Source organism: Thiohalobacter thiocyanaticus, assembly GCF_003932505.1.
Taxonomy (GTDB): Bacteria; Pseudomonadota; Gammaproteobacteria; order Thiohalobacterales; family Thiohalobacteraceae; genus Thiohalobacter; species Thiohalobacter thiocyanaticus.
In genome coordinates this window covers 2,996,030-3,053,700 of record NZ_QZMU01000001.1, presented here as the reverse complement: position 1 = coordinate 3,053,700, position 57,671 = coordinate 2,996,030, and the positions used below count along the sequence as shown (strand labels likewise).

Here is a 57,671-nt window from a genome sequence, read left to right as displayed (position 1 = left end):
ATAGCATGAGAACCAAAGACCATTGCTTACAGGACCTGAAGATAATAACTAATGTGCCAGCGTTTTTTACGGCCAAGCTCACTTGCAATCATCCAACTCCAGAGCAATAACCATAGCCCAAAAACAGATGAATCCTGCCAGAGTATCCGATATAGGTTACCCCGACCCCACAGATCCACGCGACGCCGAAAGGTCCGAGAACGTCCATCGCCGCCTCGGCTCAGGACATCGAACAGTCTTGCCACCGCATAATTAATAATTCTAATAGCTGGAACCCGGATAGATAAGAATGCATGGATTTTCCTTGCGAAAGGATAAACACAAACCCTGCAAATCAGTACGAAAAGAAAACATGGAATATTACAGACTTCTAAGTCTGGCTCAAATAAACACCCGGAACCCCAAATGCCAGTATGATTAAAGAAATAAGCTTGCTTTTCCATGAACCCGAAAAGAAAAGAAGTGAAACCCCGAAGACGATACAGACAAAGCGCACGCCATGTGCCAGCAGTCGCGCCAACACACCACCCACCACCAATAAGACGGCCACTACAATCATTCTCGTGAATCGCCAAGTGCCTAAAAGCAAGATTATGAGTAGTACGCGCCTGGAACAAACGTTATTTTTTTAAGGGCCATACCAGAGTTGTTTCTCGAGACAAAGAAAGAAAGACCAAGTAGAAATCGTAATAACTCGGAAGCCTTTAAGGTGTATATGAAGTTGACTGAAAATAACGCTAGCGATCCGCAATAAAGCCGCGTATAACTAAAGAAAAGCCGCTTCCACCAAATATTCGAAAACCGCAGAGAGAATGACAGCAACGACAGGCCACCCAGTAGCAGCATAGCTGATAAGTATATAAAAAGTATTCTTAGAAATTGTACATACCCACTAACCTCATTAGTATTTATTCACTGGGAACTGCGGCACCCATGAACGCAAATTATATACCAAGAATGAAAGCAGGGCTCCGCTAAGATATAACTCTACTTAAGTACGCACAATTTCATTGCAGCCATATGCGTTTCTCCGAAGTCTAATTAAAACATATTAGTTGCGCGCGTTGATTGGCATCTGCCCGATCGATCAGATTTTTGAGTAACGTTTGATATGTTCCAACCCTTTGCGCAGACGAATGTTACGGTGCCTTTTCCTCTTACGGCCACTTGGAAGAACCATATCGTATGATTCCCGTATCTCTGACACCGTCCTACCAGAAACACCGTTGGGGCAAATTCGACGCATAGTATATCTGGACGAATTTCTAATCTCTCATACTTCGCAATACTTGTCATATATCAGCTCCTCGATATCCGTTTCAGATATGAATCGATCCATTTCAATTAGCTCCATCATTTTTTCAAATATTTAGCATTCACATCAAATACTCCAATGTACCCTCAGATTTACGGCAGAAGTGGGATACATGTAACGGGTCCCATTGGGAGCAAAAAAAAAACCACCCTAGTGTGTGTCTGACCAGAGCCCGAAAGGATAGAAAGCACAATGAGTTTCAAATTCTTGGAATAGCAGTTTTCCATAAATTTAAGTTGGATCTTGGAGTAGGATCGAATAAGTGACCCCTGCTCCGGTATTCTATACAATCACATATCGAATGTAAGGATTTTCTCCGACAAACCCGGCTAGACAGCACACAGACCTGATTCCAGCCAATTTTTAGGACATCCAAGACCCGCCATACAATATCACCGATTTCGTTGTGTTTTCGATCTTTTCCTTAATCGATAGATCATTCGCTATAATGTTTTATAAATAAAAATTGACCTTCGATGGCCAACATTTACAAGATATTCACTTAACACTAAGGCCGTTCCTCGCCATATCAGGATAAATATATTTTTCACTTTATCTGGCATCCAATAGTGTTGATATATGCTGAGAATTTTTCCGCACCTGCGGTATGTGTATAGGCTTCTGCTGTGATTTTGGCTTCTTGGCCGAGCGTAGTAATAAGTGATGGATCCGAATCAATTTTCGTCATCGTCTCCTCTTCGAGATTAGTGGTTTGATGCATAAACCGCTAAGCAATCGGGCCATTTCTTCGTATGCCGTAGCATATACGATACGCATCACTGTCTGCTTGGGCTAAGTACCGCCATCCCAGAGGCCTTTCTGTCTTCCACCAGGACATCCCCCACAGGCCATCCATGGCGGTGAAGGGAAAAGAAGACATTAGAATTCCATAGTAATCATGAACGTTCCTAGAGCTGGACAAAAGCTAACCATGAGCGGACCCTGGCTCGGGCAGATCCACTAAGGGCTTTTGAATCTTCCAAAGCGCACCTAACCTATCAGCGGTAACTGTGAAATCAATGCCTTGCAAGCTGAGCGACTCAAGAGCATCTGCGACCAACAGCACCCTTTCTCATGTAATGAACTGAAAACAAAAAATCGCTATTTCCAATCTGTTGATCAAGACTCAGCTGCCTGAAAAAACCGGTCTAATCTGCATAGTAATTTAAAATTTAGATAGATTTTCTTCACGCCTTATATATTGACGAAACTCCCTGTTCAGCACGGGCACCTATTGCCAAGTTTCTTGCCCACCCAAGCGATCGGGGCGGCGCCATAGAGCAACTGTGCTCACAGGTGCCTCAATATCATTTTTAACAATCGTAACAATCTGTCCATCGGCGTACCTACATGGGGGGCTCTGCCCAGAAAACCAAAGGTGATATTTTTTAATGCCACAATAATACATAAATCATTTTTGCTTCCAGGAGATGCATACTGGCGTCATCACAGTATTGGTCGGGGTCATAAGCGTGTTGAATTCATTTAGCAACCCTGGCTTATACAATGTTTTTTTAAATCTTGCTCAGGGAGAAAGACTGCATCAGTTCGATTGACGGCCGTCTCCAGGGCGCCGCCATCGGCCATAGTTGCGTAAATAAAATACGCGGATCGCATCGCCCATTCGTGCCAGCTCGTTATAATACTACGTCCACGCGCTGCGCACGAGGAAACTGAGTATTTGCAGTCTCATTTTACTCCCTTATATCATTAAATATTATCCAGTGTAGAGTTTCTCAAGCCGCTTGTTAGTATTTACCCGGATAGTTGGAGTGTTTGACTCTCGATGTGTTGTAAAGCGTGTTACACTCGATAGACTTCGACTGCTCTTGATAACCGCTCACAACAAATCCGGATTATCCGTGAGTGTTATTCAATGCATGGTTGATTTCTTTCGCTGGAATCCGATCAATCATAGCCCGGACTTATTATTATCATCAGCCACAAATCAGGCCTTCGCGACATGCAATAGACGGGTATGCATATCGCAGCCTGGACCTAAACAGCACTTCCAGTAAAATTGCCGATACCCCAACCATATCGTATCGGATACGGCTCTGCCAACGCGGGTCTTAATTCATTTTCAGTTAAATCCGGTCGATAACAATACAAGCGGCTTGCTCAATCAACTGAGTCGAGACTGCATGTGTGGCAAACATTGTGCTTTCACTTCACTGATATGCGCTGCAATCCAACCAGAATAATCTTTTTGATGATTCAACCACCCACACTTTGTAAGTCATCGGACACCCTTTCTCAATAGAGAGCGATCCTTATACAGAATACATAAACCGTGATGCAGGCAAACCCAATGCAATCTTGCCTCTATTTTTGTTTTATTCGTTCCGTTAAGGCAATGTTCCGGAGTAACTCAACTCCTGTAGACGCAGGCACGTATCCCTGAAGGTCATTTGACTAACGACTTCATCAATAGTGAAAAATTGTGTTAGATATTTTGTATCAATTACGCTTCATAAATAAAGAAGTTGCGGATAAAACGAACCGATGCTGGGGTGGCCGAACACCCACATCCTGAAAATGAAAGGTTTTGCCCAATTCAATCCCTGCCCACGGGTTAACACAAAATGGGGAACCGAATATGGTCGGAGTAATAAGGCAAGAATCAGGAGCATACGGAATAAAGACCGTTTGTTTTTTTGGTACGAGATATTTTCCTGCCCATTTCTTAAAAAGACGCCAATATATAATCTCACGTGCGAACAAACCAGTCAGTTTTGTATTTAATAATCTTGGTTTTTCGAATCTTTCGGACGAAGAAAATATGATTTTACCGCCACACCGCACCTTCCAATATGTCTCATTGAGAGGATCATACCTCGAAGCTTCTGAGTAATAGAGTTTACATCCAGACCTTGAAACCGCAGACATTCGATCAACCATATCAAATATGGTCCTCGATGCCCTTCAAGGTGTGGCTCCATAATAGTAATGTGATTAACCATATATACGATTATTAAATTTTTACCCCAAAACCCGGTCATGGAGTAGTAAATACCAATCAAATCCATCAAAAGCAGGAATCCTGGCCGAAAATAAAGTATTCCGTTTCTATGTGGTTTACAGATATTAATCCAGTTTCAGCTCCTATCAAAACATCGGATTGGACCGCCCTTAGCCAGTTCCATACCACTTCTCCGCAAGGGATGAAACCATCCGCAATACCTAAAACCATAGCGGAACGAGTAAGTCTGACACAAGCTCACCTGGCGGATCTCGGAAGGATGCAAAGGGTGGATGTTGATTGAAAGCATTTGCGAAGGCGATAAATGCCACAGACTTGGCAAACGCCAAAGCCATGCCATGCTCCGCGCGAGAAAGACTGCGCCAGCCAAGATAATATTTTTTTTCGTTGGAATATAAACTCCGTCCCCAGCTCCAGAAAGAATCGCTCACAACGTAGGAAAGACACTCCGTTCTTCGCCTAAAGGCCTGCCATAACACAACGGCCGAAATCAGGGTTACCTCCACCCATTACATGTCGGCTATAGTATTCCATAGGAACCTCTCCCATTTTCCATCTTAGTAACATATGCAGGCGCATCGCACTGATTATTGGCCGCCCATGCAAATGGCGAGCAACAACAAGAAAAAGAACAACCTTTTTATGGTTGATACGTCCCTGTAAAGAAGCCAGGAAAACCCGCGCCCCCATGCAATGAGCAAGCGACAAACGATGGCCATGTAACCAAAGGTCAGTATGTGGCTGCTCTCCGATAAAGCCTGTAAGCTGCGTTGTCCTGACCTCTGCTATTCGCAACATACGGGACAACGCCTGGTTTTGCAGTAACGATACTGCACGGGGCTTTGACCACAACCCTGATTGCCATCTCGCAAATAGCCAGCAGAAGATGGACCGGCCAAAACGCGCCATAAGTGCCTTTGTAATCTGGTCCGAAGAAGAAGCATTAAATACAGTAGCAGCTCGACTATTCAATCATACCCAAGCATTTCTTCAAGTACGCGTTTCCGAAAACGACGCGGTGGTATTTTAGGCATCGCATGGGAAGCGCTCGGCAATACTAACCATCTTCCTGCCAAAACCCAAAAATTAGCCCCTGACCGAATTTGGGACCATCGCAAGGCCACAAAGGCCATATTCTGGAACTAGCAAAAAATGTCAGGCCCAAGGCAGCGAACTTGACCCGAAATACTACTGCAGCGGTAGATCCATCCGCTGAACGCCATCAAGTCCGCTTTGAAACACCGCAGCTATGACCGTTAGCCCATAAGAAATCCAACGCATAAGACCACAATTTCCTGCGCATATCTTAAATGAGTTGACACTCAACAGATACGGTGATGAAGCGCCGCAAGCCGTAGATAAAATAACGGCAGTCGTACAGCGCCACATTGCAACCATAAGCGTCAATTGCGCGTATCAATCACCCGGCCCCCTGCTCGATCTAAATCACCTCGGCACGATTCGCGGCACGAAGCGTGTTTGTAACTCCCAGATGAGACCCAGATCAGAAAGACGCGATGGCGGATACTTTAGCCAGTACTACAGACCATCTTACACCGCTGCTCCACTCCAAAGAGTTAATTGTCTTAATATCGGTTAAGCACAAAAGTAGAAGCGCGCACTACCCAAATGCTGCTGATGCTTCCACACCGCAGCAGCATTTCTGCGAGTGGTTTTTGTCTTCACTAATTGCTGGCACTTTCATCAATGAAGAACAGATCGTGCTGAGTTCTGTCCCTCCAAAACCTATTCGGTAACCGGCCTCCTTAAGCCAGAGTATGTTAATTTTCCTTGTAATTCTTCCTTCCTTGCATTATATTCGATACAACCGCACACAAAAATCTGTAATATCAAGGTTACACAATCTGCCTCTACAATCCCTGCTTCCAGGCGCCTAACATCACTGAAATAAAAAATCATAAACCGAGGGGCGTTAATTATCAAACAGAAATAAATTTAGTCGTCCACCCATCCCGTGATCGAAGTTCGCCCAGCTGCTTCCTTTTTTCATGGGTTTATCTAGAGCTCGAAGAAACCCCTCCATACAAAGCCTGACTGCAGAATTGATAGTGTCCTTTCTTATCACCCACAGCGGGTGGCAGAAAAAACTGATTTTGCCTTTCTTGCTAAATCATCGGTGTATTGCGGGTTTGCCTCTTATAAGAATTCCCCCCCAGTTTGACAAAATCTTCCAGGTGATAGTGTTTGACTATAATGTAAATCCATCGTTTGCCCCCGATCTCAACAAAAACTCCTGTTTGAAGGCGATTCCAAAGTAGCGCAAATATATCTTGATTTAATGCCGTCTAATACCGTGATCCAGGCAAAAAAACACATCTCCTCAGCTTCGAAGAGTGAAGTCCTAACTATACCCTCTGGAAGTAGACCATGACTGAGCAGTTAAGCAACTGATGGCTGCTTCAAGCACTCGTTCCGAGCACGCTTCTCTTTCTTGATTCTAATAAAATAACGAACCATCAGATCACAAAACAACGCATTCAACATCAACCCCCGTTCCATCTTCACCATACGCCTGGTCAAGATTTCCCGCATAACGAAACGCATCGTAAAGACAGATTTTCCAAGGCTGAGGAAATCGCCTTGTTCTTCACTAAAGCGGATCAAGAACTGGCCTCAAGAAGAACGCCTTTTGAAAGAGTGAGAAAAATGTTTTCCTCCACGCCCAAAACCCGATCTTCAAACACCCTGCACATCAGTTTTAGAAGATAGACGTATTTCCCTTGGCCTGCTATCAAGTTCGTTTTGAGAGCCATTATTCAAGCGTTAGATATCCTGGACCCGCTTCAATTGGTTTTTCCTTGGTCTGGGTGATTGAATAAAGTCCATGGCAGATTTCCAGTCGTCTCGAGCCGAAAGGAGGAATGAAAGCCCGTGTGTTGCTCATTAGCGTGCATTCCATCTCACTTCCCGCTCTCCCATGCAAGCTGAAAGCTACGCACACGGCCATTCGCTTTGAGCCATGCACTAAGTGATATATGGTTCGCCCAGGGCTCAATAAGAAGTTAAAAACTTGGCTTTTGGAAATCAAGTATGCCAGGCGCGCAAAATGACCCGGGGGGGGGTTGGCGCCAACATCAATACGGTTTGAATATTGACTCCTGCAGACCAGAAAGGTACCCCACCCCCCGTTTTGGAGATCTTTTTGAGTCGGATAATATCGAAACACAGACGTGGACTGCCCTCGAAGTAGTCTTAATCAAGCCCAGACCATGCATGGCGATTATCCATTGAATGAAATCGACTTTCTCACTACAGATTCGACAGGGCGCCCACCGTGTTTAACCTCGCAGCCATTAATCTATTGTAAGGTTTCAGCTATCGTACTCAAATTTTCCGGATAGTAAACGCAGTCATTGGCCTAGTTTCCTCTAACCCTTGTGGGTCAGCAAATAGGCATATTTACGGTTTTCGCGGAATTGCGTTTGAAATTACCGCCTTGATCAGCCCCATTGCGAGCAGTCGCATGATCAGGCAGAAGTTGCCTTCCGAAATGACAAACCCGCAGTTGCGTGCAAGCGGGCGCTGGTGATGTCACGGCTGCTCATTAGCACCTGAGGATTGCGAAATAGTAGTTTGCTTCGGTCAGAGGCATTATAAGAAAAAATTTGTCTCGATTAGGGACAGCTATCCCAACGCCATGCCAAACAATGTTCGGCCCAAGGCAGGCTGTTCAACGATTGACGAACGTATCATACTGTACCTATAGTGATAAACAAACGCCCGATGAACGATTCAGGTGCGGTGCGACATGGCCGCCGTCACTAGGTTTATACTGTGGTTTTCTCCCACAGACCTGATAACAGACTAATTCGCCTTCTCCACTATCAGATCACAAGCGGGCACAGCGCCAGCAAAAAGCCGGAAGGATCCAAGCTAGTCGCCCGTGGCGAAGATCTGCGACTCGTTGACATGAGCACGGGCCTTAATCTGCTTACTCATGAGATTTCTACAAATCCGGAAGGGCAGACTCGAGGACGGTTCCAGCATCGCATGAGATCTAGTCACGCCACGAGTGAGATCCGTATGGGAGCATCGCCGTCTTCCGCAGGTTTCAGGCAATGAGAGATAACGCGGGAAGAGCGCGTTTGATGTCTCCTGTCCATCGGTCCACGCAGCTGCACGTGTGGTGTCGAAAAATGGGCAAGGCAAGTCCCCAAGCCCTGCACTGAAGTTGGGCGGCAGCTCTACTCCGTTGCGGGATGGGCGAATAACCATAACCAATGCTCACAGTGCCGTCCCCCCCGTACGGGCTCCATAACTGGTTTCATGTATATCACGCATGCTGTCGACTTTTAGTAGAGGAAGTCGGCAAAATGCGTCAATACCCCAGAGAATAAACCAACACAACCGCCATTTGATAAACCACCTCTTTTGGATCGATTTAGCAGGAGGCGAGTGGCGGATGCGCAGAACTGTCGATTCCTGATGACAGACACGGCGCCATGAATCCCAATTGATAGAGACTTTATAATAAGGTCAATCTTTCCCTGCAGGCGATCAATGTCTGAATGCAATAGCATGACTGATCTCAAGGCGAGTCTTCCTCTGTGTTCCAAGCCTTCCTGTCCTGTGCCTGGCAGATGCCAAGCAATACCCAATCTCACAGCAATTCGCGCGAGATTTTTCCGCTCTATCTGGATAACTAATTTAATCGTCAGTTTTCAACAATTTTCCGAGCTGTATACGATCAACATTTCACATACTCGTTTAAAACGACTTGCAGCGTACTCAGGGTCTCGATGAGACAAGCTGCTATTGGCGAGCGGAGGTTACGATCTAGGTCTCTAATTCGAAGGTGAGGGGGATGCTGAATCTTAGAACTACTTTTCAACCGGCAGAATGGGATGCGGCACATAGATTAGGAATACAGATTGCGTAATGGATCAGAACCATATTTTCCAGGAGTGATTTGTTAACGTTAGATCCCACTGCCCGTCACCTTCCGCCAGTCACAATCCATGTTCCGTCCTCCGGCTCTCAAGGATAAGAGGCCGTTGATTCTCGCGAGTTCAGTGGTGCCAGACGGGCACTATGCGTGATAAGCTGTATCGTAGGCAGATGGACAGAATGCAAAAGCAGCGCACAGCGCCAATATCCAGAAGGAGCAGCTTTCGCGAACCAGCAGCTCCCAAATCAATTAACTCACCTCATCGTCAGCGTGCCGAGATAGGGCAGAATATAGCCTGCGGATCGGCTCCTGTCGGAATTCGATTCTGACTGTCTGTTGTCCATGGCTTGTATTACTCCAAGATTTATCTACCGTGTGGCAGAACCCCCCCTGCCCGGCCCTTTTTCGAAGTATGGAGGAGGCACACGACTCTGAATCCTAGCAACCGGTAGTAGAATCCTCGAACCTCAACATGGTCAATCCTCACCCAGATAGCTGCCGGGTGCCACCGCGTGATCTCCGGCGGATGGTGACGGGGTTCTCCAGCCGTGGGTGGTGCCGACGGGATGTAGGTGGACTGGTTCTCCTCGAGGTAGAGGATGAATACCATCCTCGCCTCCGGTGGTCCCCGCGGGCGGTGCCGCGCACCACGATCCAGTGCTCCGCGCGGTGTGGTGCATCTATCTGCCAGCGACCAGTGACGACCCGGGTTGGACCACGATGCGTTTGACCTGGTAGCGCTCGCCCTTGTGATACCCGCATTCCGCCCCAGGGGGCGGTACAACACCCGGGCTGTGAAGCGGAACGCGTTCACGGTTCAACCTATGAGTTTCGCGGCTACGATCTGCTTCACGTCTGCGAACGTGCCCGGGGCGCGACCAGCAGTCGGTCGTGGGTGTCTCGAGTGAACATTTCCTCCAGGCCGAAAATGGCGCAACGAAGCGGTCGTTGGACAGATCAGGGAATTCTTTCACGTCCTGCGCCAGCACGTCCCTGCATGGCATTGCCCGGAGGTCGCGTCGCATTCGGCGATATCGCCAGTGGCGACCGGCGCACAGACTCGACCAATCCGCTCTCGCGCGGCACCACGGCACGCGTTCGTTGAGTTCCTCACGCTAGTCGATGAGTTCTCGGGGCAGTTTGATGAAAATCTTTCTTCCCCACCCGCAGAAGGCAAGGTCCTTTGCGGCCGCTGTGATGGCGGCGTCGCATCCTGGTTGATCTCCCGTCTCGAAACTCCTCGATCTCCTCCAGCCAACTTGAAGGCCTGCATCATCAAGATGGGCCGCTTTTCCAGTATAACGCCGGGCTCCAGAGCCCGTGGGCCTGGACGAGGTCAGCCTTCGTCTCCACGAAGCGCTTGACCTTGAAGCGGCCGTCGTCGCCGATGGTATCACCGCGCTGGATGTAGCCGTAGCCGGTCTCCGGCCGGGTCGGCTGAATGCCGAAGTGTGACCAGATGCCCCTTTCGCCAGGGCCCGCCCTCGCCAGCGCACGGCGGAAAGGCCTCCAGGTCGGGGATGACTGATCGCGGGCATCACCACCATCACTGCCCGGTGTCCTGCTCCGCCAGAAACAGGGCGGCGACGGTTGAAAAAAAAAAAACGCCGGGAGGTGGGCGCCTTCCACGCCAGGATGATGCCGGCAGCTGATGTCAGCGCCTGCACCCTTCGCGGCGAACCAGGAAGCGGTGCTCCTCGTTGCAGAAGAAAGACCGGCGGCTTCGCTGCCGGTAAATTGCAGCCGTCGGGCGGTGGCGGGAGCAGCGACTCGGCACCGACATGGCATCAGCGGCTGGGAAATACTCGCGCGACATCGGCCACAGCCCGGAACCGGCCCCAACCGGTTCAGGAAATCACTGGATATACGGCCCATTTTCCCCCCCGGAGCATCGAATAATTTCCGCTGAATTATACGCGAGTGTAGGGTGGGAACCCGGTGCAGTAGAAAGGGGCGTTACGGTAGATCAGGAATCACAGTTTCCGGGAAAAACCGGGAGGATGCTGCTGCGGGAAGAGATGGCAAAGCAGGTTGAAACCCCATCCCGTAGATGCAAGTTCGGCAAAACCGTCATTGCGAAAGCGAAGCGTGGCAATCCCTGAACGCAGAATCAATCGTTGAGGATTGCCACGTCACTTCGTTCCTCGCAGGACGGGTATTTATGGCGTCAGGGATGAGGCCGCATCCGCCACGAGGTTGGGAGAACGACGATTCCCTCACCCTTTCCTTCGCAGAACTTCGGCGCCGAGGCCCCGCACCTGGTTCAGCTCGCCCACGGCCCACGAGGGACCATTGCTGGTCACGGTAGCGATGATGGCCCGGGCCTTGGCCGGGCCGACGCCCTTGAGCTGGGCCAGTTCCTCGGCGCTGGCGGTATTGACGTCGATCGGCTCGGCCAGCAGCGGCTGGGCACCGAACAGGAACAGGGACATGATCAGATAGGGAATGGATTTCCACATGGGGATTACCTCCGTGTAATGGTTTTTGATTGTTGCTTTCCGTCCATCCTGGACGGAATCCGAGATTAGCCCGGGTTGGGGATGGCGTCAAGCCAGCTCCCGGTTGATGGCCTCCAGTACCGCCACCGGATCCTCCGCCTGGGTGATGGGCCGGCCGATCACCAGGTAGTGCGAGCCGGCGGCCAGGGCGTCGGCCGGGGTCATGATGCGCTGCTGGTCATCGCTCGCACTGCCGGCCGGACGCACGCCAGGGGTGACCAGGACAAAACCGCTGCCCAGCTGATCGGACAGCAGCCGGCTTTCCTGCGGTGAGCAGACCACACCGTCCAGGCCGGCCGCCTGTGCCAGGCCGGCAAGCCGGGCGACATTGTCGGCCGGGCTGCCGGCCAGGCCGACCTCGGCCAGAATCGCCGCCCCATGCTGGTCAGGATGGTCACCCCGATCAGCAGCGGCCGCGCGGCCGGGGCGCCGTTCCAGCGCCTCGCGGGCGACGGACATCATCCTGCGCCCGCCGAGGGTGTGCACATTGAGCATCCACACGCCCAGATCAGCGGCCGCCTCGCAGGCGCGGGCCACGGTATTGGGGATGTCGTGGAATTTCAGATCCAGAAAGATATCGAAGCCCCTTCCCTGCAGTTCGTCGACCAGCGCCGGGCCGGCGCGGGTGAACAGCTCCTTGCCGATCTTGAGCCGCAGCTACCCGGTGTGAGCCGCTCGACCGACTGCCGGGCCTGCCCCGCTTCAGGAAAATCCAGCGCCACGATCACGCGGGCCTCGTTCTGTGCCTGTGACATCACTCCCCCTCCAGGCCGTATATCGGTTTGATGCGGTTCCATTCCTTGCAGCCCGGGCATTGCCAGTGCAGCGCCTTGGCCTCGAAGCCGCAATTGTGACAGCGATACCGGGGGCGGCCCTCCAGCAGCCGCGTGGTGAGATCCTGCAGCAGCAGCAGATCGTCGCGCGCCCTGCCCTCACTGGACTCCAGGTCCAGGTGGATCATGCGTTCCAGACCGCGGACGGAAGGCCGCTGACGCAGGTAGCCGGTCAGAAAATCCACCGCCGGCCGGATCCCTTCCCGGGCCTCGATCAACTGGGAGAGCATCAACGCCGGGGTCACGCCGCGGTAGCGATCGATGATATCCGTCAGATAACGGATCAGCTCCGGCTCCGCGCCCAGGGCCGCGTAGCTGGTCTTCAGCTCGGGCAGCGCCTCGGGCAGGAAATCGATATCCTGTTTCTCGATGCGTTTCAGTACCTGGATGGCGGCCCGGTTATCGCCCGCCTCGCGCGCCAGCCGCGCCTGCAGCAGGCTGGCGCGCACGCAGTTCGGGTCATGATTGAGCGCCCGCTTGAGCAGGCGCGTGGCGCCGGCGGCATCCCCGTGACGCATCGCCTGCTCGGCCTGCTCGCAGTGAAACTGGGCCACCACCGGGTGCATGTGCCGCCCGTTCAGCCCCTCCAGGCGCCGCGCCACCTGGATCGCCTTGTCCCATTCCTTCTCCTGCTGATAGATGTCCAGCAGATGCCCCAGCGCGGCGCCGGCATGGGCGCTGGTGTCCAGCAGCTCCTGCAGCAGGTTCTCGGCCCGGTCGAACAGGCCGGCGCGCATGTAGTCGCGGCTCAACTCCAGCAGTGCGGTGTTGCGCTGGCCGCGTTCCAGGGTCGGCCGGGCGATCAGGTTCTGGTGGATGCGGATGGCGCGATCGACCTCGCCGCGGCGGCGGAACAGGTTGCCCAGGGCCATGTGGGTCTCGACCGTGTCGCTGTCGACTTCGCGATGTCGACGAACACCTCGATCGCCTTGTCGGGCTGTTCGTTGAGCAGGAAGTTCAGGCCCTTGAAATAATGCTCGTTCAGCTCCGGCGGCGGACAGTGCTGGCGGCGGCCCTGGCTGCGCAGGGCCAGCCACCAGCCGGAGGCGGCTGCCACGGGCAGGAGTAGCCAGAGCAGCGCCGACATGTTCAGCGGCTGTCTTTGATGGGCAGTGTTCGCGGATTGGCGGCTTCCTGCTCGGCCCGCCGGGACTGCCGGCGCAGCTTACGGTTTTCGCGTTTCAGTCGCAGGATCATGAAACCGGCGACCAACAGCCCCAGCACGGCTCCGAGTGCCAGCATCAGCACCACCAGCACCGCCAGCGGCAGTTCCAGGCTGCCCAGCAGATAGTTCAGCGTTACCCGCTGTGGATTGAGCACGGTAAAGGTGATACCGACCCCGATCAGGAGCACCAGGGCGATCGCCGACAGGATACGGGACATGGGTTTCTCCTCGTGACGGGCCTTGGATTTATCGGATAACGGAACGGCGACCCGCAGACAGGCCCTAGACTTTATTGGGGTGGACGGCCGATGGCAACCGCCTGGGGAACCGGAGACAGATTCAGTTGCCGTTGTCGGCGGACTTGATCGGGGTGGTTGCCCGGGACTCGTTGACCCGTTCGCGCATTTCCTTGCCGGGCTTGAAGTGGGGGACGTACTTGGAGGACAGGGCCACGGCCTCGCCGGTCTTGGGATTGCGGCCGACGCGGGGCGGACGATAGTGCAGGGAAAAGCTGCCGAAACCGCGGATCTCGATCCGCTGCCCGGTGGCCAGGGACTGACTCATCTGCTCCAGCAGGCTCTTGACCGCCAGTTCCACATCCTTGTAGTTCAGATGGCTGTTCTTGCTGGCAAGAATCTCGATCGGCCACTCACCGCTCTGACGTTGTCATTCGTCTTCTTCTTGCTGATATCCGGGCCTGATGGCAAGTGGCGACGGCCGCACTCGGGCGGCCGCCGGAGTCATTCCACTAGGAGTATGCCAAAAAGCACGCAAAAATCAATGCTTAGCTGTTGCCCTTCTCTTCCATCTGCTCCTTCAGGATATCCCCGAGGGTGGTGGTGGCGGAGCCGGACTTGGCATAGTCCTGCACGGCCTCGGCTTCCTCGCCGAGTTCCTTGGCCTTGATCGACAGGCTCAGGGTGCGGTTCTTGCGATCCACGCCCATGAACTTGGCCTCGACCTCCTCGCCTTCCTTGAGCACGGTGCGGGCGTCCTCGACCCGGTCGCGGGCCAGTTCGGAGGCGCGCAGGATGCCTTCGATACCCTCGCCCAGATCGATCACTGCAGCCTTTGCATCGACCTCCCGGACGGTTCCTTTAACGATGCTGCCCTTGGGATGGGCGGCCACGAAGTTGGAGAAGGGGTCCTTTTCCAGCTGCTTGAGGCCCAGCGAGATGCGCTCGCGCTCGGGATCCACGGCCAGTACCACGGCCTCGACCTCGTCGCCCTTCTTGAAGTTGTGGACCACTTCCTCGCCGGTATCGCTCCAGGAGATGTCGGACAGGTGGACCAGGCCGTCGATGCCGCCGTCCAGGCCGACGAAGATGCCGAAGTCGGTGATGGACTTGATCTGACCGGAGACCTTGTCACCCTTGTTGTGGGTGGCGGCAAACTCTTCCCACGGATTGGCGTAGCACTGCTTCATGCCGAGCGAGATGCGGCGGCGCTCCTCGTCGATGTCCAGCACCATGACCTCGACCTCGTCGCCCACATGCACGACCTTGGCCGGGTTGACGTTCTTGTTGGTCCAGTCCATCTCGGAGACGTGCACCAGGCCTTCCACGCCTTCCTCGATCTCGACGAAGCAGCCGTAGTCGGCGATGTTGGTGACCTTGCCGAACAGACGGGTGCTCTCGGGATAACGGCGGCCCAGATCCTCCCACGGATCGGTGCCCAGCTGCTTCATGCCCAGGGAGACGCGGTTGCGCTCGCGGTCGAACTTGAGCACCTTGACCTCGATCTCGTCGCCCACGGCGACCATCTCGCTGGGATGCTTGATGCGCTTCCAGGCCATGTCGGTGATGTGCAGCAGGCCGTCGATGCCGCCCAGATCCACGAACACGCCGTAGTCGGTGAGGTTCTTGACGATGCCCTTGATGACCATGCCTTCCTGCAGGTTCTTGAGCAGTTCCTCGCGCTCGGCGCTGTACTCGGATTCGACCACGGCGCGGCGGGAGACCACCACGTTGTTGCGGCGCTGGTCGAGCTTGATGACCTTGAATTCGAGTTCCTTGTTTTCCAGGTAGGTGGTGTCGCGCACCGGGCGCACGTCCACCAGCGAGCCGGGCAGGAAGGCGCGGATGTCCTTGATGTCGACGGTGAAGCCGCCCTTGACCTTGCCGCTGATCATGCCCGTGACGGTCTCGTTCTCCTCGTAGGCCTGCTCCAGTTCCTTCCAGACCCGCGCGCGCTTGGCCTTCTCGCGCGACAGGCGGGTCTCGCCGAAGCCGTCCTCGACGGTGTCCAGGGCGACTTCCACGTCCTCGCCCACGTTGACCTCGAGTTCGCCCTGCTCGTTGTAGAACTGTTCGACCGGAATCACGCCTTCCGATTTCAATCCTGCATTAACGATGACCACGTCCGACCGGATATCGACCACGGTGCCGGTCACGATGGAACCGGGACGCAATTCCTGTTTGGCTAAACTCTCTTCGAACAGTTCTGCAAAGCTTTCGCTCATGGTTGACTCATTCCTTGAACCGCGGATGCGATTCACTTGTTGGGCCGCGAGGTTGATACAGGCAAACCGTCACGGGTTGGTTGCAAAGACAAAGCCCGGATAATGGCTATCCGGGCGCCGATTGATACAAACGGGTATTATAGGCAGAAATTCGAAAAATATCACTAGTCTGGGGACAGGGAGCTGGATTCACCCCGGGTTGCCGGGAACGCTGCGCTTATCCCGGCCCCTGCTCCTTCCCCGACACAAACCCCGTCATCCCGGCGCAGGCCGGGATGACGGATTCAGGTCGGGACACGCTGCAGCTGCCCCAACTACGTGATCGCCAGGCGCTGCCGCACAATCCCCAGCGCCGCCTCGATGCTGCCTTCGATATCCAGCCCGGAGGTATCCAGCACCACGGCGTCCTCCGCCGGCTTGAGCGGCGCCACCGGGCGCTCCATGTCGCGCCTGTCACGCGCCTCGATGGCCGCCACCAGCTCCGCCATGTCAGCCTCGATCCCCTTTTCCTTCAACTGGTTATGGCGCCGCCGGGCGCGCTCCCCGGCGCTGGCGGTGAGGTAGATCTTCACCTCGGCTTCGGGGAAGACCACACTGCCCATGTCGCGGCCGTCGGCCACCAGCCCGGGCGCGGTCTGGAAATCCCGCTGCAGCCGCAGCAGCGCCTCCCGCACGCCCGGCAGGGCCGCCACCCGGGAGGCGGCGTCCCCCGCGGCCTCGCTGCGGATGGCCAGGCTGACCTCCTTGTCCCCGAGCCAGATGCGGTCGGAATCGGTGTCGAAGCGCACCTCCAGGTGCCGGGCGAGATCCGCCAGGCCGGCCTCGTTGTCCAGTGCCACCCCCCGGTCCAGGGCGGCGTGCGCCACCAGCCGGTACAGGGCACCGCTGTCGAGGAAATGCCAGCCCAGGCGGGTGGCCAGGGCGCGGCTGACCGTGCCCTTGCCCGAGCCGCTGGGCCCGTCGACGGCGACCACCGGGGCCCGATCGCTCATTCGGTCACCGCCAGCCCGGCCTGCTGGGCCAGGGGCACGAAATCCGGGAAGGAGGTGGTCACGTTGGCGCAGTCGTCGATGACGATTTCGCCCTCCGCCCGCAGACCGGCCATGGCGAAGCTCATGGCGATGCGGTGGTCGCCATGGCTGTCGACCCGGCCGCCGCCGAGCTGCGGCCGGCCGTCGATGACGATGCCGTCCGGGGTGGGCTCGGCGGACACGCCCAGCATCTGCAGCCCGTCGGCCATCACCTGGATACGGTCGCTTTCCTTGACCCGCAGTTCCTCGGCGCCGCGCAGCACGGTGCGCCCCTCGGCGCAGGCCGCGGCCACGAACAGGGCCGGGAATTCGTCGATGGCCAGCGGCACCAGGTCGGGCGGAATGTCGATGCCCTGCAGATCGGCCGCGGTGATGCGCAGGTCCGCCACCGGCTCGCCGCCCAGGACCTGCTCGTTGGTAATCTCGATATTCGCGCCCATGCGCTGGAGGATGTCGATCACCCCGGTGCGGGTCGGGTTCATGCCCACCTGCTCCAGCACCAGGTCCGAGCCCGGGGCGATGCTGGCGCCGACCAGGAAGAAGGCCGCCGAGGAGATGTCGGCCGGCACCGTGATCGCGCCGCCGGTGAGCACGCCTCCGCCGTCCAGACAGGCGCGCGGCCCCTCGACCTCGACCGCATAGCCCAGTCCCCGCAGCATGCGCTCGGTGTGGTCGCGGGTGGGGGCCGGCTCGGTGGTGCAGGTGCGCCCCCCGGCATAGAGCCCCGCCAGCAGCACGCAGGATTTCACCTGGGCGCTGGCCATGGGCAGGGTGTAGTCGATGCCTTTCAGGGCCTGACCGCCGGTGATCTTCAGCGGCGCGGTCCCGCCCGCTTCGCTTTCGATGCGCGCGCCCATCGCAGTCAGCGGATCGATGACCCGGCCCATGGGCCGCCGCGACAGGGAGTCATCGCCGGTCAGGACACTGTCGAAGGCCTGCCCGGCCAGCAGCCCGGCCAGCAGCCGCATGGAGGTGCCGGAATTGCCCAGGTACAGCGGCTCGGGCGGCGGCTGCAGGCCGTGCAGCCCGACGCCATGAATGCGCACGCTGCCATCGTAGGGGCCCTCGATCTTCACCCCCATGGCACGGAAGGCCGCCAGGGTGGCCAGGCTGTCCTCGCCTTCCAGGAAGCCGGTCACATCACTCACGCCCTCGGCCAGCGAGCCCAGCATGATGGCGCGGTGCGATACCGACTTGTCCCCCGGCACCCTGAACCGGCCCTCGAGCCGGCCACCGGGCTGGACGTGGAATTGTCTGTTGGTGTGGGTCAATTCGGTTTCCTGTGCATTCAGCGTCGGGTTACGCCCTTTGGGCTAACCCGACCTACGTTACTGCCCTTCCCGTCATTCCCGCGAAGGCGGGAATCCATGGGGTTCAGCTGGTAGGCCGGAATAAGGGCCGAACGGCCCGTTTCCGGCATTCGATCCGGAGTGCCGGGAACGCTGCGTTTATCCCGGCCTACGACTGAGCGAATCTAACGCGGCGCATGCTCATCCCGCGCCCGCTTGGCGCGGCTGAAGATCTCCACCAGCCGCTCGCCGTCGCGCGCCTGAATGGCCTCGGTCAGCGCCGTCAGGTCCACCTGAAAATGGGCGATCATCTCCAGGATGGCCTCGCGGTTGGCCAGACAGATGTCGCGCCACATCACCGGGTCACTGCCGGCGATGCGGGTGAAATCGCGGAAGCCGCCAGCGGCATATTGGAATATCTCGTCGTGTTCGTGCAAGCGCGCCAGGCTGTCGACCGTGGCATAGGCCAGGATGTGCGGCAGATGGCTGGTGGCGGCCAGCACCCGGTCATGGTGCTCCACCCCCATCTCCACCACCTCGGCCCCGGCCGTCTCCCACATGCCGCGCACCCGGTCCACCGCCTCGGCATCCGTGTGCGCCAGCGGGGTGAGAATCACCCGGCGCTGCTGGAACAGCTCGGCGAAGGAAGCCGCCACGCCACTGCGCTCGGTGCCGGCGATGGGATGGCCCGGCACCAGGTTGGCCGGCACACCGCCGAAGGCCTTCTGGGCGGCATCGACCACCGCGCCCTTGGCGCTGCCGACATCGGTAATCACCGCAGCGGCGGCCAACCGGGGTTTGATCTGCCTGAACACGGTCTCCATCGCGCCCATGGGCACGGCCACCAGCACCATATCGGCACCGGCTACCGCGGCCGCCGGGTCGGTGTCGAAGCGGTCGATCACGCCCAGTTCCACGGCCTGCTGCAGATGCTCGGCGCTGCGGCTGCAGCCGACGATCTCGCCGACCGCATCATTCGCCCGCAGGGCGCGGGCCAGCGAGCCGCCGATCAGGCCCACGCCGATGATGCACAGGCGATTGATCATCCCAGCACCTTTTCCAGCGCGGCCATGGCGCGTTTGTTCTCATCCTGGGTGCCGAGGGTGATGCGCAGATGGTTGGGCAGACCGTAGGCACCGATGGGCCGCACGATCACGCCCTCGCGCAGCAGGGCCTCATACACCGCCCCGGCCGGGCGGCCGACATCGACGCTGATGAAGTTGCCCACTGAGGGGATGTAGTTCAGGCCCAGCCGTTTGCAGGCCGTCTGCCAGGCCTGCATGCCGGTATCATTCAAATGCACGGCGCGGGCGATATGCTCGGCATCGCCCAGGGCGACCTCGGCAGCGGCCAGAGCCAGGCTGTTCGCATTGAACGGCTGGCGGACGCGATTCAGCAGGTCCGCCACCACCGGGCTGGACAGGGCATAGCCCACCCGCAGCCCGGCCAGGCCGTAGGCCTTGGAGAAGGTGCGGGTGATGACCAGATTCGGGTAGCGGTCCAGCCAGGGGATACTGTCGGGGTAGTCCGGCTCGCGCACGTACTCCACATAGGCTTCGTCCAGCACCACGATGACATCACGCGGCACCTCGGCCAGGAAGGCCTCCAGCTCGCGCCCCGGCAGCCAGGTGCCGGTGGGATTGTTGGGATTGGCAATGAACACCACCCGGGTGCTGTCATCGATGGCCGCGCGCATGGCCGCCGGATCATGGCCGTAGTTGCGCGCCGGGGCGACCTGGGCCGTGGCCCCGATGGCCCGGGTGACGATGGGGTAGACCGCGAAGGCGTGCTCGGAGAATACGGCCCCACGTCCGGGTGCCAGGAAGGCCCGGGCGATCAGTTCCAGCACATCGTTGGAACCGTTGCCGAGGGTGATCTGCTTCAGGTCCACGTCGTGGCGGTCGGCCAGGGCCCGTTTCAGGCCGAAGCCGTTGCCGTCGGGATAGCGCGCCAGCTCGGCGACATGGGCCTGGATGGCATCCTTCACCCGCGGACTGGGACCGAGCGGATTCTCGTTGGAGGCCAGCTTGACCGCGTCGCGCACGCCGTACTCGCGCTCCAGTTCGGAGATCGGCTTGCCCGGCTGATAGGGCTGCAGCCCCTGCACACCGGCAGTGGCGCAGTCGAACAGGTAATGGCGTTCGTGGTCGTTCATCTATGACTCTATTCGCGGTTGGTCTCTCGGTCTTGTAGGTCGGATCAGCCCGAGGGGCGTAATCCGACATCAGGCCGGCCCTTGTCGGGTTACGCTGCGCTAACCCGAACAGCCTATTGCAAACTACATACTCGTCATTCCGGCGTATGCCGGAATCCAGGAGCCACTGCGGTCACTGGATCCCGGCCTTCGCCGGGATGACGGGAAAACATTAATGCAGGTCAGCGACGTAGGTCGGGTTACGCTGCGCTAACCCAACCTGCATATTGCCTGCATCCGATCACACCTGCGCGCGGGGATAGGACCCCAGCACCTTGAGAAAACTCGCCCGCTGCTCCAGCTCGGCCAGCGCCGCGGCCACCTGCGCATCCCCGGCATGGCCCTCGATATCGACGAAGAACACATAGTCCCACACGCCGCGCCGCGAGGGCCGGGACTCAATCCGGGTCATGCTGATGCCGTGCTCGTTGAAGGGCGCGAGCAGGGTGTAGAGCGCGCCGGGTTCATTGCGTACCGACACCAGCAGCGAGGTCTTGTCCTGACCGGAGGGGGCGACCGTCTGTCTGCCGATCACCAGGAAGCGGGTGGTGTTGCCCGGCTCGTCCTCGATGTTGCGCGCCAGCCGGTTCAGACCGTACAGCTCGGCGGCGGTCTCACTGGCCACCGCCGCGCTGTCGGGCTCGGCCGCCGCCCGCCGGGCCGCCTCGCCGTTGCTGCTCACGGCAATGCGCTCGGCCTGCAGCAGGTTGGTGTCCAGCCATTCCCGGCACTGGGCCAGGGACTGCTGGTGCGAATAGACCCGCCTGATACCGGAAGTATCGCTCCCCTTCCCGAGCAGGTGCAGCTCGATGCGCTGCTGGACCTCGCCGCAGATGTGCAGCGGCGAGCGCATGAACATGTCCAGGGTGTGATTGACCACCCCTTCGGTGGAGTTCTCCACCGGCACCACGCCGTAGTGAGCGCTGCCGGATTCCACCTCGCGAAAGACCAGGTCGATGGAGCCCAGCGCAGTACTCTGGATGGAGTGGCCGAAGTGCCTGAGCGCGGCGGCCTGGGTGAAGGTACCCTCGGGTCCGAGAAAGGCGATGGTCAGGGGTTTTTCCAGCGCCAGGCAGGCCGACATCACTTCGCGGATCAGGCGCGCGGCCTCATCGTCCGACAGCGGCCCCGGATTGAGCTCGCGGACGCGCGCCAGGATCTGCGCCTCACGGTCGGGGCGGTAGAAGTCGTTCATCTCGCCGGCGACCTGCTTGATACGCGCCACGTCCTGCGCACAGCGCGCCCGCTCGCTGATCAGCTCCAGCAGCTGATCATCGATCCGGTCGATTCTCTCCCGGATGGTCTTGAGTTGGTCCGACTCGTTCATGGATGCCGTGTGGTTGTTCTATCTCGTCTGGGTGATGGTAACGCAAAGGACGCAGAGGCGCAGAGGCGCAAAGAGAAATTGAACATATATGTAATCCCCTTTATTGCGTCATTCCGGCGCAGGCCGGAATCTATTGACCGCAGCGGCATCTGGATTCCGGCCTGCGCCGGAATGACGGGAATAGTCGGGGATTCAGCTCAAGCTTCACATTATGAATGTATTCCTTCGCGCCCCTGCGTCTCCGCGACCTCTGCGTTGATGCCACCGAATTATCTACAGAGTGCGCACCGACAACACGCCCTCGATGCCCTTGATCTGGTCCAGGCAGTCCTGGTCCACCTCGCCTTCCACGTCCACCAGGGTGTAGGCCAGCTCGCCGCGCGACTTGTTCAGCATGTCGACGATGTTGTGGCCGGTGTCGGCCAGCACGGTGGAGATCTGGCCCAGCATCTTGGGCACGTTGGCGTTGACCACGGCCAGGCGCTGGCCCTCGCTGCGCGGCATGAACACCTCGGGGAAATTGACCGAGTTGCGCACGTTCCCGTTTTCCAGGAACTCGCGCACCTGTTCGGCCACCATAACGGCGCAGTTCTCCTCGGCCTCGAGCGTGGAGGCGCCCAGGTGCGGCAGGGTGATCACCTTCGGATGATCCTTCAGCAGGTTGCTGGGGAAGTCGCAGACATAGCCGCCGACCTTGCCTTCATCGATGGCCCTGACCACCGCTTCATCATCAACGATGCCGTTGCGGGCGAAGTTGAGGATCACCACCCCGTCCTTCATGTTCTTCAGCCGGTCGGCGTTGATCATGTGTCGGGTGGCGTCGACCAGCGGCACATGGAAACTGACGTAGTCGACCCTGCCGAGCAGGTCGTCGACGCTGCTCGCCTTCTGCACATCCGCAGACAGCTGCCAGGCGCTCTGCACCGTGATATCCGGGTCATAACCCACGACATTCATGCCCAGCGCCTTGGCGGCATTGCATACCAGCACGCCGATCGCACCCAGGCCGATCACGCCCAGGGTGCGCCCGGGCAGTTCGGTACCGACGAAGTTCTTCTTGCCGGCCTCAACCTGCTTGCTTATCCCGGCGTCATCGCCTTCCAGGCCGCGGGCGAAATCCCAGGCCGGGCAGATGTTGCGCGCGGCCAGCAGCATGCCGGTCAGCACCAGTTCCTTGACCGCGTTGGCGTTCGCGCCGGGGGCGTTGAAGACCGGCACACCCAGCTGGCTCAGCTTGTCCACGGGGATATTGTTCACCCCGGCGCCGGCACGGCCCACGGCCTTGAGCGAGGCCGGGATCTCCATGTCGTGCATCTTGTAGGAACGCAGCAGGATGGCGTCCGGGTGGGTGATCTCGGAGGCGATCTCGTAGTTGTCGCGCGGCAGCCGGTCCAGGCCGGCGACGGAGATGTTGTTCAGCGTGAGTATCTTGTACATGAATTTCATCCTACCAAAGAGCTTTCAGAGCGCCACGGAATACTCGGAAAACATGGAAAAATAATTGATGGTTTTTCATTGCCGGGCGCGTAGCGCCTCGGCAATGCCTGCAATCATTTCCGTGTCTTCCGTGTATTCCGTGGCGCTTTTGACTTAGCCGTTACGCTTCTCGAAATCGGCCATGAAATCGATCAGCGCGTCCACCCCTTCCTCGGGCATGGCGTTGTAGATGCTGGCACGCATACCGCCGACCGAACGGTGACCCTTGAGCGAGGTCATGCCCTGTGCCGCGGCCTCCTTGAGGAAGGTGGCGTCCAGCTCCGGATCGGCCAGGGTGAAGGGCACGTTCATCCAGGACCGGCACTGCGGGTCGACCGGATTGGCGTAGAAGTCCGACTGATCGATGGCCGCGTAGAGCTTGTCGGCCTTGCGCTTGTTGATCCCGGCCATGGCATCGAGTCCGCCGTTGTCCTTGATCCACTTGAACACCAGCCCGGCCAGGTACCAGCCGTAGGTCGGCGGGGTGTTGTACATGGAATCGGCATCGGCATGGGTCTTGTAATCAAACATGGTCGGCGTGCGCTCCACCGTCTGGCCGATGAGATCCTCGCGCACGATGACCACCGTCAGTCCCGCCGGACCGATGTTCTTCTGGGCGCCGGCGTAGATCACGCCGTAGCGGGAGACGTCGATGGGGCGCGACAGGATGGTGGAGGACATGTCCGCCACCAGGGGCGTGTCGCCGACCTCGGGAATCCAGTGGAACTCCACCCCGCCGATGGTCTCGTTCGGGGTGTAGTGCACATAGGCGGCGTCATCGGCCAGGTTCCAGCTGTCGAAGGCCGGGATGGTCATGAAGTTCTCGGCCTCGGAGGTGGCGGCGACATTGACGTTGCAGTAGCGCTTGGCCTCGGCAATGGCCTTCTTGGACCAGGAGCCGGTATTGATGTAGTCGGCCTTGGTGCTGCCGCGCAGCAGGTTCAGCGGCACCATGGCGAACTGGCTGCTGGCCCCGCCCTGCAGGAACAGCACCTTGTAGTTGTCCGGGATGCCCATGACCTGGCGCAGGTCGGCCTCTGCCGCCTCGGCAATGGACATGAACTCCTTGCCGCGGTGGCTCATCTCCATGACCGACATGCCGCTGCCCTGCCAGTCGACCAGTTCCTCCTGGGCCTGTTTCAGAACGGCTTCCGGCAGCATGGCCGGGCCGGCGCTGAAGTTGTAGATACGACTCATGGTGACTCCGTTTGCTGTAAATGAATTCTGGTCCGAATGGCGCTGATTTAAGCGTCATTGTGAACGAAGCGTGGTAATCTCGTGCTGCAAGAATCAACCGGTTGGAGATTGCCGCGTCACTTCGTTCCTCGCAATGACAGGTATCTTTCGGCTTAAGTCAGTGCCATTCAATTCTGTCCGGGGGAATTCAACCCTCGCCGTCGGATGCCTCTTCCTCGTCCTCCTCGGCCTCGGCGATGGCGTCGATGCCGACCAGCTTCTCGTCCTCGCCCACCCGGATCAGGCGCACGCCCTGGGTGTTGCGGCCCATCTGCGAGATCTCGCTCACCCGGGTGCGCACCAGGGTGCCCATGTTGGTGATGAGCATCACCTCGTCGGTCTCGGCCACCAGCTTGGCGCCGACCACGGCGCCGTTACGCTCGTTGGTCTGGACCGAGATCACGCCCTGACCGCCGCGGCCATGGACTGGATACTCGTCGATGGGCGTGCGCTTGCCGTAGCCGTGTTCGGTGGCGCTGAGCACGTCGCCCTCGGCGGCGATCAGCATGCCGATGACCTGCTGGCCCGGCTGCAGCCGGATGCCGCGTACGCCGGCAGCGGTACGACCCATGGCGCGCACGCTCTCCTCCCTGAAGCGGATGGCCTTGCCGGCGTCGGTGAACAGCATCACGTCCTGGTTGCCGTCGGTGATGGCCACGCCGATCAGCCAGTCCTGGTCACGCAGTTCCAGGGCGATGATGCCGCTGCTGCGCGGCCGGGCGAAGGCGCGCAGCGGGGTCTTCTTGACCGTGCCGTTGGCGGTGGCCATGAAGATGAAGTCCTCGGTGTCGAAATCGCGGATCGGCAGCACGGCGTTGATGCGCTCGCCCTCCTCCAGCGGCAGCAGATTGACGATGGGCTTGCCGCGCGCCTGACGGCCGGCCACCGGCAGCTGGTAGACCTTGAGCCAATACACCTTGCCGCGGCTGGAGAAGCACAGAATGGTATCGTGGGTGCTGGCGATGAACAGCTTGTCGATGAAGTCTTCCTGTCTGACGCTGGTCGCGCTCTTGCCGCGCCCACCGCGGCGCTGGGCCGAGTATTCGGACAGCGGCTGGGCCTTGGCGTAGCCGGCGTGCGACAGGGTGACCACCACGTCCCCTCGGTGATCAGATTCCTCCAGAGCCAGGTCCCGCCTCGGCCTGCGGATCTGCGGTACGGGGCGTTTTCGTCGCCGTACTGAGTCTCGGCACCTGAGTCAAGCTCGTCACGGATGACCTGCATAACGCTCGGGCTGTTGAGGATGGCGAGCATTCGTTCAATCTTCGCCGGCAGCTCGCGGTATTCGTCGATGATCGTGTCCGCTCTACCGGGATCTGGTGCATGCGCAGTTCCAGGATGGCCTGGCTGGGCCTCGGACAGAACGATAACAGCATCGCGGTCAGACCCGCCCCGGGGCCAGCCGTCGGCGAGATGCCTCGCGCCCGCGCCCGCCAGCATGTCCCATGAGGACCGACCCGGCTCCCAGGGCCCGCGCCATCAGCGCCCTGGCGCGCCCCTCGGCCCGGGCCGGGGGCGAAGGTCCTGATCAGTCGTATCACCTCGTCCGAATGTTGCCAGGGCAAGCGCCGACATTACAGGATGGGCCCCGCTCCCGCGCCGCGCCTTGCGCATCTCGTAACGGTGCGACGGGTCACCAACGTCCGACGCGTGGCGGATGAGGCCTGCAGTCGATGGCCTTGAGTGGAGCATCCGCGGCTACCGTGCTGAACCAGCGCGACCATGTGGATGCCGAACACGTTCCTTCATCTGGTTCTGGCTGGTAGAGGTTGTTTCAGCACGACTTCCGAGACCTCAGCATCGCTTCAATTCGATACGCATGCCGATGCCGTCCTTGTCGTGACTCGGTCGCGCGGTTGCTGATGACCGTCGAGCTGTCTTTTCCTGACCAGCGCGGCGATCTTCCTCCAGCAGGCGGCCTTGTTTGACCTGTGGGCAGTTCGGTTGACGACGATGGGCTGGCGGCCACGTCTTGTCACTCCTCGATCTCGGTGCGTTCACGGCACCTGCACCGGCCGCGGCCGGTGGAGAGGCCTCCTGGAATCCCGCGCACCGCCGTTTGATGAATGCCGGCGGTGGGGGAAATCCGGGCCAGAATTGCTCCATCAGCTCGCGGATGCGAGGTCGGGATGGTTCGATCACGCGATGCAGGTCATTGTGACCTCAAGCCCAGGTTGTGCGGCGGGATGTTTTGTCGCCATGCCACTGCGAATGCCGGCCGAGCCGTGGACCAGCAGTTGGGAAGCGGGTCGGAAGACCGGGGTTCACTCTCGATCTCCGGTCTTAGTGGGAATGAATTCGCGGTTTCCGTGTCGAAGCGGCCACATCATCGTGAGCCGATGCGGCCAGGCCACCTCGGTGTAACGCATGGCGGCGGGGCGAATCGCCGTCCGATGGACCGAATTTGGCCCTGGCCTCGACCGAGCATGGTGCGCAAGCGAAAACGCTGCGCCATGCGCACGATGGTGTCCGTAGACGGCGGGTCGCCGTGGGGGGGTTGTAACGTCCGATGACTCACCCGGACCCAAGCGGCGGGCCGACTTCTTATAAGGCCTGTTCAGTCCAGTGCAAGACGCTCATGGCAAAGAGCACGCCCGGTTGGGACCGGCGTGAGGCCTCCCTAACATCGGCAAAGTGCGGCGTACCACGATCAGCTCATGGCCGTAATCGAGGAGGACTGCTTTCATTTCAATCTTCGAGAGTTGACGGGCAGGATTGCTTTGGCGATTCGGCCATGGATACAGTCGGTAAGCTTCGTTATGGGGATTCCTCAGACGGCCCGCCGGCTGGACCACACGGCACACGGCGCTGTGATTCCGATCGAATACTATCACAGCCGGGACACCCGTCCCAGAAAAAAAGCGGCCTCAGAATCGATTCTGATTCGCTCAGAGCGGGATTCGGGCAGGAACAGCTGAATTTTGAAATGCACTGTAGGAATCTCTGATCAATTTCACGTTTATTCTCGGTCATTTGGCGAGCGAAGCGTGCAATCGCACACAGTGAATCATCGGTTGGTATATTGCCACGGCGCTATGCGCTCGCAATGACGAAATATTCAAGGTTCCTCAGGTCGGTTAGCATACGTAACCCGACAGCCGCGGGCTGGTCACTTCGGGGTTACGGCCTCGGCCTAAACGCTGACCTGCTGTCTGCCGCTGCGTATAGCAGCCCTCGCGCGGGCCATCAGCTCAGCGCGGCCAGCTTTCGCGGTCATCCGCTCCACCACCCAAACGGCCTCGTTGACGATCAAGTCCACCATGTCCGCACTTGTGTGTGTCAAGGCCGTGTCCAGGCCTCGGCGCCGGGCGCGGGATGCTCCGGCCAACCTGGCGGCCGAGCACCTCTTCGGCGGCGGGAACGCTGCCATGGGAATATCGGCCCCGGAGGCGGAGTGGCCAGATCACCTGGAGGTGGGCGCGACCATAACATGACTTACACACCCGTGATGGCGCTCCGCCACGCCAGGGCTAGTAGTGTCCGATCTTGTTGGCCACATCTCCGTTGGCCCAGATGCGGGCGGACCGACGACGACCCACTGCAACCTGAACAGGTCCGGCATCAGGGATGGACGCCAGCCGGCCGGTCGGCCAGCAGGGGCACCGGGGATAACCATCACGCAAGATTCCCAGGCGGTCGAGAGCGCACCCTGCAGCCAGGCCGGGTTCGGCGGCCGGAACACGACCGTTAATGCGTGCCCTCGCCCCAGCCTGCGGATCCAGCCCAGCGCAGTGGCAGAAGCCGCCGTGGCGAGCGAGCCGGTATTGCAGTGGGGTGAGCACTCCTCCTCGCCCGTTGAGATAGGCCCCGGCGGCCCAGAGGGCGGCCCATGCGGCGGTTAAGCCGGCGATTTCCTCGGCATGGTAACGGCCGGCCCTCGCGGTCAGGGCCGCACCGGTCGCCGTCCAGACGTCGATGAGTCCCGCATCCGGTCCGAGCGGCCCACAAGATTCACCGCCGTGGCCGGGCCGCGGCCAGCTGCTCGCAGGTCGGGCGCCAGCGCCCTCTTTGCCATCGCGGGCGGCTTCTGTATACCGTGTCGCGCGCCACACACGCCATAGGCGGCGGCGATGCCGATGGCAGGGCGCGCACGCAACCAGCCACCATGTCCCGGGTTGGCCGCGGCAACCTCTGCGTCGTTGTCGAGCAAGAGCCAGGCTTCCTCCTCGGGCAGTGTCGGCGTGGTCAGCAGTGCAGGCGCCGTCCTCGCCAGACCAACAGCACGGATGCTGGCGGGGTGCGGCGGCTCATGGCTCGTCCCGGGCCCCGGCAGCCCGTCGCATCCGGCGCCAGCCGGCTCCAGGCGGTACCGTGAGGGGAGACCGCAGCCAGCTTCCACCCTGTTCGGGTGCCAGGACGAGCTTGTTGCGCGGCGGCTAACCGGGTATCGAACGTGCGGGTGTTGAGCTCGGCCTTCGGTCCCCCGCAGACGGCCTCCACAGCCGGGCCCTGCTGATCAGCCGGCCAAGGTTGCGGAACAGATACAGGGCCAGATCGAATTCCTTGTGGGTCAGATCGATCCTTCCGGAGCCCCATACAGTGTTCGCTGTGGTGTCGAATCCGGTATGTGGCCGAATTCCCAGCCTGGGACCGACTGGGCGCGCTCCCGGCGAGCCAGTGCCGTGACCCCCGGCCAGCAGCTTCCATCGGGCTTGACGGCTGTGGCCATGTTCGTCGGCGCCCGTCTACAGGGCGGTGACCACTCCGGTTCCCGGTCGGCGGCGCTGGTAATGAACAGCCCGGCAGGGCAGCGCCCGCCTCGGCGCGCAGCAGTCCAGCACCTCCAGACCGCTCCCGTCGGGCAGGACCGTCGAGAATCGCAGATCATGGTCCGCCTCGGCCAGGGCGGGCACGGAACACCGGGCGCAGTCATGCCGGAATCGCTGACCCTGATGGTCGGGCCGCCTGCCCCCATACCATACGGTAGGGCCTCGCCTGAAAATGTAATCGTCTTCGAGCAGGGCGATGCTCACCTGGTTTTTCCTCGAACGAATGGTTTGAACAGTTTCTCCCGGCAAAGCCGTAACGCTCATTGTCTACAAGTTTGACACATTACCTATGCTCTAAAAAAGTCCGGGCACAGTAGATCCCTTCGTAAGTATGCGGAGCAGGCAGCGGACGGATGTCCGACCCGGCTGTCCGCAGACCTTTTCTCTATCATGCCGGATAACAACAATTAATAAAACGCAGCGACGCCATTCTCGCCCTCCACCACCATCACCCTGACGGCACCTCCTCGGCGCCTCACGAGCGCAACCTGCTCTACTCTACTACACTCCGCCGCATGGGGTTGGCGCGACAGCGCCGGGGACTGCTGCGGGCACCATCGCTTGCGCCCCAGGCGCGATGCGCCTAGGGCGAGCCGGACATGAGAGAAGACCGAAAACCGAAAGGCCTAGGCGCCCCCCCGACCACACCCCGGACCCCGCCCCCCATCCCGTCCTACAAGAACCGTCAACTCGCGCGCGGCGCCTGTTCGCCCTCGAACAGCGCGAACGCGCCCAGGGCAAGCGCGAACTGGATCAGCCTGGTCTTCCGACCTGAGGCAGAGGATGATGTACAGAGCATCCGATCGCCGGCCACAGACCCGACAGCAACCGGTGATGCCGACTACAACAAGTGACTGTCCATGCGGCCGTGCCAACGCGTCCAAGAACTACCTGCTTGAGAAGGCTTGACCCCATCTTAAGGAGCCACCGTTCGTGGCGGGGCGATAACCAAGCCCATCGCCGACCAACGCCAACCCCGCGGTGCGTGCCCAGAACCCTCGCCCTGCGTGGAGATCACCTATCAACGGCGACTTCGGGTCCTAACATCACTCCGCCGCCGTTCCACCCTCCCACGCCCGCCCGGCGTGGATGCGTGTTTCAATCGTGGGCATTATCCCCCGGCAGGGATAAATTCAACCAACTGCTGCAATCGGAGTTCGTCACCAACCAGCTCATTCCCTGGATCATCAGCCTGATTGTCGCGCTGCTGATCTTCTTCATCGGCCGCTGGATCGCCGCCAGGCTGGTCAGCGTCAGCAAGCGCATGATGGCGCGCGGCGGCATGGACAGCATGCTGTCCAACTTCCTCGGCAGTATCCTCTACGGCCTGCTGATCGTGGTGGTCATCATCGCCGCCCTGAACCACCTGGGCATCCAGACCACCTCCCTGCTCGTCGTCCTCAGTGCCGCCGGCCTGGCCGTGGGCCTGGCCTTGAAGGATTCGCTGGGGAATTTCTCCTCCGGTGTTATGCTGATCATCTTCCGCCCCTTCCGCGAAGGGGACTATGTGGATGCCGGCGGCGTGGCCGGCACGGTGGAGAACGTCGGCATCTTCGCCACCACCATGCTCACACCGGACAACCGCGAGATCATCGTGCCCAACGGCCAGATCTACGGCGGCACCATCACCAACATCACCGCCCGCGCCACCCGGGCGTCTCGACCTGGTAATCGGCATCAGCTATGACGACGACATCCGCAAGGCCCGGGAGCTGGTGCTGGAGATCATCGAACAGGACGAGCGCATCCTCAAGGAACCCGCCCCGGTGGTGAACGTGGCCGAGCTGGGCGAGAGCAGTATCGATCTCAATGTCCGCCCCTGGGTCAGGAAGGAGGATTACTGGACGGTACGCCCGGAGCTGCTGGAGACCATCAAGACCCGCTTCGACGAGAACGGCATCAGCATCCCTTTCCCGCAACGGGACGTGCATCTGCATGAGGTGAAGTCCGCCTGAATTGGATCACCTGGCGTTGGCGCCCCAAACGCAGAGGGCACAAAGGCGCTGAGACAACAACGCCTTTATAAAGAGCCGTCATCCCCGCGCAGGCGGGGATCCAGATACCGCTGTGGTTGCTGGGTCCCCGCCTGCGCGGGGACGACGAGAGTGTGAATAACAACCTTTGCGCCTCTGCGCCTTTACTTCCTCTGCGTTCCCCCTCACCCAGGCATGAACAGTTGCACCACACGCCGCCCGCCTGCAAACTGACGCGGGCACACAACCACCAAGACATCCCATGCAAGACATCGACCTGCTGCTCCACGGCCGCTGGGTGATCCCGGTCGAGCCCGACGAACAGGTGCTCGAGCACCACTGCGTCGCCGTCAACGACGGCCGCATCCTCGCCCTGCTGCCGAGCAGCGAGGCCGCTCAGCACTACCGGGCGGAAACCGAACTGCGGCTGGAGCACCATGCCCTGATCCCGGGCCTGGTCAACGCCCATACCCACACCCCCATGAACCTGCTGCGCGGGCTGGCCGACGACCTGCCGATGATGGAATGGCTGCACGAGCACATCTGGCCGGCCGAACAGCGCTGGGTCAACGAGGAGTTCGTCCATGACGGCGGTCTGCTGGCGATGGCCGAGATGCTGCGCGGCGGTATCACCTGCTTCAACGACATGTATTTCTTCCCCGAAGTCACGGCGCGCGCCGCCGCCCATCTGGGCATGCGCGCCTGTGTGGGCCTGATCGCCATCGACTTCCCCACCGTCTATGCCGGTGACGCCGATGAGTACCTGGCCAAGGGTCTGGCGCTGCACGACAGCTTCCGCAACGACCCGCTGATCCGCACCGCCTTCGCCCCGCACGCGCCCTACAGCGTCTCCGACGCCCCGCTCACGCGTATCCAGACCCTGGCCGATGAGCTCGACATCCCGGTGCACATGCATGTGCACGAGTCCGCCGAGGAGGTCGAACAGGCACAACGCCAGGGCGAACGCCCGCTGGCACGACTGGACCGGCTGGGGCTGCTCTCCCCGGCGCTGGTCGCGGTGCACATGACCCAGCTAACCGATGACGAGATCGCGCGCCTGGCGGAGACCGGCAGCCATGTGGTGCACTGCCCCGAATCCAATCTCAAACTTGCCAGCGGCTTCTGCCCCACGGCCCGGCTGGAGGCAGCCGGCGTGAATCTGGCACTCGGCACCGACGGTGCGGCCAGCAACAACGATCTGGATCTGTTCAGCGAGATGCGTACCGCCGCCCTGCTGGGCAAGGCGGTCAGCAAGGACGCCACTGCCCTGCCCGCGCACCGGGTGCTGCGTATGGCCACCCTGAACGGCGCCCGCGCCCTGGGCCTGGGTGCGGAAACCGGCTCGCTGGAACCCGGCAAGTGGGCCGATATCACCGCCGTGGACCTGGCCACGCTGGAGAGCCAGCCGGTCTACCACCCCGTTTCGCAGCTGGTCTACGCCGCTGGCCGTCACCAGGTCAGCGATGTCTGGGTGGCCGGGCGCCATCTGCTCAAGGAACGCGCCCTGACCGGTCTGGATGCGGATGAGCTGCTGGAAACCGCCGCGGCCTGGCAGGGACACCTGGCCGAGACCTGATCCGGTTCCCGCAGGTTTGACATTTAAGGTGTGTCCTGCAATCCGGTCCGTACCCTGTCATTGCGAGGCGTACAGCGCCGTGGCAATCTCCAAACACCCGGGCCAGTATTACGGGACTGCGGCGCTTCTCCCATAGAAACCCTCCGGGTTTCATTATGGGTACCCCACCCTCCGGGTCTGGGCATCGCAATGACGAATTCATCGGCTTCGATTCCTGGCCATCACAGCGGTATACTGCTTTCCATGAACACCCACACCGACAACCTGGACCCGGCCGAGATCGCCAAGTTCGAGACCCTGGCCACACGCTGGTGGGATCCGCACAGCGAGTTCAAACCCCTGCACGACATCAACCCGCTGCGGCTGGACTACATCCGCCGCCGGGTGCCGCTGGAGAGCAAACGGGTGATTGACGTCGGCTGCGGCGGCGGCCTGCTCAGCGAGGCCATGGCCCGGGCCGGCGCCGAAGTCACCGGCATCGACATGGGCGAGGCGCCGCTGTCGGTGGCCCGCCTGCACCTGCTGGAATCCGGCCTGACCGTGGACTACCGGCAGACCACGGCCGAGGCCATGGCGCACGAGCGGCCCGGGCAGTTCGACCTGGTGACCTGCCTGGAGATGCTGGAGCATGTCCCCGACCCGGCTGCGGTCATCCGCGCCTGCTCCACCCTGGTCAAACCCGGTGGCCACCTGTTCTTTTCCACCATCAACCGCAACCCCAAGGCTTACGTCTTCGCCATCCTCGGCGCCGAATACCTGCTGCGCATGCTGCCGAAGGGCACCCATGACTACCGCAAGTTCATCCGTCCCTCCGAACTCGACGACTGGGCCCGCCAGGCCGGATTGGAACTCGAGGATCTCACCGGCATGACCTACAACCCGCTGACCCGCAGCTACAGTCTGGGACGGGACGTGGATGTGAACTATCTGGCCTGCTACCGGAAAGAAGACAGCGCTCCGGACTAAGCTCGACTGCAACGGCTTCAACGCAGAGAACGCAAAGACTCAGCTGTCAGCTATCGTCATCCCGGCGTAGGCCAGGATCCAGATACCACGGCGGCTACTGGATTCCGGCCTACGCCGGAATGACGGAATAACTTTGCGCCTCTGCACCTCTGCACCCTTTGCGTTAATATCACGGGAGTCCAATTCCCCGACCCCAACCCCATGATCAAAACTGTCCTGCTCGACCTCGACGGCACCCTGGCCGACACGGCGCCGGACCTGGCGCATGCCCTCAACCGTACTCTCGAGGCCTTCGGCTGTTCCCCGCTGCCCTATGAACGCATCCGCCCCGTGGTCTCGCACGGCGGCGTGGCCCTGATCCGGCTGGGCTTCGGCCTCGGGCCCGGTGAGCCCGGCTATGACGAGCGGCGGGCACACCTGCTCGAGGTCTACCGGGCCAACCTCACCCGTGGGACCCGGCCGTTTCCGGGCATGCCGGAACTGCTCGACTGGCTCGAGGCCGGCGGCCGCCACTGGGGCGTGGTCACCAACAAGCCGGCCTGGCTGACCGAACCCCTGCTCGACCAGCTCGGACTGCTGGCACGCGCCGCCGTGGTGGTCAGTGGCGATACAGTCAGTAAGAACAAGCCCCATCCGGCCCCGCTGCTGCACGCCTGCGAGCAGACCGGCAGCCTGCCCGGTCAATGTCTTTACGTCGGCGATGCCGAGCGCGACATCCAGGCCGGCCGGGCCGCAGGGATGCACACCCTGGTCGCCTTGTTCGGCTATCTCGATGCCACCGACGATCCAGCGGCTTGGCAGGCCGACGGCCTGATAAACACGCCTGGGGACATCATGGAATTCATCAGGAAAGGCGAAGACAGCGAAGCGTTTGTTCAATAAACCGTATGTCAGGCAGCACCCGTGTCCGGGCGCTGAGGCTTCACCGCTGGAGACGCACCCGATGGGTTGCGCTGCGCTCCACCCATCCTACACCTCACGCCTCACCCCTTACCCGCCGACCCCCGGCCCTGTACCATTACCGGCATGAACGATCCTGCGCTGTTGATCCTCGCTGCCCTGGCCGGCCTGCTGCTGGGCGTGCTCGTCACCTGGTGGCGCCTGCACGCCCGCGAAACCGGGCTGCGCCAGGAAAAGGAAGAGCTGGCTGCTGCACTGGCCGCGGAACGCCGCGCCGCCGAGGAGCGCACCAGCGCCAATGAAGCCGCCCGCGAGCAGCTCGGCCAGGCCTTCAGCGCCATGGCCAGCGAGGCACTCAAGCACAACAGCAGCGAGTTCCTCAAGCTGGCGCAGGAGAACCTGCAACGCTACCAGTCCCAGGCCCAGCAGGAGCTGGCCCAGAAGGAAAAGGCGGTGGAAAACCTGGTCAAGCCCATCCGCGAGGCGCTGACCAAGACCGAGGCCGAGGTCCGGCGCATGGAAAACGAGCGCAGGGAGGCCTTCGGCGCACTGAACCGCCATATCCAGACCATCGCCGAATCCCACCGCCTGCTGCAGACCGAGACCCGCAACCTGGTGCAGGCGCTGCGCCGGCCCGAGGTACGCGGCCAGTGGGGCGAGATGACGCTCAAGCGTCTGACCGAGCTGGCCGGTATGGTCGAACACTGCGACTTCGTCGAGCAGGTGCACAGCGAGGGCGAGTCCGGCCGGCTGCGCCCCGACATGGTGGTGCGCATGCCCGACAGCCGCGAGATCATCGTCGACGCCAAGACCCCGCTGGATGCCTATCTGAGCGCGGTCGAGGCCACCGACGACGCCGTGCGCGAGCGTCACCTGGACAGCCATGCCCGCAACGTACGCCAGCGGGTGCGCGAGCTTTCCGCCAAGGCCTACTGGCAGCAGTTCAGCAAGTCGCCCGACTTCGTGGTGCTGTTCATTCCGGGCGATCAGTTCCTCAGCGCCGCGCTGGACCGCGACCATGCCCTGCTCGAAGACGCCATGGCCAACAAGGTGGTGCTGGCCACCCCGACCAGCCTGGTGGCGCTGCTGCGCGCCGTCGGCTATGGCTGGCGTCAGGCGGTGCTGGCCGAGAACGCCGAGCATATCCGTCAGGTCGGCGAGGAGGTCTACGGCCGACTGGGCACCTTCGCCGAGCACCTGGGCCGTCTGGGCAAGAGTCTTGAAGGCAGCGTGAGCGCCTATAACAAGGCAGTGGGCTCCTTCGACAGCCGGGTGCTGCCGGGCCTGCGCAAGTTCACCGAGATGGGTATCAGCGCGAAGAAGGAGGCCGGTCCGCTGGATCAGATCGAACGCGCCCCGCGCCAGGTGGAGGGCCGCGACGAGGCCGCCGACACGCCTCCCGATCTCCCGCATGAACAATCCTGAACTCGCCCGGGCCTACCGCCACTGTCGCGCCCGGGCCCGCGCCCATTACGAGAACTTCCCCGTCGCCTCCATCCTGCTCCCGCGACGACTGCGCGATCCGGTGGCGGCCATCTACGCCTTCGCGCGCCACGCCGATGACCTGGCCGACGAGGGCGACACCCCGCCCGATGCCCGGCTGGCGGCACTGGATGCCTGGGAGACGGGCCTGCTGGACACGCTCGCCGGACAGCCCGCACCGGACCCGGCCCTGCTGGCCTGCAGCGACAGCATCCTGCGGTTCGGCCTGCCGGTCGAGCTGTTTCAGGATCTGCTCTCGGCCTTCCGCCAGGACGTCACCCGGACCCGCTATACCGATTTCGGCGAACTGATGCAGTACTGCCGCCGCTCGGCCAACCCGGTCGGCCGGCTGCTGCTGCACCTGCACGGGATAGCCGATCCCCGCCGCCAGGCCGAATCGGACGCCATCTGCAGCGCCCTGCAGCTGATCAACTTCTACCAGGACCTGCGCCAGGACATCGTCGAGAACGACCGCGTCTATCTGCCCCTGGACGAGCTGGAACGCTTCGAGGTGAGCGAGGACGATCTGCGCGCCGGCCGCGACAGCACCGCGCTGCGCCGGCTGCTGCAGTTCCAGTACAACCGTGCCCGCCGGCTGCTGCGCAGTGGCGCGCCGCTGGGTAGGGAACTGCGCGGACGCTTCGGACTGGAGATCCGCGCCATCGTGCTCGGCGGCAGCCGCGTGCTGGACAAACTGCAGAACGGCGCGCCCTTCGCCCGGCCGCGACTGGGCGCCGCGGATCGACTGTGGCTGTTGTGGCATGCCCTGAGAAAAACGGGCCCCGGCCCGCAGAGGTAGGATGGGTGGAGGCGCCTGCGCCGCAACCCATCATCCAGCCGCGCCGCGATGAGTTGCGCTGCGCTCCACCCATCCTGCATGCGATTTTTTGGCCGTCGCAGGGCCTGTAGTATACTCGGACCCCTTTCACCAGAGCGCACGCAGCGGCCACAACTACAACACCCTCATGGACCCAGCAGAGTATTGCCAACGCAAGGCGGCGGGCAGCGGCTCCAGCTTCTATTACAGCTTCCGCTTCCTGCCGCCGGACCGGCGCGCCGCCATCGTCGCCCTCTATGCCTTCTGTCGCGAAGTCGATGACGTGGTCGACGAATGCACCGACCCCGGGGTGGCGCGCATCAAGCTGCAGTGGTGGCGCGAGGAAATCGAGCGCGCCTTCACTGCCAGCCCCCAGCATCCCGTCACCCGCGCCCTGCAGCCGCATCTTGAGCGGCACAACCTGCCGCGCGAGTATTTTCACGAAATCATCGATGGCATGGCGATGGACCTGGACCAGCACCGTTATGCCGACTTCAGCGAACTGGCGCTGTACTGCTACCGGGTCGCCGGCGCGGTCGGTCTGCTGTCGGTGGAGATCTTCGGCTACCGCAACCGGGCCACGCTCAACTACGCCACCGAACTGGGCACGGCCTTTCAGCTGACCAACATCATCCGCGACGTGCGCGAGGATGCCGCCCGTGGCCGCATCTACCTGCCCATGGATGAACTGGAACGCTTCGGCGTCGCGCCGCAGGACATCCTCGGCTTTCATGCCACCGAAGCCTTTCGCGAGCTGATGGCCTTCCAGACCGGGCGCGCGCGTGAGTATTACGCCCGGGCCTATGCCCGGCTGCCGGACGAGGACCGCTATGCCCAGCGCAGCGGCCTGGCCATGGCGGCCATCTACGAGGCCACATTGAACGAGATCGAGCGCGACGGCTTCAACGTGCTCGAGGCGCGTACCAGCCTCACCCCGCTGCGCAAGCTGTGGATTGCCTGGACCCGGGTGCGGCGCGAACGCCGTCGGGCCCGGCGCCAGGGCATTGCCCTGACATGAACACGGGCACGGGCAGACGCTGCAGCGTCAGTGTGATCGGCGGCGGCTGGGCCGGGCTGAGCGCGGCCGTGTACCTGGCCCGCGCCGGCGTATCGGTCACCCTGATCGAGGCCGCCCGCCAGCTCGGCGGCCGTGCCCGCTGCGTGCCCTTCGGCGACCAGCGCATCGACAACGGTCAGCACCTGATGATCGGGGCCTATCACAACCTGCTCGATCTGCTGCAGGTGCTGGGGCTGCGCGAGGAGGAACTGTTCCAGCGCCGCCCGCTCGGGCTGCGGCTGCGCAGTCCCTCCGGTCCGGGTCTGCGCCTGGAGACCCGGGATCTGCCCGCGCCGCTGCATCTGCTGGCGGCTCTGATCAGTGCCCGCGGCCTGAGCTGGCTGGAACGCTACCACCTGAGCCGGTTTCTGTACCGGGTCCAGCACGGACGCATCGAGCTGGACCGGGATATCAGCGCCCAGGCCTTCCTCATGAGCGAGCGCCAGAGTCCGCGCCTGATCCGGCTGCTGTGGGAACCGCTGTGTCTGGCCAGTCTGAACACGCCCGTCAAGGAAGCCTCGGCGCGCCTGTTCCATACCGTGCTCGACCACGCCTTCACCGACCGGGCCGAGGACTGCGAGCTGCTGTTTCCCCGCACCGATCTCGGCACCGCCATCCCGGCACCGGCCTTTCAGTACATCGAGGCCAACCAGGGCAAGGTGATCCTGAGCAAGCGGGTGCAGAACATTGACATCGAAACCAACCGCTTTGTGGTGGAGTGGCGCGAGGGTAAACTGGCCAGCGACCAGGTGATCCTGGCGACCAGTCCGGTCATGACCCGCCGGCTGCTGGCCCCGCATCCGGCCCTGGCACCGACCCTGCAGCGCCTGGCCCGGCTGCGCCAGTCGCCCATCTGCACGGTCTATCTGCAATACCCCGCCGATGTGGGCCTGGAAGTCCCCATGCTGGGACTGCTGGAGCACACCGGGCAGTGGGTGTTCGACCGCGCCCTGTGCGGCCAGCCCGGCCTGATGGCCGTGGTCATCAGCGGTCCCGGCGAGCATCTGCAGCTGGACAACGCCGCGCTCAGTGAACGCATCAGCGCGGAACTGGCCAGTCTGTATCCGCACTGGCCGGCCCCGCTGGCCAGCCGGGTGATCCGGGAAAAGCGCGCCACCTTCCATGCCGGCGTGGATGTGGATCAGCTGCGCCCGGCCCAGCGCAGCGCCGTCCCCGGACTCTGGCTGGCCGGGGACTACACCGCCACCGACCTGCCCGCCACGCTGGAAGGCGCAGTGCTGAGCGGGCGCCGGTGCGCCGAACAGATACTCGAGGAATTATGAAATGACAACGAAATCCGACCCGGACTTTTCCCTGACACTGTCCGACTGGCAGCCCGCAACCGATCTGCTGGCCGACCGTGTGGTGCTGATCACCGGGGCGGGTGAGGGCATCGGCCGCGAACTTGCGCGCCAGTGCGCCGGTCACGGGGCGACCGTCATCCTGCTGGGCAAAACCGTGCGCGAGCTGGAATCCGTCTATGACGAGATCGTGGGCGCCGGCGCCCCCGAGCCGGTGATCCATCCCATGGACCTGGCCGGTGCCCGGCCGGAGGACTACATAACACTGGCCGGGGCGCTGGACGAACAGTTCGGCCGGCTCGACGCCCTGGTGCACAACGCCGCCATGCTGGGCGCGCTCACCCCGATCACGCACTATCCCGGCGAGCGCTGGTACCAGGTGATGCAGACCAACCTGCACGCACCCTTCCTGCTCACCCAGGCCTGCCTGGGCCTGCTCAATGCGGCCGGTGACGCCCGCCTGCTGTTCGTTGCCGATGAGGTGGGCCGGCGGGCACGCGCCTACTGGGGCGCCTATGCCGCCTCCAAGGCCGGACTGGAGGCCCTGATGCAGACCCTGGCCGCGGAGCTGGAAACCAACACCGGCATCCACGTCAACAGCCTGGATCCGGGCGCGGTGCGCACCCGGCTGCGCACCCAGGCCTATCCGGGCGAGGATCCCAACCCGCTGCCGCTGCCGGCGGAGGTGATCGATGCGTTCCTGTACCTGCTGGGCCCGGACGGCCGGACCCACACCGGGCGGCAGTTCACCCGCACCCCGGAGGGGCGGTTGATCGGCTGAAGATCAAGAGCAGGTTCAAGAGCGCCACGGAAAACACGGAAAACACGGACAATATAATGCCTGTCAGCGTTTCGTTTTCTGGCGTCATTCCGGCGTATGCCGGAATCCACAATCCGCAGCGGTAGCTGGATCCCGGCATACGCCGGGATGACGATAAAGGGAAAGACTCTCCTGTCATGGCGGGCCGCAAGGCGGCAGAACAAAGACAATCAATATGTCCGTGCTTTCCGTGTATTCCGTGGCGCTCTTTTCTTTAGTCCATCAGGTCCACGTGGATGCCCTGCTCCTCCAGCCGGTCGGCGCGCTTCTGGATGAAGCGCTGCAGATTGGGCTGGTCCCGGTAGGCACGGCTGGCGACATAGTCCATGACCGACTGGATGTGGAAGGCGCGCAGGTAGGCCTCGGCGCGGAACACCTCCTCGCCGCCATCGAAGAAGACCAGGCTGGGGGCGTACTTGACGCCGAGTTCGCGTGCCCAGTTACGGGCGGTGGTCTCCTCTCCTGACGGAGTGGTCACCGGCGTATCGGCCTGCATGTCCAGCAGCACCACGTCAAAGGCCTCGATCAGTTCCCGGCTGGCCTCGCGCTCGAGGATGTCGGTATGCAACTCGTCGCAGGCCGGGCATTCCTTCTGCTCGAACATCACCAGCAGCGGCCGGTCATCACCGTGGCCGGACAGGTCGTAGGGCGGCTGCAGATAGTCCGGACTCATGTGCAGCCTGCCGCTGGCTTCAGTCGGGGCCTGGCGCGCGGCAAAATCCTGGATGCTCATGTCCTGCTCGTGGCGGCCGGCGACATAGTCGAGCGCGACCTCGAACTGGTGCGGCGGGTAATAGCCGTTCAGGCGCAGCACCCGGTTGCCCTGCTCGTCGAGAAAGATCAGCGTGGGCGTGTACATCACCTTCAGCTTTTCCGCCAGGCGTTTCTCGGTCGTCGCCTCGCCCTCCAGCGAGGTGACCTCGCGGTCGCCCCACATGTTGAGTGCCAGCACATCGAAGTTCTCGCGGGTCTTGTCCACGATCTTCTTCAGCGCGAAGTTGGTCTCCAGCAGCTTTTTGCAGTAGGGGCAGCCGTCCTGGTAGAAATAGAGAATCAGGCGCTTGTCCGCGGCGGCGGCCTCGCGTACATCCTCGGACAGATCCAGGAAGGACTGTTTGAACCAGGCCGGCTGCTCGTGATAGCCGGGATTGGTCATCCCCTCCTCGAGCCTTCCCTCCGCCGCAGCCGGGGCCAGCAGCGGCCAGCTCAGCAGCAGGAAACCCAGACCACGAACCAGATGCAGTGACATACCTGTTCCTCCCTCCCGAAAGCCTTTGGCATCTTCAGTTAAGACACCGAACGGCCGGCACAAATTCCCTCACAGGGGGCGTCAATATGCCGTCCTGCGGCAGCGTGTTTCCGACAGCCGCAAAATTCCCGACCCGGCTCAGCCGGAACCGATGTGAAATCCCGTTGTACAAGTATGGACATTGCGTGTGTAAGACATATTTATCTAATAAACATATAGTTGAATCGCATTTCTACAATCCAGCGGAAATAACGACATATTTCCGACGTCGCCGGTCCAGTCGGTCACCCAGGCCGGAAGGGGCCGGCGCCAGTAATTCGTCATTGTCATGGCACTCTTCCCTAAACCATTTTTATGTTATTGTTCCAAGAGAAATTTAAGCAGTTTCCGGTGAAATGGCACAGGATTCGCATAGGCATTCATCGTATCCAGGACACTGCAGCTCACACCATGATCACGCTCAAGTCCGAAAGCGACAACAAGGGAAGCATCACCATGGCCGCACCCGTGCAGGCGTTCGACCGCACCGAGCTGGACAGCATTTCGGACGACCACGCCCGCCTCACCCGGGTGCTGCAGACCACCCTGAGCCTGCCGCTGCTGCTCGAACTCTTTCATGCCGAGCTGGCCGAACGCCTGCCCCTGGATGGCCTGAGCTACACCAATCCGGAGCCGCCCTGCGAATACCGGCACGGCCGCCGCGCCCGGCATACCTGCAGCTATCGGCTGGCGCTGGGCGACGCCGCCCTCGGGGAACTGGTGTTTTATCGCGGACACGCCTTCTCCGGCGAGGAGGTCGCCCGGCTGGAGAACTACCTGTGCTGTCTGCTCTATCCCCTGCGTAACGCCCTGCTCTATCACGACGCCCTTGCCCAGGCCCACAAGGACCCGCTGACCGGCATCAGGAACCGCGCCGCGCTGGAGGAGAATCTGGCCAGCGAGGTTGCCCTGGCCCGCCGCCACGGCCCGGAACTGGCCCTGATCGTGTTCGACCTGGACAACTTCAAGCAGATCAACGACACCCATGGCCACCAGCGTGGCGACTGTGCCATCAAGGCAGCCGTGGAGGCCGCGCTTGGTTGTGCCCGCGACAGCGACAATCTGTATCGTTACGGCGGCGAGGAATTCGTCATGCTGCTGCGCAACACCGACGCCAGGGGTGCCTGCATGCTGGCCGAACGTATCCGCTCCAGCATCGAGAACCTCAGCATCGAATGCGACACGGCCCGGATCAGCTTCACCGTCAGCGCCGGCGTGGCCTCCCTGCGGAGCGAGGATTCCGCCGACAGCCTGTTCGACCGGGCCGATCAGGCCCTGCTCAAGGCCAAGGAGAAGGGTCGCAACCGGGTCATCTGCGCCAATTACATGCCCGAAGAGGTTGCACAGTCGTAGGCCGGGATAAGCGCAGCGTTCCCGGCACACCCCCAGGTCAATGCCGGAAACGGGACATCCGGCCTGCAGGCTCCTCACGCCTCACTCCCCCACACCCCCACACCCCCGTCGCAACCGGCAGTTGTCACACCGCGGCTTCGGTTTACAGTGATCCTTGGCATGGTTGACGATCAGGGCGTGGTATTCGTTGTAAAGCTGCACGTCCGTCGGCAGGGACGCTTCCACCGCCAGGCGCAGGGTGTCGTAGGGTTCATCGCCCGCGATCAGTCCCAGCCGCGCGAACAGACGCCGGGTATAGGCGTCGATCACGAACACCGGCCGGTTGAAGGCATAGAGCAGGATGTCGTCGGCGGTCTCCGGCCCGATGCCGTGCACCGCCAGCAGGGCCTGGCGCAGGGTGTGCGTCCGGCGCCGGCGCAGACGCGGGTAGCCGCCCTGCTCCAGATACCAGGCGCAGTAATCGCGCACCCGCCGGGTCTTGATGTTGAAATAGCCCGAGGGGCGCAGCCAGTCCGCCACCTGTTCGAACGGCGTGTCGAGCAGGCACTGCGGTTCCAGGCAGCCGGCCTGTTTGAGGTTGGCGATGGCGCGCTCGACATTGGTCCAGGCGGTGTTCTGGGTCAGGATCGCGCCGATCATTACCTCGAAGGGTGTCTCGCCCGGCCACCAGTGCTGGGGGCCGTGCTGCTGCAACAGCCGGTCGAAGACCGAGATCAGTCTGCGTTGCGGCAGCTTGAGCGGCATCAGCGGCGGCGGCGGGCGGCGGCCTTGTCCGGAGTCTTGCGGGAAGCGGCCTTGCGGGAAGCCGCCTTGCCTGGTGACGGCGGGCGCTGCACGGCGCGCGGGACATAGTCCTGCTGGTGCAGCCCCACCAGATTGAGCAGGGTGTTGATGACCGGGTTCGGCAGGTTCTCCCAGCGGCCTTCCCTGAGCCCGGGCGGCAGCGCGACCGGTCCGTAGCGCACCCGGATCAGGCGGCTGACCTGCAGCCCCTGGGATTCCCACAGCCGCCGCACCTCCCGGTTGCGGCCTTCCCTGAGCACCACGTGGTACCACTGGTTGGCGCCGCGCCCGCCGGCCTCGGTGATGGACTCGAACCGGGCCGGGCCCTCCTCCAGCTCGACCCCGCCGAGCAGGTTGTCGATCACCAGGCCGTCGACCTCGCCGAACACGCGCACGGCGTATTCGCGTTCGACCTGCTGCGAGGGGTGCATCAGCCGGTTGGCCAGTTCGCCGTCGTCGGTCAGCAGCAGCAGCCCGGAGGTGTTGAAATCCAGCCGTCCGATGGCCACCCAGCGGCCCGCCTTGAGCGCGGGCAGCCGGTCGAATACCGTGGGCCGGCCTTCCGGGTCACGGCGGGTGGTCAGTTCGCCCACGGGTTTGTGGTAGGCGATGACGCGCGGGTAGGGCCGCTGCTCGGACACCGCGACGGGCTTGCCGTCGAGTTCCACACTGTCGGCCTCGGTAACGCTCACGCCCAGCGTGGCGGGTTTGCCGTTCACGCGCAGGCGGCCGGCACGGATCCAGGCCTCGATCTCGCGGCGTGAACCGAGGCCCTGGCGGGCGAGGACTTTCTGCAGGCGTTCGGGCATGGGATCACACAGGGTTCAGGACATGGGTTTCCCCTCCCTTGACGGGAGGGGATCAAGCGGAGGGTGAAATTCGGCGAGTCCGCCGCATCCATCCCCTCCTCGTCTCCCCATCAAGGGGGAGGAAGCATGGTTAATGCAGCATCTCGGGCGGCGGTTCGGCCGGGGCCTGTTCGGTCGAATCGACCGCAGCCGCCGCTTCGGCACCGCCCTCCGCTTCCTCCTCGTCCCACGCCACCGACGCCGATGCCTGGATGTCGGTATCGTCCGGGGTGGCGGCGAGATCGATCGCGGCCGGATCGCCTTCCAGCGTCTCGATGCCGGCCGCCCCGTTCGTCTGGTCGGCGAAGTTCAGCTCGGCGTTGATGCTGTCGATGTCGCGCAGCTCGGCCAGGGTGGGCAGCTCGTCCAGGGACTTGAGATTGAAGTAATCCAGGAACTCCCGGGTGGTGCCGTACATGGCCGGACGCCCGGGGACGTCACGATGTCCCACGATCCGCACCCATTCACGCTCCTGCAGGGTCTTCATGATGTTGCTGCTGACACTCACACCGCGCACGTCCTCGATCTCGCCGCGGGTGATGGGCTGGCGGTAGGCGACCAGCGCCAGGGTCTCGAGCAGGGCGCGTGAATACTTGGGCGCGCGCTCTTCCCACAGACGCGACACCCAGGGCTCGAGCTGCTGACGCACCTGGACGCGAAAGCCGCTGGCGACCTCCTTGAGTTCCAGGCCGCGGCCGCTGTACTCCGCGTCCAGTTCATGCAGGGCCTCGCGCAGCTCACCCTTCTCCGGGCGCTCGGCCTCGCCGAACAGGCTCTGCAGCTGATCCAGCGTCAGCGGTCGTCCGGCGGCCAGCAGGGCCGCCTCGAGTATGTGTTTCAGTGACAGGTCGCTCATATCCATTGCTTCGTTATCTACTGACTGAATCTATGGAAGCTCTGAGTATCCTCTTCCCGTCATTCCCGCAAAGGCGGGAATCCATTGACCGCTGAGGTAGCTGGATCCCCGCCTGCGCGGGGATGACAAACAGAGAGGTTCCCAGAGCCACGGGTCAGGCCCCCGCATCGGCGGTGGGTTCGGGCACCTCGGCTGAGCCCTGGCCGCCGGCGGCCTTCACATAGATGGGCGCATAGGGCTCGGCCTGGATCATCTCGATCAGGGATTCCTTGAGCAGTTCCAGGATGGCGAGGAAGGTCACCACCACGCCCATGCGACCCTCTTCCACCGTGAACAGGTGGGTGAACTCGGAGAACCTGTCCGCGTTCACACTGCTCAGCACGGCCGACATGCGTTCGCGCACCGACAGGGCCTCCATCTGTACGTGATGGTGCGAGAACATGTCCGCCCGCGCCATGACCTCCTTGAAGGCCAGCAGCAGCTCGCGCAGATCGATGTCCGGCTGCTGATTGATCACCTGGCGTTCGGGCGCGACCGCCTCGGCGGGGAAGATGTCGCGCTGCAGGCGCGGCATCCCGTCGATGTCCTCGGCGGCCTTCTTGTAGCGCTCGTATTCCTGCAGCCGGCGCACCAGCTCGGCCCGCGGGTCGTCCTCGTCGGAGTCGGTCTCCACCGGTCGCGGCAGCAGCATGCGCGACTTGATCTCGGCCAGCATGGCGGCCATCACCAGGTACTCGGCCGCCACCTCGAGCCGCAGCTCCTGCATCAGCCCGATGTAGTCCATGTACTGGCGGGTGATCTCGGCCACCGGGATGTCCAGCACGTCCAGGTTCTGGCGCTTGATGAGATACAGCAGCAGGTCCAGCGGACCTTCGAAGGCCTCCAGGATGACCTCGAGCGCGTCCGGCGGAATGTACAGATCCTGCGGCAGCTCCAGCATGGCCTCACCATGGACGATGGCAAAGGGCATCTCGACCTGCTTGGGCGCCTCCGGCGCGGTTTCGGGCGGGATGTCGGTGTCGGTCATGCGCGGCGGCTCGGGGGTGGTTGTAATGGTTCGGGATTCTACCGTAATTCCGGGCCGGGATGTGACGGGTGGCTACCGTCCTGGCCTGGCCTGGCCGTCTTTGCGAGGCGCGAGAGCGCCGTGGCAATCTCCCAACGTTGCCTGCAACTTTAAGAGATTGCCGCGCTTCGCTCGCAACGACTGCGTCGTTTTTATTTATAATTCAAGCCCATTACGGAACGAACTTCCTGTAATGTCTCACGTGCCACGGCCCGCGCCTCGTCGCAGCCCTCCTCGATGATGTTGCGCACCAGATTGGGGTTGGCGGCATATTCCTCGGCCCGCTCGCGGACCGGCTCCAGTTCCTCCAGCACCTTGTCGATGACCGGCTGCTTGCAGTCCAGGCAGCCGATGCCGGCGCTGCGGCAACCGGTGTTGACCCAGTCGCGGGTGGTCTCGTCCGAGTAGACCTTGTGCAGCTCCCAGACCGGGCACTTCTCGGGATCGCCCGGATCGGTGCGCCGCACCCGGGCCGGGTCGGTGGGCATGGTACGCAGCTTGCGGGTGATCGACTCCGGGTCCTCGCGCAGGCCGATGGTGTTGTTGTAGGACTTGGACATCTTCTGCCCGTCCAGGCCCGGCATGCGCGCCGCCGGGGTGAGCAGCGGCTGCGGCTCGGGCAGGATGATGCGCCCCCCGCCTTCGAGTAACCGAACAGGCGTTCGCGGTCGCCCAGCGACAGGTTCTGCTGCTCCTCCAGCAGGGCGCGGGCAACCTCCAGGGCCTCGGCGTCGCCCTGCTCCTGGTAGCGCCGCCGGTGCTCGTTGTAGAGCCTGGCGTTCTTCTTGCCCATCTTCTTGACAGCGGCCTCGGCCTTCTCCTCGAAGCCGGGCTCACGGCCGTAGAGGTGGTTGAAGCGCCGCGCCACTTCGCGGGTGAGTTCCACGTGCGCGACCTGGTCCTCGCCCACCGGCACGCCGGTGGCCTTGTACACCAGGATGTCGGCACTCTGCAGCAGCGGGTAGCCGAGGAAGCCGTAGGTGGACAGGTCCTTCTCCTGGAGCTTTTCCTGCTGGTCCTTGTAGGTCGGCACCCGTTCCAGCCAGCCCAGCGGCGTGATCATCGACAGCAGCAGATGCAGCTCGGCATGCTCGGGAATACGTGACTGAATGAACAGCTTGGCCGCACCGGGATTGACCCCGGCGGCCAGCCAGTCGATGACCATCTCCCAGACGCTGGCGGAGATGGTCTGCGGCTCGTCGTAATGGGTGGTCAGCGCATGCCAGTCGGCGACGAAGAAGAAGCAGTCGAATTCGTGCTGCAGCCTGATCCAGTTCTTCAGCACCCCGTGATAGTGCCCCAGATGCAGCTGGCCGGTCGGGCGCATGCCGGAAAGCACGCGGCCGTTTTGCACAATGGGTGTATTCAAGACATCCTCCTAAGAGCTACTGAATCAGTATCTGTATTATTTGCCAGAAGCCCTGCGGGGCGAAACCCGACACCGGCAGCACCACGAACAGCACCAGGCTGATCAGCGGGAACAGGATCCAGCCCAGCAGCCCGGTTACCAGCAGCGCGATCAGTATCATGAAACCGTAGGGCTCGATGCGGCTGAACTGCATGGCCATCGGTCCGGGCAGAATACCGGCCAGCACGCGGCCGCCGTCCAGCGGCGGCAGCGGCAGCAGGTTCAGCACCATCAGGATGATGTTGATGTAGATGCCGGCGATGCCCATCAGCAGCAGTGGCTCGAAGAACAGATAGCCGTCCTTGAGCAAGCCCATGCTAAGCCGCGCCAGCAGCGCCCACAGAAAGGCCATGGTCAGGTTCGACAGCGGGCCGGCGGCGGCCACCACGGCCATGTCGCGCATCGGGTTGCGCAGGTTGTTGAAGCTGACCGGGACCGGTTTGGCCCAGCCGAACACGAAACTGCCGGGCAGCAGCAGCATGATCGCAGGGACCAGTATGGTACCCAGCGGATCGATGTGCTTGACCGGGTTCAGGGTCAGGCGGCCGAGCATGTAGGCGGTGGTATCACCGTAATAGCGGGCCACAAAACCGTGCGAAACCTCATGCACCGTGATGGCGAGCAGCACCGGCACTACCCACACCGCCAGCTGCTGGATCAGGCTGAGCTGCGAGATCATGCCAGCGCCTCGATCTCGCCCTGGCCCTGGCGCAGGATCTCGGGCACTGCGGCCGTCATGTCCACCACCGTGGTGGGCTCCGGGCTGCAGGCGCCGGCAGCGATCACGGCACCCAGCTCGTGTTCCAGTCGCTCACGGATCTCCTCGGGGTCGTTCAGCGGCAGGGTTTCGCCCGGCAGGATCAGGGTGGAGCTCATCAGGGGTTCGCCCAGCTCATCGAGCAGCGCCTGGGTGACCCGGTGATCGGGCACCCGGATGCCGATGGTCTTGCGCCTGGCGTGCTGCAGCCGGCGCGGCACCTCGTTGGTGGCCTGGAAGATGAAGGTATAAGGCCCCGGCGTGTAGGTCTTGAGCAGCCGGAAGGCAGTGTTGTCCACCCTGGCATAGGTGGCGATTTCGGACAGATCGCGGCAGACCAGAGTGAAATTGTGTTTGTCGTCCAGGCGGCGGATGCGGCGGATACGTTCCATCGCCGCCTTGTCGCCGACCAGGCAGCCCAGGGCATAGCTCGAGTCCGTCGGATAGGCGATCACCTCACCGGCACGCAGCAACTCCACCGCGCGCCGGACCAGGCGCGGCTGGGGATTATCGGGATGGATGTCGAAGAACTGGCTCATGACGCGTATGGCTTCCGGTTCAGGCGGCGTGCCGCGGCCAGTCCTGCCAGACGGGGATCAGCCCCGCGGGCAGCTCCGGCAGCCGGCCCAGCTCGATCCAGGCGTTTTCGGGACCGTGGTAATCCGAGCCGCGCGAGGCCAGCAGTCCGCACTGGCGGGCCAGACTGGCCATGTTGTGCATGTCCTGCTGCGAATGGCTGCCCGAGACGACTTCCAGGCCCTCACCACCGCACTCCCGGAACTCGCCGATCAGGCGCCGCAGCTTGCTGTTGGTCAGGCGGTACCGCGCCGGATGGGCGATCACGGCCTGGCCCCCGGCCGCGCGAATCCAGCCTACTGCCTCCTCCAGCCCGGCCCACTGGCCGGTCACGTGGCCGGGCTTGTTCCTGACCAGGTACTTCCTGAACACCGCACGCACATCCTTCGCCCGGCCGGTCTCCACCAGGTAGTGGGCGAAATGGGTGCGGCTGATCAGCACCCCGTGGGCGTGGCGGCGCGCCCCCGCGGTAGCGCCCTCGATGCCGGCCTTCGCCAGCTGGCGGCCGATCTCCTCGGCGCGCCAGACGCGGAATTCCTGCAGTCGCGCCAGCCCGGCGCGCAGGTCGGGGGCGTCAGGATCGACGTTCAGCGCCACCACGTGAATGGTCTGGCGATTCCAGGTCACAGAGACCTCCACGCCCGGAATCAACCGGATGCCGGCGGCATGGGCCGCCGTGCGAGCCTCCTCGATGCCGCTCAGGGTGTCGTGGTCGGTCAGGGCCAGTACCTCGACGCCGGCGGCGGCCGCACGCCCCACCAGCTCGGTCGGCGTCAGGGTGCCGTCGGACTGACGGGAATGGGTATGCAGGTCATAGTGCGTGAACATCCGGCCATTTTACCTGAATCGTCCGGCACATGCCGCGTCAGCCGCGGTCGCGGCGCGGGCTACCGCCGCGCCGGGCAAATCGGTTAACATGACCGGCCCCGGCAATCACGCCCGCAAGGCCGCACCGGCCAGGTCCGACACGATGAAATTCATATTCGACTTCATGCCCATCCTGCTGTTTTTCGTCGCCTACAAGGTGTATGACATCTATGTGGCGACGGCCGTGGCCATTGTCGCCACCCTGGTCATGGTGGCGGTATTCTGGCTCCGGCACCGCCGGGTGGAGAAAATGCACCTGATCACCCTGGCCATCATCGGCGTGTTCGGCGGGGCGACCCTGGCCCTGCAGGACCCGACCTTCATCATGTGGAAACCCACGATCGCCTACTGGTTATTTGCCCTGGTGTTTCTCGGCAGCCAGTATATCGGCGGCCGCTCCATCACCGAACGCATGATGGGCCACGCAATAACCGCGCCGGCGCGGGTCTGGACCGGACTCAACCTGTCGTGGGTGGTCTTCTTCGTCGTGATGGGCATTCTGAATCTGTACGTGGCCTACAATTTCGCCGAGGACACCTGGGTGAACTTCAAGCTGTTCGGGCTCATGTCCCTGTCGCTGATCTTCATCCTGGGCCAGGGCATCATCATCGCCCGCTACGCCTCCAACGAAGACAAGGGCGAGGAGGAATCCTGATGCTGTACGCCATCATCAGCCAGGACGTCGAGGACAGCCTGGAACTGCGCCAGGCCAACCGCCCGGCCCACCTGGAGCGTCTGGAACAGCTCCAGGCCGAAGGCCGGCTGCTGCTTGCCGGTCCCTACCCGGGCGCGGATACCGAAGAGCCCGGCCCGGCCGGTTTCACCGGCAGCCTGGTGGTGGCCGAGTTCGATTCACTGGAGGCGGCCGAGGCCTGGGCCCATGCCGACCCCTACCAGACCGGGGGGGTCTACGCGCAGGTCACCGTCAAACCATTCAAGAAGGTGTTTCCCAAATGACTGCAGAACGCGTCGCCATGATCCGCGAACGCCTGACCGAGGCGTTGCAGCCCGAAGATCTCGACATTCAGGACGATTCGGCCAAACATGCCGGTCACGAAGGCGCCAAGGGCGGCGGTGGCCATTTCAACGTCCGCATCGTCAGCCCGGCCTTTGCCGGCAGGAACCTGCTGGAACGCCACCGCATGGTCTATGATGCCCTGGGCGATGCCATGCACAGTGATATCCACGCCCTCAGCATCCAGGCCAAGACCCCGGAAGAACTATAAAAGGAACTCAATGATGAAAAACCGCCTCACTGCCCTGCTGTTCGCCATCGCCCTGCCCCTGACGCCGGCGCTGGCCGCCGATGACGCCGACGTGGTCGCCCGCGTCAACGGCGAACCCGTCAACCAGGCCATGCTCGATTTCTATCGGACCCAGAAACAGCGCCAGCTCGGCGGCCAGGAGCCCGACGCCGATAACCTGCTCAAGGAGGTCATCGATATCGAGCTGATGATTCAGGACGCACACAGGCAGGGACTGGACGACCATCCCGAACTGGAACAGCAGATCAAGTTCTACCGCCAGAACCTGATGGTCAATCTGGCCGCCCGTCAGTACCTGCAGCGCCACCCCATTACCGAGGACGATATCCAGGCCGCCTACAAGGAACTGGCCGCGAGCCAGTCCGGCAGCGAGTACCACGCCCGTCATATCCTCGTGGATACCGAGGCCAAGGCCGGGGAACTGATCGCGCAGCTCGACGAGGGCGCCGACTTCGCCGAACTGGCCAAGGCCGAATCCACCGGCCCCACCGGCCCTCGCGGCGGTGACCTGGGCTGGTTCTCTCCCGACCGCATGGTCAAGGAGTTCTCCGAGGCCGTGCAGGAGATGGACAAGGGCGAGTATTCCAGCGAGCCGGTCAAGACCCAGTTCGGCTGGCACGTGATCAAGCTGGAGGACACCCGCCAGGCCCAGGCACCGGCCCTGGAGGAGGTGCGGGAGCAGATCGTCAACCGGCTGCGCAACCAGCGGCTGAACGACTACATGGCCGAGCTGCGCAAGGACGCGAAGATCGAAATGAAGTGACTAGTGCCGTGATATGTCCCGCAGGAACTCGATCAGGGCCGGCAGCGGCATCGGCCGGCCCAGGGCGTAACCCTGGATGAGATCGCACTGGTGGGCCTGGAGGAACTCCCGTTGCACGGCTGTTTCAACGCCCTCCGCGATCACCTCCAGGCCCAGTTTCCGCCCGAGATAGATGCTTGCCTCCACGATCGCCGCATTGCCCTGATCCCCGGGCAGGCCCTCGACGAAGGTGCGGTCGATTTTCAGGGCATCAAGCGGAAAGCGTTTGAGGTAGGCCATCGAGGAATAACCGGTACCGAAATCGTCCACGGCCAGGCGCACGCCCAGCCGGTCCAGCTCACTCAGCGTCGATCCTGTCATGCTTACCTCCTGCATGACGATCTCTTCCGTAATCTCCAGCTCCAGACAACCCGCGGGGATCCGCTGCCTGCCCAGCACCCTGCGTACGGAATCCACGAAACCGGGATCGTTGAACTGCCGGGGTGAAACATTCACCGCCACCCGCATCACCGAACCCAGCTGTCCAATCAGCCTGGCGCAGTCAGCGCAGGCTCGCCGCAGCACCCAGTCGCCCGCCACATTGATCAATCCGCTTTCCTCGAGTATCGGAATGAAGTCCGATGGCGGCACCAGGCCCTTTTCCGGATGCTGCCAGCGCAACAGGGCCTCCACGGCAACGATCCTGCCGCTGCCGAGATCCATCTGCGGCTGGTAGTACAGGACCAGTTCCTCGCGCTGCAATGCCCGGCGCAGGTCGGTTTCCAGGCTGAGCAGCTCCTGTCCGCGCGCATTCATGCCGGCGGCATAGAACTGGTACTCTCCCTTGCCCATCGCCTTGGCGCGGTACATGGCGGTATCGGCGTTCTGCAGCAGGATATCGTGACTGTCGCCGTCATTGGGGTATACCGCTATGCCGGCGCTGAAGCCCACGAACAGCTCCTGGGTGCCAACCAGGATCGGACTATCGAAGGTGGCCCGCAGCTTGTGGATGATGGTAAGGATGTTATCAATGTCCCTGACGTCGCTCATAACGATGGCGAACTCGTCTCCGCCCAGGCGGGCGACGGTATCGTTCGGCCTGAGGCAGTTGCCCAGCCGCCAGGCCACGCGCTGCAGCAGCGCATCCCCGGCCTGGTGGCCGAGGCTGTCGTTGACCCGCTTGAAGTTATCCAGATCCAGGAACAGAACCGCGGCCCGGGTCGAGTGGCGCTGAGCCCGGTCCATTTCCATCTGCAGCCGGTGCATCAGCAGCACCCGATTCGGCAGGCCGGTCAACATGTCGTGGCTCGCCTGGTACTGGAGCTGGGACTCGAACCGCTTGCGCTCGGTGATATCACGGGCGATGGTCGAATAGAATTCGACCTTGGCGTCGGCACCGGTGTGCGCCAGGATCACCTGCGAGACCGGGATCACTTTCCCTTCGCGGGAGCAGAGTTCGATCTCGCTTTCCCACAGTCCCTTGCGCCGGGCGGTAGCCAGGGCCTCCTGCAGACGGACCCGCGCCGTTTCGTCGTGGCACAGATCATCAAGATCCGCTCCGTCCCAGTCCGCTGGCTGCGGTCCCAGCCCCAGCATCTCGCACCCGGCCCGGTTGACGTACAGCAGTCTGCCGCATTCATCGGCAATTGCCACGAAGTCCGGCGTGGCCTCGATAATGGCGTTCATCCGCTCGCGTTCAGCCCGCTCGCGAACCTGAGCGGTAACATCACGGCCGATGGAGACGAAATGACTGATTTCGCCCTGCGCATCGAGCAGCGGCATGATCGCCTTTTCCTCATAGAATTCCTGGCCATCCTTGCGCCGGTTGATGAAGGTGTCACGAAACACCTGGCCCTTGTGCAGGGTCTGCCACATGCGGCGAAAGAAGGCCTTGCCATGCCGTCCCGAATTGAGCAGCGCCGGATCACGCCCGCTTACTTCCCGCCCGCTGAATCCGGTAATGCGCTCGAACGCCGGATTGACGTATTCGATCTGCCCGCTGCTGTCGGTAATGAAGACACCGTCGACGGCATTTTCCACCACCATTGAAAGCTTGCGCAGCTTATCCTCCACCTGCCGCTGCCGACGCCGGAGTTCGGCCTCGGCCAGTTCGCGCTGCACCACCGGCACCAGGCGCTTGAGGTTGGATTTCATCACATAGTCCTGGGCCCCGGCCTTCATCGCCGCCACGGCGGTCTCCTCGCCGATATTGCCCGAGACGAAAATGAAAGGGACATCCTGGTCGTACTGCCGCAACAGGCTCAGCGCCTTGTCACCACTGAAATGCGGCATGGCATAATCCGAAAACACGATATCCCACCTGTCCTCAGTGACCGCGCGACGCAGCGCGTCACTGGTCTCGACCCGCTGCCAGCCAACCCGATAGCCGCCGGACTCCAGGTGACTGATCAGCAGCAGGGCATCGTCTTCGGAATCCTCGACGATCAGGGCACTGAGATGTGCGTCGCTCTCGTCAATCATGGTTGCTCCCGAATCAGGCATGGGGGGACTCGTTCAACAACAGCCAGTACAGCCCCAGCTGTCCGGCCGCCTCAACGAAGGCATTGAAGTCGACCGGTTTGCGCACATAGCTGTTCGCTCCCAGGCTATACCCCTGAAGCCGGTCCTCCTCCTCCGTGGACGAGGTCAGCAGCACCACTGGCAGCAGCCTGGTACGAGGGTGTTCACGAATTCGCCGCAGCACTTCCAGGCCATTGATTCTGGGCAGGTTGAGATCAAGCAGCACCACGGCCGGCAGTTCGCCCGCCGGCATCTGTTCCTGACCCTCCTTGTCCACGCACAGGTATTCCAGGGCCTGAACCCCATCGCGGGCGACCACCACGGTATTGCCCAGGTTGTTCTTTCGCAGCGCGTGCAGTGTCAGCGCCTCGTCGTCCGGGTTGTCTTCCACCAGCAGAATGGTCCTGTTCGTCATGCCATCTCCCGGCCCAGTGTGAAATAAAAGCTTGCCCCTTCCCCCGGCTCGCCGCGCGCCCATATCCGGCCGCCGTGTTTGTGTATCACGCGCTGCACCGTCGCCAGGCCGATCCCGGTACCGGGAAACTCGGAAGCATCATGCAGCCGCTGAAAGGCACCGAACATCCTGTCTGCATAGGCCATATCGAATCCGGCCCCGTTGTCCTGGATGTAATACACCGTCTCCTCCTGCTGACGCTCCATGCCGAACAGGATCCGGGCATCGCCCTTGTCGCGGGTGAACTTCCATGCATTGGCCAGGAGGTTATCCAGCACGATCCGCAGCAGCCGACTGTCGCCGCGGACCTGTATATCCTCCTGGATCAGTGCCTCCACCCGGCGCTCCGGCTCCTGCTGTTCCAGCTCGCGCAGGGCATCAGCGGCCATGGCACTGAGATCGACATCCTGAAAACGTATTTCCGCCCGCGCGATCCGGGACAGGTTGAGCAGATCGTCGATGAGCTGCCCCATCTTCTGGGCGGCCCTGCGTACCCGCTGCAGATAATCCCTTCCCCGCTGATCGAGTTCATCGGCATATTCCTGCGACAGGATCTCGCTGAAACCGTCAATCGCCCGCAACGGTGCCCTGAGATCATGCGAGACGGAATAGCTGAAGGCCTCCAGCTCGCGGTTGATACGCTCCAGCTCGTTGTTCTGCTCCACCAGCTGCGTGTTGAGTTCGCGGATATGCCGCTCGGCCTCGCGCTCGGCGGTGACGTCACGGATGTCGCTTATGACACGGAGCTTGTTATCGACCTGTATCGGACTGAGACTGATCGAGACAGGGAACTCGCTGCCGTCCTTGCGTAGCCCGTAGAGCACCCTGCCTTCGCCCATCGGCCGCGCCTTCGGCTCTTGCGCATAATCGCCCCTCAGCTGCACATGGTGACCCGCATAACGCTGCGGAATGAGCTTTTCGACGGGCTGACCGATCAGTTCGGCACGGCTGTAACCGAACAGGGCCTCGGCCTGGGCGTTGGCGATCTCGATGTGGCCGCTCTCATTCACCACCACGATGGCATCCGGTGCGGACTCCACCAGACCACGCCAGGCCGACTCGCTGGAAAGCAGCGCTGATTCGGCCTGTCTGCGCTTGTGTACGTAGTAGGTGATGGCCCAGGCGACGATGGCGGTGAACAGTGACAACAGGAAGAAAGCGACCACCAGACTGTAGACCGGTCCCTGCATCCGGTTTGCCAGTATTTCCGACGGCGCATGGGAGACAACCACCCAGCGCTCCCCGGCCTTGAAATCAATCCCCTCGTACTCGTGCATCAGACCGGTGGGCGAGAGCACAGCGTAGGTAAAAAGACCATCGTCGGTGTTCAGGGTACCGCGGCTGGAGCTGTCCATGATCGCCCGCCAGATCTGCGGATAATCCGCCTTGAAATGCAGCTGTTCGCGATCATCGAACATGAACCCCCATTCCTGCTCCGACCTGGCCCCGAACAGCCAGTAGCCCTGCTCGTTCAGCAGCCACAGATGGCTGGAAGTCTGGGAGGCAATTTCACGTATCCGCTCTATCAGCCGCCGGCCGTTATAATTCAGAACGAGAACACCGCGCTTGACGTCTGCCTCGTCATGGATCGAGGTTGCGAAGCGGATGACCGGCTTCATCGGCTTCACGATCTCACCCCTCTCGAGATTCAGATCGAAGGGCGAGATATAGATTTCGCCCGGCCCGAGTTCCAGACTTTCCTTGATATAGTAGCGGTTGGACTTGTCCTGCAGGGCATCCTCACCGACCACGGTCGGCTGCCCGTCAATCCAGTTCACCCGCACGAACTCCTGGCCCCATGCATCGATGAACCTGACATTGTCGTAGCGTCCGCTGCTTTTCAGAAAGGCAACATAGTCGGAGGTGATCCGCTCGTGGTTATGCGGTGTCGGGGAATGCAGCCATTGTTTCAGAACGCTCTGCCTGGAAAGCAGGACCAGATCAGCGCCGGCTTGCGCCAGCTCTGCGCGGATGGACTGGACTGCCAGCTCCACCGCCTGGCTTTCCTCGATCAGGCTCAGTGACTGCAGATGCTTGAGCTGGACCCAGTACAGCAGCCACAACACGCCGGCCACGATCAGCGACAGCAGCAGCCAGAGCAGGACGAATCGCGGCAGTAGACCGAGGCTGCGTGTTGCGATGCCAGTGCTCGTGTCGAGCCGGTTTTCGGCCACTGCTGTACTGGCTGGAAAGTCGGACATAAACCGCCCTGGGAGGTTGAGGCGCGTTATTGCTTATGATTTTAGTCAAGAATACTACCGCGTCAGTTTTCTCGCACTGTGATCTGGCCCACAACTCTGTAGTCTGACGGACGAATACCTACAAGCTGTGAGGGCGAGCGCCTGTTGCAGGCATTCCATTTCCACCTGGTCCAGGCCAGGTAACCAGAGTGAATCAGTCAGGGGCTGGGAAGGAGAAAAGAAGGAAGGAATTACACAACGATCGAAATACTGGCTACAACACCCAAGGCACCGTCATTCCCGTACCGGCCTGCGCCGGCACGGGAATGA

General features: G+C 61.5%; 39 protein-coding genes and 2 pseudogenes. 14 read left to right on the top strand and 27 right to left on the bottom strand.

The features are described from left to right. Positions 1-11,423: 11,423 nt before the first annotated feature. The 15 genes from D6C00_RS14150 to D6C00_RS14085 form a co-directional block, all read right to left on the bottom strand. A complete protein-coding gene (locus tag D6C00_RS14150) occupies positions 11,424-11,666 on the bottom strand; it encodes a ComEA family DNA-binding protein (RefSeq protein ID WP_125182294.1) in 243 nt (80 codons plus the stop codon). Between the two features lie 87 nt (positions 11,667-11,753). Then, entirely contained in the window at positions 11,754-12,302 is a 549-nt protein-coding gene (gene pyrF / locus D6C00_RS14145; protein ID WP_241546935.1) for an orotidine-5'-phosphate decarboxylase, read from the bottom strand. A 157-nt stretch (positions 12,303-12,459) separates the two neighbouring features. Continuing rightward, complete coding sequence (gene lapB / locus D6C00_RS14140; protein WP_241546890.1) at positions 12,460-13,410, bottom strand: lipopolysaccharide assembly protein LapB; 951 nt, start codon at positions 13,408-13,410, stop codon at positions 12,460-12,462. Next, positions 13,341-13,625, bottom strand: coding sequence for a hypothetical protein (locus D6C00_RS16210; RefSeq protein WP_241546888.1), 285 nt, complete (start codon positions 13,623-13,625; stop codon positions 13,341-13,343). Before D6C00_RS16210 ends, lapB begins: the two co-directional genes overlap by 70 nt. A gap of 2 nt (positions 13,626-13,627) precedes the next feature. Then, positions 13,628-13,921, bottom strand: coding sequence for a LapA family protein (locus D6C00_RS14135; RefSeq protein WP_125182293.1), 294 nt, complete (start codon positions 13,919-13,921; stop codon positions 13,628-13,630). A gap of 121 nt (positions 13,922-14,042) precedes the next feature. Continuing rightward, the gene (locus tag D6C00_RS14130; RefSeq protein WP_125182292.1) at positions 14,043-14,345 is read right to left on the bottom strand and encodes an integration host factor subunit beta; all 303 of its coding nucleotides are present in this window, start codon (positions 14,343-14,345) and stop codon (positions 14,043-14,045) included. Positions 14,346-14,487: 142 nt separating this feature from the next. Beyond that, a complete protein-coding gene (gene rpsA, locus D6C00_RS14125) occupies positions 14,488-16,191 on the bottom strand; it encodes a 30S ribosomal protein S1 (protein WP_255416798.1) in 1,704 nt (567 codons plus the stop codon). 287 nt (positions 16,192-16,478) lie between these two features. Then, positions 16,479-17,156, bottom strand: coding sequence for a (d)CMP kinase (gene cmk / locus D6C00_RS14120; protein ID WP_125182290.1), 678 nt, complete (start codon positions 17,154-17,156; stop codon positions 16,479-16,481). Next, positions 17,153-18,466, bottom strand: a complete 1,314-nt coding sequence (aroA, locus tag D6C00_RS14115) for a 3-phosphoshikimate 1-carboxyvinyltransferase (protein ID WP_206609576.1) — start codon at positions 18,464-18,466, stop codon at positions 17,153-17,155. The genes cmk and aroA overlap by 4 nt, the downstream gene beginning before the upstream one ends. A 203-nt stretch (positions 18,467-18,669) precedes the next feature. Continuing rightward, positions 18,670-19,530 (bottom strand): prephenate dehydrogenase, encoded by an 861-nt coding sequence (locus D6C00_RS14110; protein WP_125182288.1) that lies wholly within the window; start codon positions 19,528-19,530, stop codon positions 18,670-18,672. Next, complete coding sequence (gene hisC, locus D6C00_RS14105) at positions 19,527-20,639, bottom strand: histidinol-phosphate transaminase (protein WP_125182287.1); 1,113 nt, start codon at positions 20,637-20,639, stop codon at positions 19,527-19,529. Before hisC ends, D6C00_RS14110 begins: the two co-directional genes overlap by 4 nt. Before the next feature lie 280 nt (positions 20,640-20,919). Then, positions 20,920-22,005 (bottom strand): prephenate dehydratase, encoded by a 1,086-nt coding sequence (gene pheA / locus D6C00_RS14100; protein ID WP_125182286.1) that lies wholly within the window; start codon positions 22,003-22,005, stop codon positions 20,920-20,922. 273 nt (positions 22,006-22,278) lie between these two features. Beyond that, the gene (locus D6C00_RS14095) at positions 22,279-23,442 is read right to left on the bottom strand and encodes a phosphoglycerate dehydrogenase (RefSeq protein WP_125182285.1); all 1,164 of its coding nucleotides are present in this window, start codon (positions 23,440-23,442) and stop codon (positions 22,279-22,281) included. 153 nt (positions 23,443-23,595) lie between these two features. Next, positions 23,596-24,678, bottom strand: coding sequence for a 3-phosphoserine/phosphohydroxythreonine transaminase (gene serC / locus D6C00_RS14090; protein ID WP_125182284.1), 1,083 nt, complete (start codon positions 24,676-24,678; stop codon positions 23,596-23,598). A gap of 187 nt (positions 24,679-24,865) precedes the next feature. After that, positions 24,866-25,813, bottom strand: coding sequence for a DNA gyrase C-terminal beta-propeller domain-containing protein (locus D6C00_RS14085; protein ID WP_241546886.1), 948 nt, complete (start codon positions 25,811-25,813; stop codon positions 24,866-24,868). 4,814 nt (positions 25,814-30,627) lie between these two features. Here D6C00_RS14085 and D6C00_RS16635 point away from each other — a divergent pair. From D6C00_RS16635 to D6C00_RS14035, 9 genes and pseudogenes are all read left to right on the top strand, one after another. Continuing rightward, positions 30,628-31,441 (top strand): annotated as a pseudogene (locus tag D6C00_RS16635) (mechanosensitive ion channel family protein). Between the two features lie 280 nt (positions 31,442-31,721). Beyond that, a complete protein-coding gene (locus D6C00_RS14070; protein ID WP_125182283.1) occupies positions 31,722-33,035 on the top strand; it encodes a TRZ/ATZ family hydrolase in 1,314 nt (437 codons plus the stop codon). A 243-nt stretch (positions 33,036-33,278) separates the two neighbouring features. After that, positions 33,279-34,001 carry a bifunctional 2-polyprenyl-6-hydroxyphenol methylase/3-demethylubiquinol 3-O-methyltransferase UbiG gene (gene ubiG, locus D6C00_RS14065; RefSeq protein ID WP_125182282.1) on the top strand — a complete coding sequence of 241 codons (723 nt, stop codon included), beginning with the start codon at positions 33,279-33,281 and terminating at the stop codon, positions 33,999-34,001. A gap of 201 nt (positions 34,002-34,202) precedes the next feature. After that, the gene (locus tag D6C00_RS14060; RefSeq protein WP_125182281.1) at positions 34,203-34,883 is read left to right on the top strand and encodes an HAD family hydrolase; all 681 of its coding nucleotides are present in this window, start codon (positions 34,203-34,205) and stop codon (positions 34,881-34,883) included. Between the two features lie 144 nt (positions 34,884-35,027). Then, the gene (locus D6C00_RS14055; RefSeq protein ID WP_125182280.1) at positions 35,028-36,326 is read left to right on the top strand and encodes a DNA recombination protein RmuC; all 1,299 of its coding nucleotides are present in this window, start codon (positions 35,028-35,030) and stop codon (positions 36,324-36,326) included. Continuing rightward, positions 36,313-37,182 (top strand): squalene synthase HpnC, encoded by an 870-nt coding sequence (gene hpnC / locus D6C00_RS14050; RefSeq protein ID WP_125182279.1) that lies wholly within the window; start codon positions 36,313-36,315, stop codon positions 37,180-37,182. Before D6C00_RS14055 ends, hpnC begins: the two co-directional genes overlap by 14 nt. A 166-nt stretch (positions 37,183-37,348) precedes the next feature. Beyond that, positions 37,349-38,218 carry a presqualene diphosphate synthase HpnD gene (hpnD, locus tag D6C00_RS14045; RefSeq protein WP_125182278.1) on the top strand — a complete coding sequence of 290 codons (870 nt, stop codon included), beginning with the start codon at positions 37,349-37,351 and terminating at the stop codon, positions 38,216-38,218. Further along, positions 38,215-39,540, top strand: a complete 1,326-nt coding sequence (gene hpnE / locus D6C00_RS14040; protein ID WP_125182277.1) for a hydroxysqualene dehydroxylase HpnE — start codon at positions 38,215-38,217, stop codon at positions 39,538-39,540. The genes hpnD and hpnE overlap by 4 nt, the downstream gene beginning before the upstream one ends. A 1-nt stretch (position 39,541) precedes the next feature. Then, positions 39,542-40,339 carry a YciK family oxidoreductase gene (locus tag D6C00_RS14035; protein ID WP_125182276.1) on the top strand — a complete coding sequence of 266 codons (798 nt, stop codon included), beginning with the start codon at positions 39,542-39,544 and terminating at the stop codon, positions 40,337-40,339. Positions 40,340-40,592: 253 nt separating this feature from the next. Here D6C00_RS14035 and D6C00_RS14030 read toward each other — a convergent pair whose 3' ends face one another. Next, entirely contained in the window at positions 40,593-41,627 is a 1,035-nt protein-coding gene (locus D6C00_RS14030; RefSeq protein WP_125182275.1) for a thioredoxin family protein, read from the bottom strand. Between the two features lie 450 nt (positions 41,628-42,077). Between D6C00_RS14030 and D6C00_RS14025 the strand changes: the two genes are divergently transcribed. Next, positions 42,078-43,019, top strand: a complete 942-nt coding sequence (locus D6C00_RS14025) for a GGDEF domain-containing protein (protein ID WP_158675444.1) — start codon at positions 42,078-42,080, stop codon at positions 43,017-43,019. An 81-nt stretch (positions 43,020-43,100) separates the two neighbouring features. Here the strand turns inward: D6C00_RS14025 and D6C00_RS14020 are convergent, their stop codons facing one another. From D6C00_RS14020 to D6C00_RS13985, 8 genes and pseudogenes are all read right to left on the bottom strand, one after another. Continuing rightward, the gene (locus D6C00_RS14020) at positions 43,101-43,763 is read right to left on the bottom strand and encodes an endonuclease III domain-containing protein (RefSeq protein WP_241546885.1); all 663 of its coding nucleotides are present in this window, start codon (positions 43,761-43,763) and stop codon (positions 43,101-43,103) included. Then, complete coding sequence (gene rluB, locus D6C00_RS14015) at positions 43,763-44,611, bottom strand: 23S rRNA pseudouridine(2605) synthase RluB (RefSeq protein ID WP_125182273.1); 849 nt, start codon at positions 44,609-44,611, stop codon at positions 43,763-43,765. Before rluB ends, D6C00_RS14020 begins: the two co-directional genes overlap by 1 nt. 130 nt (positions 44,612-44,741) lie before the next feature. Further along, on the bottom strand, positions 44,742-45,506 hold the full coding sequence (gene scpB / locus D6C00_RS14010) for an SMC-Scp complex subunit ScpB (RefSeq protein WP_125182272.1): 765 nt from the start codon (positions 45,504-45,506) through the stop codon (positions 44,742-44,744). 154 nt (positions 45,507-45,660) lie between these two features. Beyond that, complete coding sequence (locus tag D6C00_RS14005) at positions 45,661-46,533, bottom strand: segregation and condensation protein A (protein WP_125182271.1); 873 nt, start codon at positions 46,531-46,533, stop codon at positions 45,661-45,663. A 191-nt stretch (positions 46,534-46,724) separates the two neighbouring features. After that, positions 46,725-47,899: pseudogene (locus D6C00_RS14000) on the bottom strand (tryptophan--tRNA ligase). Between the two features lie 58 nt (positions 47,900-47,957). Beyond that, positions 47,958-48,659, bottom strand: coding sequence for a site-2 protease family protein (locus tag D6C00_RS13995; protein ID WP_206609575.1), 702 nt, complete (start codon positions 48,657-48,659; stop codon positions 47,958-47,960). Next, positions 48,656-49,276, bottom strand: a complete 621-nt coding sequence (locus D6C00_RS13990; RefSeq protein ID WP_125182270.1) for an L-threonylcarbamoyladenylate synthase — start codon at positions 49,274-49,276, stop codon at positions 48,656-48,658. The genes D6C00_RS13995 and D6C00_RS13990 overlap by 4 nt, the downstream gene beginning before the upstream one ends. A gap of 19 nt (positions 49,277-49,295) precedes the next feature. Then, entirely contained in the window at positions 49,296-50,141 is an 846-nt protein-coding gene (locus D6C00_RS13985) for a PHP domain-containing protein (protein WP_125182269.1), read from the bottom strand. Between the two features lie 142 nt (positions 50,142-50,283). On the opposite strand from D6C00_RS13985, the gene D6C00_RS13980 reads away from it, so the two are divergent. From D6C00_RS13980 to D6C00_RS13965, 4 genes are read left to right on the top strand one after another with little or no spacing between them, the layout of a single operon-like run. After that, entirely contained in the window at positions 50,284-50,835 is a 552-nt protein-coding gene (locus D6C00_RS13980; RefSeq protein ID WP_125182268.1) for a septation protein A, read from the top strand. Then, on the top strand, positions 50,835-51,137 hold the full coding sequence (locus D6C00_RS13975; RefSeq protein ID WP_125182267.1) for a YciI family protein: 303 nt from the start codon (positions 50,835-50,837) through the stop codon (positions 51,135-51,137). The genes D6C00_RS13980 and D6C00_RS13975 overlap by 1 nt, the downstream gene beginning before the upstream one ends. Continuing rightward, the gene (locus tag D6C00_RS13970; protein ID WP_125182266.1) at positions 51,134-51,406 is read left to right on the top strand and encodes a BolA family protein; all 273 of its coding nucleotides are present in this window, start codon (positions 51,134-51,136) and stop codon (positions 51,404-51,406) included. The genes D6C00_RS13975 and D6C00_RS13970 overlap by 4 nt, the downstream gene beginning before the upstream one ends. A 13-nt stretch (positions 51,407-51,419) precedes the next feature. Beyond that, a complete protein-coding gene (locus D6C00_RS13965; protein ID WP_158675443.1) occupies positions 51,420-52,208 on the top strand; it encodes a peptidylprolyl isomerase in 789 nt (262 codons plus the stop codon). Here D6C00_RS13965 and D6C00_RS13960 read toward each other — a convergent pair whose 3' ends face one another. Genes D6C00_RS13960 through D6C00_RS13950 form a run of 3 tightly spaced genes read right to left on the bottom strand, consistent with a single transcriptional unit; the run spans position 52,209 to position 57,362 of the window. Beyond that, positions 52,209-54,668: an EAL domain-containing protein gene (locus D6C00_RS13960; RefSeq protein ID WP_125182264.1), complete on the bottom strand. Its 2,460-nt coding sequence runs from the start codon at positions 54,666-54,668 to the stop codon at positions 52,209-52,211. Positions 54,669-54,681: 13 nt separating this feature from the next. Continuing rightward, positions 54,682-55,122, bottom strand: a complete 441-nt coding sequence (locus D6C00_RS13955; protein WP_125182263.1) for a response regulator — start codon at positions 55,120-55,122, stop codon at positions 54,682-54,684. Then, complete coding sequence (locus tag D6C00_RS13950) at positions 55,119-57,362, bottom strand: sensor histidine kinase (RefSeq protein ID WP_125182262.1); 2,244 nt, start codon at positions 57,360-57,362, stop codon at positions 55,119-55,121. The genes D6C00_RS13955 and D6C00_RS13950 overlap by 4 nt, the downstream gene beginning before the upstream one ends. Positions 57,363-57,671 lie beyond the last annotated feature (309 nt).

Coding starts and splice junctions, on each gene's coding strand:
- D6C00_RS14005 (WP_125182271.1), bottom strand. CDS start 46,533: ATGACCGACACCGACATCCCGCCCGAAACCGCGCCGGAGGCGCCCAAG.
- D6C00_RS14055 (WP_125182280.1), top strand. CDS start 35,028: ATGAACGATCCTGCGCTGTTGATCCTCGCTGCCCTGGCCGGCCTGCTG.
- pheA (WP_125182286.1), bottom strand. CDS start 22,005: ATGAACGAGTCGGACCAACTCAAGACCATCCGGGAGAGAATCGACCGG.
- lapB (WP_241546890.1), bottom strand. CDS start 13,410: ATGGCCCTGGGCAACCTGTTCCGCCGCCGCGGCGAGGTCGATCGCGCC.
- D6C00_RS13960 (WP_125182264.1), bottom strand. CDS start 54,668: ATGATTGACGAGAGCGACGCACATCTCAGTGCCCTGATCGTCGAGGAT.
- D6C00_RS14150 (WP_125182294.1), bottom strand. CDS start 11,666: ATGTGGAAATCCATTCCCTATCTGATCATGTCCCTGTTCCTGTTCGGT.
- hisC (WP_125182287.1), bottom strand. CDS start 20,639: ATGAACGACCACGAACGCCATTACCTGTTCGACTGCGCCACTGCCGGT.
- hpnE (WP_125182277.1), top strand. CDS start 38,215: ATGAACACGGGCACGGGCAGACGCTGCAGCGTCAGTGTGATCGGCGGC.
- D6C00_RS14020 (WP_241546885.1), bottom strand. CDS start 43,763: ATGCCGCTCAAGCTGCCGCAACGCAGACTGATCTCGGTCTTCGACCGG.
- D6C00_RS13975 (WP_125182267.1), top strand. CDS start 50,835: ATGCTGTACGCCATCATCAGCCAGGACGTCGAGGACAGCCTGGAACTG.
- D6C00_RS14095 (WP_125182285.1), bottom strand. CDS start 23,442: ATGTACAAGATACTCACGCTGAACAACATCTCCGTCGCCGGCCTGGAC.
- D6C00_RS13990 (WP_125182270.1), bottom strand. CDS start 49,276: ATGAGCCAGTTCTTCGACATCCATCCCGATAATCCCCAGCCGCGCCTG.
- cmk (WP_125182290.1), bottom strand. CDS start 17,156: ATGAGCGATCGGGCCCCGGTGGTCGCCGTCGACGGGCCCAGCGGCTCG.
- D6C00_RS14110 (WP_125182288.1), bottom strand. CDS start 19,530: ATGATCAATCGCCTGTGCATCATCGGCGTGGGCCTGATCGGCGGCTCG.
- D6C00_RS16210 (WP_241546888.1), bottom strand. CDS start 13,625: ATGTCGGCGCTGCTCTGGCTACTCCTGCCCGTGGCAGCCGCCTCCGGC.
- D6C00_RS13955 (WP_125182263.1), bottom strand. CDS start 55,122: ATGACGAACAGGACCATTCTGCTGGTGGAAGACAACCCGGACGACGAG.
- D6C00_RS13980 (WP_125182268.1), top strand. CDS start 50,284: ATGAAATTCATATTCGACTTCATGCCCATCCTGCTGTTTTTCGTCGCC.
- hpnC (WP_125182279.1), top strand. CDS start 36,313: ATGAACAATCCTGAACTCGCCCGGGCCTACCGCCACTGTCGCGCCCGG.
- hpnD (WP_125182278.1), top strand. CDS start 37,349: ATGGACCCAGCAGAGTATTGCCAACGCAAGGCGGCGGGCAGCGGCTCC.
- D6C00_RS14070 (WP_125182283.1), top strand. CDS start 31,722: ATGCAAGACATCGACCTGCTGCTCCACGGCCGCTGGGTGATCCCGGTC.
- D6C00_RS13950 (WP_125182262.1), bottom strand. CDS start 57,362: ATGTCCGACTTTCCAGCCAGTACAGCAGTGGCCGAAAACCGGCTCGAC.
- D6C00_RS13995 (WP_206609575.1), bottom strand. CDS start 48,659: ATGATCTCGCAGCTCAGCCTGATCCAGCAGCTGGCGGTGTGGGTAGTG.
- D6C00_RS14025 (WP_158675444.1), top strand. CDS start 42,078: ATGATCACGCTCAAGTCCGAAAGCGACAACAAGGGAAGCATCACCATG.
- D6C00_RS14030 (WP_125182275.1), bottom strand. CDS start 41,627: ATGTCACTGCATCTGGTTCGTGGTCTGGGTTTCCTGCTGCTGAGCTGG.
- D6C00_RS13970 (WP_125182266.1), top strand. CDS start 51,134: ATGACTGCAGAACGCGTCGCCATGATCCGCGAACGCCTGACCGAGGCG.
- D6C00_RS14035 (WP_125182276.1), top strand. CDS start 39,542: ATGACAACGAAATCCGACCCGGACTTTTCCCTGACACTGTCCGACTGG.
- rluB (WP_125182273.1), bottom strand. CDS start 44,611: ATGCCCGAACGCCTGCAGAAAGTCCTCGCCCGCCAGGGCCTCGGTTCA.
- ubiG (WP_125182282.1), top strand. CDS start 33,279: ATGAACACCCACACCGACAACCTGGACCCGGCCGAGATCGCCAAGTTC.
- D6C00_RS13965 (WP_158675443.1), top strand. CDS start 51,420: ATGAAAAACCGCCTCACTGCCCTGCTGTTCGCCATCGCCCTGCCCCTG.
- D6C00_RS14060 (WP_125182281.1), top strand. CDS start 34,203: ATGATCAAAACTGTCCTGCTCGACCTCGACGGCACCCTGGCCGACACG.
- serC (WP_125182284.1), bottom strand. CDS start 24,678: ATGAGTCGTATCTACAACTTCAGCGCCGGCCCGGCCATGCTGCCGGAA.
- D6C00_RS14135 (WP_125182293.1), bottom strand. CDS start 13,921: ATGTCCCGTATCCTGTCGGCGATCGCCCTGGTGCTCCTGATCGGGGTC.
- scpB (WP_125182272.1), bottom strand. CDS start 45,506: ATGAGCGACCTGTCACTGAAACACATACTCGAGGCGGCCCTGCTGGCC.
- D6C00_RS13985 (WP_125182269.1), bottom strand. CDS start 50,141: ATGTTCACGCACTATGACCTGCATACCCATTCCCGTCAGTCCGACGGC.